50 protein-coding genes, 1 tRNA gene and 1 riboswitch are annotated in these 57,671 nt (G+C 65.5%); of the genes, 34 read left to right on the forward strand and 17 right to left on the reverse strand.

All coding sequences use genetic code 11. The annotated features are described in order from the left end of the window. Nucleotides 1-25: 25 nt before the first annotated feature. A complete protein-coding gene (locus HMI57_RS06765; protein ID WP_171585179.1) occupies nucleotides 26-2,836 on the reverse strand; it encodes a S8 family serine peptidase in 2,811 nt (936 codons plus the stop codon). A 302-nt stretch (nucleotides 2,837-3,138) separates the two neighbouring features. Here HMI57_RS06765 and HMI57_RS06770 point away from each other — a divergent pair, with 302 nt between their 5' ends. Together HMI57_RS06770 and HMI57_RS06775 are read left to right on the forward strand one after the other, a co-directional pair. Then, nucleotides 3,139-4,896 carry an FAD-dependent oxidoreductase gene (locus HMI57_RS06770; RefSeq protein ID WP_171585180.1) on the forward strand — a complete coding sequence of 586 codons (1,758 nt, stop codon included), beginning with the start codon at nucleotides 3,139-3,141 and terminating at the stop codon, nucleotides 4,894-4,896. Further along, nucleotides 4,880-5,746 carry a hypothetical protein gene (locus tag HMI57_RS06775; RefSeq protein ID WP_171585181.1) on the forward strand — a complete coding sequence of 289 codons (867 nt, stop codon included), beginning with the start codon at nucleotides 4,880-4,882 and terminating at the stop codon, nucleotides 5,744-5,746. Before HMI57_RS06770 ends, HMI57_RS06775 begins: the two co-directional genes overlap by 17 nt. Before the next feature lie 74 nt (nucleotides 5,747-5,820). On the opposite strand, the gene HMI57_RS06780 is transcribed toward HMI57_RS06775, so the two are convergent. Further along, nucleotides 5,821-5,903 (reverse strand) — tRNA-Leu (locus tag HMI57_RS06780). A gap of 151 nt (nucleotides 5,904-6,054) precedes the next feature. Here HMI57_RS06780 and HMI57_RS06785 point away from each other — a divergent pair. Together HMI57_RS06785 and HMI57_RS06790 are read left to right on the forward strand one after the other, a co-directional pair. Continuing rightward, entirely contained in the window at nucleotides 6,055-7,359 is a 1,305-nt protein-coding gene (locus HMI57_RS06785) for a M20/M25/M40 family metallo-hydrolase (protein WP_171585182.1), read from the forward strand. Nucleotides 7,360-7,379: 20 nt separating this feature from the next. Beyond that, the gene (locus tag HMI57_RS06790) at nucleotides 7,380-8,537 is read left to right on the forward strand and encodes an acyl-CoA dehydrogenase family protein (RefSeq protein WP_171585183.1); all 1,158 of its coding nucleotides are present in this window, start codon (nucleotides 7,380-7,382) and stop codon (nucleotides 8,535-8,537) included. Nucleotides 8,538-8,550: 13 nt separating this feature from the next. Here the strand turns inward: HMI57_RS06790 and HMI57_RS06795 are convergent, their stop codons facing one another. After that, nucleotides 8,551-8,784, reverse strand: coding sequence for a DUF5703 family protein (locus HMI57_RS06795; protein WP_171585184.1), 234 nt, complete (start codon nucleotides 8,782-8,784; stop codon nucleotides 8,551-8,553). 40 nt (nucleotides 8,785-8,824) lie between these two features. On the opposite strand from HMI57_RS06795, the gene HMI57_RS06800 reads away from it, so the two are divergent. Then, the gene (locus HMI57_RS06800; protein ID WP_171585185.1) at nucleotides 8,825-9,052 is read left to right on the forward strand and encodes a hypothetical protein; all 228 of its coding nucleotides are present in this window, start codon (nucleotides 8,825-8,827) and stop codon (nucleotides 9,050-9,052) included. On the opposite strand, the gene HMI57_RS06805 is transcribed toward HMI57_RS06800, so the two are convergent. After that, nucleotides 9,049-9,987, reverse strand: a complete 939-nt coding sequence (locus tag HMI57_RS06805; RefSeq protein WP_171585186.1) for an aldo/keto reductase — start codon at nucleotides 9,985-9,987, stop codon at nucleotides 9,049-9,051. The two genes, HMI57_RS06800 and HMI57_RS06805, sit on opposite strands and share 4 nt — an antisense overlap. 74 nt (nucleotides 9,988-10,061) lie before the next feature. On the opposite strand from HMI57_RS06805, the gene HMI57_RS06810 reads away from it, so the two are divergent. Continuing rightward, nucleotides 10,062-10,886: an undecaprenyl-diphosphate phosphatase gene (locus HMI57_RS06810; RefSeq protein ID WP_171585187.1), complete on the forward strand. Its 825-nt coding sequence runs from the start codon at nucleotides 10,062-10,064 to the stop codon at nucleotides 10,884-10,886. Between the two features lie 85 nt (nucleotides 10,887-10,971). Beyond that, nucleotides 10,972-12,249, forward strand: coding sequence for a cysteine--1-D-myo-inosityl 2-amino-2-deoxy-alpha-D-glucopyranoside ligase (mshC, locus tag HMI57_RS06815; protein WP_171585188.1), 1,278 nt, complete (start codon nucleotides 10,972-10,974; stop codon nucleotides 12,247-12,249). 99 nt (nucleotides 12,250-12,348) lie between these two features. Here the strand turns inward: mshC and HMI57_RS06820 are convergent, their stop codons facing one another. Further along, nucleotides 12,349-13,176, reverse strand: a complete 828-nt coding sequence (locus tag HMI57_RS06820) for a PAC2 family protein (RefSeq protein WP_346655151.1) — start codon at nucleotides 13,174-13,176, stop codon at nucleotides 12,349-12,351. Nucleotides 13,177-13,342: 166 nt separating this feature from the next. On the opposite strand from HMI57_RS06820, the gene HMI57_RS06825 reads away from it, so the two are divergent. From HMI57_RS06825 to HMI57_RS06910, 18 genes are all read left to right on the forward strand, one after another. Further along, on the forward strand, nucleotides 13,343-14,131 hold the full coding sequence (locus tag HMI57_RS06825) for an HAD family phosphatase (protein ID WP_171585190.1): 789 nt from the start codon (nucleotides 13,343-13,345) through the stop codon (nucleotides 14,129-14,131). Then, on the forward strand, nucleotides 14,128-15,285 hold the full coding sequence (locus HMI57_RS06830) for a site-2 protease family protein (RefSeq protein WP_171585191.1): 1,158 nt from the start codon (nucleotides 14,128-14,130) through the stop codon (nucleotides 15,283-15,285). The genes HMI57_RS06825 and HMI57_RS06830 overlap by 4 nt, the downstream gene beginning before the upstream one ends. A 52-nt stretch (nucleotides 15,286-15,337) precedes the next feature. Then, entirely contained in the window at nucleotides 15,338-16,429 is a 1,092-nt protein-coding gene (locus tag HMI57_RS06835; protein ID WP_171585192.1) for a tRNA (adenine-N1)-methyltransferase, read from the forward strand. A gap of 175 nt (nucleotides 16,430-16,604) precedes the next feature. After that, nucleotides 16,605-18,296 carry a proteasome ATPase gene (arc, locus tag HMI57_RS06840; RefSeq protein WP_346655152.1) on the forward strand — a complete coding sequence of 564 codons (1,692 nt, stop codon included), beginning with the start codon at nucleotides 16,605-16,607 and terminating at the stop codon, nucleotides 18,294-18,296. A 65-nt stretch (nucleotides 18,297-18,361) separates the two neighbouring features. Continuing rightward, a complete protein-coding gene (gene dop, locus HMI57_RS06845; protein WP_216607222.1) occupies nucleotides 18,362-19,948 on the forward strand; it encodes a depupylase/deamidase Dop in 1,587 nt (528 codons plus the stop codon). A 50-nt stretch (nucleotides 19,949-19,998) separates the two neighbouring features. After that, nucleotides 19,999-20,214, forward strand: a complete 216-nt coding sequence (locus HMI57_RS06850) for a ubiquitin-like protein Pup (protein WP_171585195.1) — start codon at nucleotides 19,999-20,001, stop codon at nucleotides 20,212-20,214. A 5-nt stretch (nucleotides 20,215-20,219) separates the two neighbouring features. After that, complete coding sequence (gene prcB, locus HMI57_RS06855; RefSeq protein WP_171585196.1) at nucleotides 20,220-21,044, forward strand: proteasome subunit beta; 825 nt, start codon at nucleotides 20,220-20,222, stop codon at nucleotides 21,042-21,044. A 2-nt stretch (nucleotides 21,045-21,046) separates the two neighbouring features. Then, nucleotides 21,047-21,784: a proteasome subunit alpha gene (prcA, locus tag HMI57_RS06860; protein ID WP_171585197.1), complete on the forward strand. Its 738-nt coding sequence runs from the start codon at nucleotides 21,047-21,049 to the stop codon at nucleotides 21,782-21,784. Continuing rightward, nucleotides 21,784-23,145: a Pup--protein ligase gene (gene pafA / locus HMI57_RS06865; RefSeq protein ID WP_171585198.1), complete on the forward strand. Its 1,362-nt coding sequence runs from the start codon at nucleotides 21,784-21,786 to the stop codon at nucleotides 23,143-23,145. The genes prcA and pafA overlap by 1 nt, the downstream gene beginning before the upstream one ends. A gap of 146 nt (nucleotides 23,146-23,291) precedes the next feature. Beyond that, entirely contained in the window at nucleotides 23,292-24,227 is a 936-nt protein-coding gene (locus HMI57_RS19510) for an FKBP-type peptidyl-prolyl cis-trans isomerase (RefSeq protein WP_171585199.1), read from the forward strand. A gap of 39 nt (nucleotides 24,228-24,266) precedes the next feature. Then, nucleotides 24,267-24,662 (forward strand): FKBP-type peptidyl-prolyl cis-trans isomerase, encoded by a 396-nt coding sequence (locus HMI57_RS06875; RefSeq protein WP_171585200.1) that lies wholly within the window; start codon nucleotides 24,267-24,269, stop codon nucleotides 24,660-24,662. A 72-nt stretch (nucleotides 24,663-24,734) separates the two neighbouring features. Then, entirely contained in the window at nucleotides 24,735-26,702 is a 1,968-nt protein-coding gene (locus HMI57_RS06880) for a WYL domain-containing protein (protein ID WP_171585201.1), read from the forward strand. Nucleotides 26,703-26,789: 87 nt separating this feature from the next. Beyond that, complete coding sequence (locus HMI57_RS06885) at nucleotides 26,790-27,128, forward strand: hypothetical protein (protein WP_171585202.1); 339 nt, start codon at nucleotides 26,790-26,792, stop codon at nucleotides 27,126-27,128. 75 nt (nucleotides 27,129-27,203) lie between these two features. Further along, nucleotides 27,204-27,503 (forward strand): Sec-independent protein translocase subunit TatA, encoded by a 300-nt coding sequence (tatA, locus tag HMI57_RS06890; protein WP_171585203.1) that lies wholly within the window; start codon nucleotides 27,204-27,206, stop codon nucleotides 27,501-27,503. A gap of 60 nt (nucleotides 27,504-27,563) precedes the next feature. Beyond that, nucleotides 27,564-28,349, forward strand: a complete 786-nt coding sequence (tatC, locus tag HMI57_RS06895; protein WP_171585255.1) for a twin-arginine translocase subunit TatC — start codon at nucleotides 27,564-27,566, stop codon at nucleotides 28,347-28,349. A gap of 54 nt (nucleotides 28,350-28,403) precedes the next feature. Continuing rightward, on the forward strand, nucleotides 28,404-31,229 hold the full coding sequence (locus HMI57_RS06900; RefSeq protein WP_171585204.1) for a DEAD/DEAH box helicase: 2,826 nt from the start codon (nucleotides 28,404-28,406) through the stop codon (nucleotides 31,227-31,229). 32 nt (nucleotides 31,230-31,261) lie between these two features. Continuing rightward, nucleotides 31,262-32,920 (forward strand): amidohydrolase family protein, encoded by a 1,659-nt coding sequence (locus HMI57_RS06905; protein WP_171585205.1) that lies wholly within the window; start codon nucleotides 31,262-31,264, stop codon nucleotides 32,918-32,920. Nucleotides 32,921-33,321: 401 nt separating this feature from the next. Next, nucleotides 33,322-34,068, forward strand: a complete 747-nt coding sequence (locus tag HMI57_RS06910) for a polyprenol monophosphomannose synthase (protein ID WP_171585206.1) — start codon at nucleotides 33,322-33,324, stop codon at nucleotides 34,066-34,068. An 83-nt stretch (nucleotides 34,069-34,151) separates the two neighbouring features. Here HMI57_RS06910 and HMI57_RS06915 read toward each other — a convergent pair whose 3' ends face one another. From HMI57_RS06915 to HMI57_RS06930, 4 genes are all read right to left on the reverse strand, one after another. Then, nucleotides 34,152-34,499, reverse strand: a complete 348-nt coding sequence (locus tag HMI57_RS06915; RefSeq protein WP_024477045.1) for an RNA polymerase-binding protein RbpA — start codon at nucleotides 34,497-34,499, stop codon at nucleotides 34,152-34,154. A 260-nt stretch (nucleotides 34,500-34,759) separates the two neighbouring features. After that, nucleotides 34,760-35,695, reverse strand: coding sequence for an SPFH domain-containing protein (locus tag HMI57_RS06920; protein ID WP_171585207.1), 936 nt, complete (start codon nucleotides 35,693-35,695; stop codon nucleotides 34,760-34,762). A gap of 82 nt (nucleotides 35,696-35,777) precedes the next feature. After that, the gene (locus tag HMI57_RS06925) at nucleotides 35,778-36,257 is read right to left on the reverse strand and encodes an NfeD family protein (protein WP_171585208.1); all 480 of its coding nucleotides are present in this window, start codon (nucleotides 36,255-36,257) and stop codon (nucleotides 35,778-35,780) included. Between the two features lie 106 nt (nucleotides 36,258-36,363). Beyond that, nucleotides 36,364-37,236: a putative RNA methyltransferase gene (locus HMI57_RS06930; RefSeq protein ID WP_171585209.1), complete on the reverse strand. Its 873-nt coding sequence runs from the start codon at nucleotides 37,234-37,236 to the stop codon at nucleotides 36,364-36,366. Between the two features lie 77 nt (nucleotides 37,237-37,313). On the opposite strand from HMI57_RS06930, the gene HMI57_RS06935 reads away from it, so the two are divergent. Continuing rightward, the gene (locus HMI57_RS06935) at nucleotides 37,314-39,365 is read left to right on the forward strand and encodes a prolyl oligopeptidase family serine peptidase (RefSeq protein WP_171585210.1); all 2,052 of its coding nucleotides are present in this window, start codon (nucleotides 37,314-37,316) and stop codon (nucleotides 39,363-39,365) included. A 4-nt stretch (nucleotides 39,366-39,369) separates the two neighbouring features. Here the strand turns inward: HMI57_RS06935 and HMI57_RS06940 are convergent, their stop codons facing one another. Further along, nucleotides 39,370-40,812: a HAMP domain-containing sensor histidine kinase gene (locus HMI57_RS06940; protein WP_171585211.1), complete on the reverse strand. Its 1,443-nt coding sequence runs from the start codon at nucleotides 40,810-40,812 to the stop codon at nucleotides 39,370-39,372. A gap of 121 nt (nucleotides 40,813-40,933) precedes the next feature. On the opposite strand from HMI57_RS06940, the gene HMI57_RS06945 reads away from it, so the two are divergent. Together HMI57_RS06945 and HMI57_RS06950 are read left to right on the forward strand one after the other, a co-directional pair. Next, nucleotides 40,934-41,344 carry a VOC family protein gene (locus HMI57_RS06945; RefSeq protein WP_171585212.1) on the forward strand — a complete coding sequence of 137 codons (411 nt, stop codon included), beginning with the start codon at nucleotides 40,934-40,936 and terminating at the stop codon, nucleotides 41,342-41,344. A gap of 126 nt (nucleotides 41,345-41,470) precedes the next feature. After that, entirely contained in the window at nucleotides 41,471-43,861 is a 2,391-nt protein-coding gene (locus HMI57_RS06950; RefSeq protein ID WP_171585213.1) for an excinuclease ABC subunit UvrA, read from the forward strand. Between the two features lie 25 nt (nucleotides 43,862-43,886). Here HMI57_RS06950 and HMI57_RS06955 read toward each other — a convergent pair whose 3' ends face one another. The 6 genes from HMI57_RS06955 to HMI57_RS06980 are packed head-to-tail and all read right to left on the reverse strand — an operon-like array spanning nucleotide 43,887 to nucleotide 51,844. After that, the gene (locus HMI57_RS06955) at nucleotides 43,887-45,287 is read right to left on the reverse strand and encodes an NtaA/DmoA family FMN-dependent monooxygenase (protein WP_171585214.1); all 1,401 of its coding nucleotides are present in this window, start codon (nucleotides 45,285-45,287) and stop codon (nucleotides 43,887-43,889) included. Continuing rightward, nucleotides 45,284-46,567 carry an acyl-CoA dehydrogenase family protein gene (locus HMI57_RS06960; RefSeq protein ID WP_171585215.1) on the reverse strand — a complete coding sequence of 428 codons (1,284 nt, stop codon included), beginning with the start codon at nucleotides 46,565-46,567 and terminating at the stop codon, nucleotides 45,284-45,286. The genes HMI57_RS06955 and HMI57_RS06960 overlap by 4 nt, the downstream gene beginning before the upstream one ends. A 9-nt stretch (nucleotides 46,568-46,576) precedes the next feature. Next, nucleotides 46,577-48,268 carry a dipeptide ABC transporter ATP-binding protein gene (locus HMI57_RS06965; protein ID WP_171585216.1) on the reverse strand — a complete coding sequence of 564 codons (1,692 nt, stop codon included), beginning with the start codon at nucleotides 48,266-48,268 and terminating at the stop codon, nucleotides 46,577-46,579. 13 nt (nucleotides 48,269-48,281) lie between these two features. Further along, nucleotides 48,282-49,175 carry an ABC transporter permease gene (locus tag HMI57_RS06970; RefSeq protein ID WP_318779221.1) on the reverse strand — a complete coding sequence of 298 codons (894 nt, stop codon included), beginning with the start codon at nucleotides 49,173-49,175 and terminating at the stop codon, nucleotides 48,282-48,284. 27 nt (nucleotides 49,176-49,202) lie between these two features. Further along, nucleotides 49,203-50,162: an ABC transporter permease subunit gene (locus HMI57_RS06975; RefSeq protein WP_171585217.1), complete on the reverse strand. Its 960-nt coding sequence runs from the start codon at nucleotides 50,160-50,162 to the stop codon at nucleotides 49,203-49,205. Between the two features lie 5 nt (nucleotides 50,163-50,167). After that, nucleotides 50,168-51,844 carry an ABC transporter substrate-binding protein gene (locus HMI57_RS06980; protein WP_228720968.1) on the reverse strand — a complete coding sequence of 559 codons (1,677 nt, stop codon included), beginning with the start codon at nucleotides 51,842-51,844 and terminating at the stop codon, nucleotides 50,168-50,170. A gap of 78 nt (nucleotides 51,845-51,922) precedes the next feature. Continuing rightward, nucleotides 51,923-52,011, reverse strand: a riboswitch (SAM riboswitch). A 147-nt stretch (nucleotides 52,012-52,158) separates the two neighbouring features. Between HMI57_RS06980 and HMI57_RS06985 the strand changes: the two genes are divergently transcribed. Continuing rightward, nucleotides 52,159-53,328, forward strand: coding sequence for a VOC family protein (locus tag HMI57_RS06985; RefSeq protein ID WP_171585218.1), 1,170 nt, complete (start codon nucleotides 52,159-52,161; stop codon nucleotides 53,326-53,328). Nucleotides 53,329-53,531: 203 nt separating this feature from the next. On the opposite strand, the gene HMI57_RS06990 is transcribed toward HMI57_RS06985, so the two are convergent. Next, nucleotides 53,532-54,695, reverse strand: coding sequence for a low temperature requirement protein A (locus tag HMI57_RS06990; protein WP_171585219.1), 1,164 nt, complete (start codon nucleotides 54,693-54,695; stop codon nucleotides 53,532-53,534). 212 nt (nucleotides 54,696-54,907) lie between these two features. Between HMI57_RS06990 and HMI57_RS06995 the strand changes: the two genes are divergently transcribed. The 5 genes from HMI57_RS06995 (at nucleotide 54,908) to HMI57_RS07010 (ending at nucleotide 57,663) form a co-directional block, all read left to right on the forward strand. Beyond that, entirely contained in the window at nucleotides 54,908-55,417 is a 510-nt protein-coding gene (locus HMI57_RS06995) for a YetF domain-containing protein (protein ID WP_346655148.1), read from the forward strand. Further along, nucleotides 55,414-56,154 carry a hypothetical protein gene (locus HMI57_RS07000; RefSeq protein ID WP_346655149.1) on the forward strand — a complete coding sequence of 247 codons (741 nt, stop codon included), beginning with the start codon at nucleotides 55,414-55,416 and terminating at the stop codon, nucleotides 56,152-56,154. Before HMI57_RS06995 ends, HMI57_RS07000 begins: the two co-directional genes overlap by 4 nt. Nucleotides 56,155-56,163: 9 nt before the next feature. After that, complete coding sequence (locus tag HMI57_RS19355; RefSeq protein WP_267313535.1) at nucleotides 56,164-56,286, forward strand: hypothetical protein; 123 nt, start codon at nucleotides 56,164-56,166, stop codon at nucleotides 56,284-56,286. Nucleotides 56,287-56,289: 3 nt separating this feature from the next. Further along, nucleotides 56,290-56,868 carry a VOC family protein gene (locus HMI57_RS19515; RefSeq protein ID WP_346655153.1) on the forward strand — a complete coding sequence of 193 codons (579 nt, stop codon included), beginning with the start codon at nucleotides 56,290-56,292 and terminating at the stop codon, nucleotides 56,866-56,868. A gap of 90 nt (nucleotides 56,869-56,958) precedes the next feature. Then, nucleotides 56,959-57,663 carry an alpha/beta hydrolase gene (locus HMI57_RS07010; protein ID WP_171585221.1) on the forward strand — a complete coding sequence of 235 codons (705 nt, stop codon included), beginning with the start codon at nucleotides 56,959-56,961 and terminating at the stop codon, nucleotides 57,661-57,663. The last annotated feature ends 8 nt before the right edge of the window (nucleotides 57,664-57,671 follow it).

The following is a 57,671-nucleotide window of genomic DNA, read 5'->3' on the forward strand; positions in this document are numbered from 1 at the left end:
CGGGTAAGGCCCAACCTAGGGTGGCTTAACTGTCGAGCGGCTCGGCCTGGAATTTGGCGGCGAACCGGTACATGAATGCTGCCATGGCGTCCCGGTTGACCGGTGTCAGCGCCCTGTAGATCTTGGTGCTTCCGGAGGTCCACCCAGTACTGATCCCGGTGGATGCCAGCCAGGACATTTCCTTGTAGAACTGCTGCTTGGTGGACACGTCAGCGAACGGTGACGTGTCCGGCTCGATGAAATTGGGGCCTCCGGCCAGGCGGTACATGAACGCCGCCATCGCATCACGGTTCACGGGGTCCAGAGCCCGGTAGGTCCTGGTGCCATTCTTCGCGGTCCACCCGGTACTGATACCCCTGGATGCCAGCCACGCCATCTCTTTGTAGAACTCCTGCTTGGTGGAGACGTCGGCGAACGGGGACTTCGCTGGGGGCGTGTAGGCCGGGCTGCCGGCCATCCGGTACATGAAGGCTGCCATCGCATCCCGGTTCACTGTGGTCAGCGGCCGGTACGTCTTGGTGCCGTTCTTCTCGGTCCACCCTGTGCTGATGCCTTCGGCAGCCATCCAGGACATCTCACGATGGAACTGAGTTCCGAGGGGGACATCCGTGAACGGCGTCGGCACGGTGTCCGTCTGCGCCGAGGTGCTGGAGACCGTGGTGTAGCCGGCCTTGGTCCCGGTTGCCTTTACGCTCAGGCGCTTGGTAGCGTCCGCGGCGACCGGCCTGTAGGTGACCGAATTGGCGCCGGAGATGTTCGCCCCATCGCGCAACCACTGGTAGGTCACTGTCGTCCCTGCTGCCCACGTACCGGGCTTGGCGGTCAGCGTGTATCCGATCGCCGCGAAGCCGCTGACGGTAGGCTGAACGGCGGACAGGGCCCCAGGGAGCACCGCCTTCGTCGCGGTCGAGGTGCGGGCCGTGGATGGCATCCCCGAGCTCTTGCCTGTGACCCTGAGGGTGAGAGTTTTACCCAGATCGGCCGGCACCGGAGTGTAGGTCGCACCGGTGGCTCCGGAGATCGCTGATCCGCTGCGCAACCACTGGTAGGTCAGGGTCACGGGCGCGGGCAGCCAGGTGCCAACCCTCGCCGTCAGTTTCTCGCCCACTTGGGCAGTATCACCGTTGGTGATGGTCGGTGTCGGGGCGACGACGTCGTTGGCCGGGTCGGTGACTGCCGCTGTCGGCGCAGAGGTTTGGGTTGCGGAATCGTAGCCAGCTTTGGTGCCTGTGACCCTCACGCTGAGCTTCTTTCCAGTGTCTGCTGTTGTTACCACATGAGTGATTGCAGAGGCACCGGAGATGGCCTGGCCGTCACGCAGCCACTGGTAGGCCAAATTGACGGGTGCCGGAGTCCACGTCCCCGGTACTGCCCTGAGAGTGGAGCCGACGCGGGAGTTGCCGCTGACCGTTGGAGTTGCGCTTACCACGTCGGGCCGGGCGGGGGCAGCGGCGACGACGGCTGCGGCAGCGTCAACGATTCCGGTTCCGCATCCTCCGGAGCACGCTCCCGGGAGAGAGCGGGCGGTGTCCTTCATCGTCTGCTCTAGCTGGGCGGGGGTCAGTTGCATGTTGGCCGAGAGCATCAGGGCCGCTGTGCCGGCCACATGGGGTGCCGCCATGGATGTGCCCTGCTTGAGCTCGTACATCTCCTCGCCCTGGACCTGATGGCCGGCATTGTCGGTGGAGATGATGGCGCTTTCATAACCGGTGTAGGAGTCGCCGCCCGGGGCACTGACGTCGATCTCTTCGCCGTAGTTCGAGTAAGGGGCCTGGGAGCCTTCGCGCCCGGTTGCTCCCACTGCTATGACGTTCTGGCAGTTCGCGGGGGAGGCGAACATGGCCGGGCTAGAGCCGTTACCGGCTGCTGCCACGACAACTGTTCCCCGGCCCACAGCGTAGTTTATGGCGTTCTGGTAGGTGGTGCTGCACATGCCCTCGCCAGCCAGGCTCAGGTTGATGACCCGGGCTGGGGTGGGGTTGGTCGGAACACCGGCAACCGGGCCACCGGCGGCCCAGATGATGGCGGGGGCGATGTCGCTGGACCAGCCACCACACGCGCCCACTGCACGAATGTGCTGGACTGTGGAGTTGTAGGCGACGCCTGCCACACCCATGGCGTTGTTTGCTTCCGCTCCGATGATTCCTGCGACGTGGGTGCCGTGCCAGGATGACGGCCCTCCCTCACACGAGTCTCCCGGGTCGTTGGGGTCCGCGTCCCGGCCGTCGCCGTCGACGCTTGTCGCTGTGTCTGTGATGAAGTCCCACCCGGGAATGCTGTTTCGGGCAAGGTCGCTGTGCGGGGTGCTGCCAGTGTCAATGACGGCGACGGTGATGCCCGCACCGGTGGCGGTTTTCCAGGCGTCAGGTACGCGCATTCCGCCCTGTGCTTCGAACAGGTTCCACTGCCAGTTGGAGTAGGTGTCGTTAGTTGCCGCAGCAGGCTTCGCGAACTGGTCAACTTCCGCGTACTCGACGTCGGCCTGCGCCTCAAGGGTCGCGATGACCTCGCTGACCTGGTTGACGGTGAGATCTTCGGTGGCTTCCACGATGACGCCGCCGTCGCCGGTGGGTCGGACTTCCTCAACCACGATGCCGAGCTCCCCGGTGGCATCGAAGGTGTCGATGCGGTCCGCGGAGCTGGTCTGTGCCATGTCCCTGAACTTCACAATGAAGCGGTCCGGCGGCAGTCCTGTGACGGAAGGTTCTTTTGAGGGTGCGGGCTCGGGCACAGCGGGCTGGGCTACGGCGGGGGAGGCGGTCAGCGATCCGAGCAGCAACCCTGCGATGGATAGTGCAGTTACTGACGTCAGCAGGCGACGTGGGCTGGCTGGCATGATTTTTCCTTGAGGCAAGGCCAGTCCGCTCCTCAGCCTGCTGGCTACGGAACCTTCCGACAGTCAAGATGCGTTGGCACCCAGGTGTACGGACAGATCGTGGCATCTCCCCAGACGGAACTATATCCGCGGGAGGGATCGAAAAGAAGGCGGCGCGGTACTCGGAGAGGTATTCGCCGACAGGGGTCGAACGTGAATCAGGGCGCATCACTACCGCCCTTCCCCCACAACCCCTTGTCTCCCGTATCTGGGCGCGAGTATCGTGATCGCCACCGAACCCTTGAACCGGAAAGACGGCGGCCATGGACCCCTCAACTCCGATCATGTTGATAGCGACCCCAGACCCGGTCTCGGCGCACGTTCTCGGAGACGAGTTACGTCGACGCTACGGGGCCGACTACGAGGTGGTGCTCTGCGCCGATCACGCCCACGGTCGGGCGGTGCTGGAGGGGCTCCGGCGCTGGAATCGCCCAGTTGCCCTGATCCTCGGCTGCTACGGACCGGATGACCGCGGCGGTCTTGAATTTCTGCGCCGAGCCTACGGCTATCACCCGGCCGCCAAGCGTGGCGTCGTTGTGACGTGGGGAGACTTTGAGAGTGCCCCCACGGTATTCAAGGCGATCTCGCAGGGATACGCCGAATTGGTGATCATACGACCCCAGGGAGTGCGCGACGAAGAGTTCCATGGGGCGATCACCGATGCGCTCGACGACTGGCATCTAGCCCAGGGAAGTGGATTCGAGGCGGTCAGGTTGATCGGCGAGATGGGCGACGAACGAACTCACGCGTTGCGCGATTCCCTGAGCCGGAACCACATCCCGGTGGGCTTCCACCCGGTCGGGTCCGAGACGGCAGCAGGCACGCTGGAAAGTCTTGGCCTCCACAACCCTGAACTGCCGGTCATGGTGTTGCAGTTCACCGCCTCACCACGGGTCCTTGAGAACCCCAGCGATCTGGAGATCGCGGAAGCGATAGGCGTGACGCAACCGCCACCGGTGGGCAAAATTTTCGACGTGGTTGTGGTGGGAGCCGGTCCATCCGGCCTGGCGACCGCTGTGTATGCCTCCTCCGAGGGTCTTTCGACCATGGTGGTCGAGGGGGACGCGGTCGGCGGCCAAGCCGGGACAAGCTCGCTGATCCGCAATTACCCCGGATTCTCCCGCGGCGTGAGCGGCGCGCACCTGGCCTATCGCTCGTTTCACCAAGCCTGGACCTTGGGGGCCGACTTCCTGTTTCTGCGGAAGGTAGAAGGGCTCAACGTAGCCGGAGACCTGTACGAGGTGTCGATTTCGGACGGCAGTGTCGTGCGGTGCCGAACAGTGGTGGTGGCCACCGGAGCGGACTATCGTCGCGTCGGCATACCCGAGCTGGAGGATCTGGTCGGCAGGGGAGTGTTCTATGGGGCCACGGTGTCTGAAGCGCCCTCGATGGCCGGAAAGCAAGTCTGTGTGGTGGGCGGTGGCAACTCGGCGGGGCAAGCGGTTCTGCATCTGGCGAAGTACGCCAGAAAAGTGATCCTGCTGGTGCGTGGACCCACCTTGTCGGCCAGCATGTCCGACTACCTCATCTCCCAGCTGGAGGCCACCCGCAATGTCGTGATCCGCTGCAGCACGACGATCATTGGGGCCCGTCATCAGGACGGATTCCTTGCCGCCGTCAAGGTCGGCCCACCCGGAACCGCGGTCCCGACGACGGACGAAGAGATCGAAGCGAACGGCTTGTTCGTGCTGATTGGTTCGGTGCCCAGGACCTCCTGGCTGCCCCTCACCGTCAAACGCGATGGGGCCGGCTTCCTGCTCACTGGCGCCAATCACGACACCGACGACGCCCAGTTGTCCAGGCAGCCGATGGCCCTGGAAACCAGTCTGCCGGGCATATTCGCGATCGGCGACGTGCGGCGCGGGTCGATCAAAAGGGTTGCCACTGCAGTGGGGGACGGGGCCACCGTGGTCTCGATGCTTCACACCTATCTGGCCGAACACTCCAAGCCGCCCACACACCCGTCGCCCAGCGAGGAGACCGAACCCGTAGATCAGCGCAGGGATGTCCACTCCAGGTGAGGTCACCGCGGTAATTCCAGCGATGCGTCGGCTACTCTACGTCGCCGCATTCCTGGTATTCCTCGCTGGGCTGGTGCTGTTCGTCTTTCCGCTCCGGACTGCGGAATGGTTCGCGTGGACAGTCGACCCACCCATGACCGCAGTCTTCCTCGGGGCGGCATACTGGTCGGCTGCGGGCCTGGAAATAGCGGGTGCCCGCTCAATGTCATGGGACTCAGCAAAGCTGGCGGTCTGGCCAGTATTCATCTTCACGACGTTGACCCTTGGAGTCACCCTGCTGCACCTCGATCGATTTCACCTGTCGTCGAACAACGGCACACTGGCCCAGGTCGCCGCATGGGCGTGGCTGGCAATCTATGCCCTGGTGCCCGTGGCGATGCTTGTCATCAGCTTGATCCAGATCCGGTCCCTCGGCCCTTCCCGGAGATCCATCGAGGCAGGTCGGCCGGTGCTACCTCGTGGGTTGCGGTTATTTATGGCGGTAATCGCCGGTTTTTTGCTGATCTACGGCGTGGCGCTCTTGGCCGTACCCACTTTTGCCGCCGCGTGGTGGCCGTGGAGCCTGTCCGAGCTCACCGCGAGGGCGATCGGGGCGTGGCTCGTGGGTCTGGGGTGGTCGGCCGCGCAGGGTCAGTTCAGCAACGATCGTCGGGCTATCCGTCCGGTGGCCCTGACCTCGGTCAGCTTCGTCATGCTGCAGGCCCTCGCCCTGTTGCGGTATGGCGACGAGCTGACCTGGCCGAGCGCCCCAGCGATTGGCTATGTCATCGTCCTGCTCGCCATCGGGGTCGCCGGTGGTTGGGCGCTGCTCCTGGCCCGGTCACCGGTCGCCCGTGTGGGAATCAGATGAGGTCGCGCGTCCGAGACAGGGCCCGCCTGATTGTGGGCACAAAAAAACCCCGGCGAACCGGGGTTTTCTCATTGTGCGCGGAGGGGGACTTGAACCCCCACCCTCGTTAGAGGACTAGCACCTCAAGCTAGCGCGTCTGCCATTCCGCCACCCGCGCAGGTGATGTTTTCCGTGGCTCAAACCCTCGGAAGCAGCGAAAAAAACTCTAACACGATGAAGGCCCAAGAGTTTAATCGGCACCCTCAGCAGGGGTCCGAGCCAAAGTGGTTAGGCTGGTGGAACAGACCAGTTGCCTCAGGAGGCCCCACGTGACGAACATCTTGCCCGAAGACGAAGTTGTCCGCATCTGCCAGGAACTCATCCGCATTGACACCTCCAACTATGGCGACAATGTTGGCCCTGGCGAACGAGCGGCAGCGGAGTACACGGCGGGCCTGATCGAGGAAGTCGGACTGGGGACGCAGATCTTCGAGTCCGAGCCCGGCCGCGCATCGGTGATTGCACGGATGCCCGGATCCGATCCGTCCCTGCCCGCCCTCGTGGTGCACGGCCACCTCGACGTCGTCCCCGCCCAGAAGGAAGACTGGACGGTCGACCCCTTCAGCGGCGAGGAGAAGGACGGGCTCATCTGGGGCCGCGGCGCCGTGGACATGAAGGATATGGACGCGATGATCCTCTCGGTCCTCCGCGGCATGCAGCGCGAGAAGATCCAGCCCAAGCGCGACCTGATCTTCGGCTTCTTCGCCGACGAGGAGGCCGGCGGCAAGTACGGAGCCTCCTGGCTCGTTGACAACAAGCCCGAGCTGTTCGACGGGGCTACCGAGGCCATCTCCGAGGTCGGCGGCTTCTCCGCCACCATCGGCGGACAGCGAACCTACCTGCTGCAGACCGCCGAGAAGGGCATTTCCTGGCTCCGCCTGGTGGCTCACGGCCGCGCCGGCCACGGCTCACAGATCAACACGGACAACGCGGTGACCCGTCTCGCTCGTGCCGTCACCCGGGTGGGGGAGTACAAGTGGCCAATTGAACTGACCCCCACCACCCGCCAGTTCCTGGAGGGTGTGACTGAACTCACGGGCGTCGAATTCGACGCCGACAACCCCGACACCCTGCTCGCCGAACTCGGCACCGTCGCGCGTTTCGTGGGTGCAACGCTGCAGAACACCTCTAACCCGACGGTGCTCAAGAGCGGCTACAAGCACAACGTCATCCCCGGCACCGCCGAGGCCCTGATCGATGTGCGGACCCTTCCCGGCCAGGAGGAGCAGGTCCTCGCCACCATCAAGGAACTAGCGGGCGACGGCGTCGACGTCACCTACGACCACAAGGACGTCTCCCTCGAGGTGCCTTTCGCCGGAAACCTGGTCGACTCAATGATCGATGCCCTCCACAGCCAGGATCCGGGCGCCAAGGTCCTGCCCTACACGCTGTCCGGCGGCACCGACAACAAGTCGCTCAGCCGCCTGGGCATTACCGGTTACGGCTTCGCCCCCCTCCAACTCCCGGACGAACTCGACTTCACCGGGATGTTCCACGGGGTCGACGAGCGGGTCCCCACTGAGTCCCTCAAGTTCGGCTCACGCGTCCTCAACCGCCTGCTCACCACCTACTAGGACCGACGGCGAACACCCCAGTGGACACACCAGCCGACATCCTCCCGGACAGCCTCCTCGACACGTTCCGGGAGCGCGCCGCAGGCTACGACTCCCGGAACGAGTTCTTCCACGCCGACCTCGCCGACCTCAGGGAGGCCGGTTATCTGGCACTGATGGCCGCTGTTGACGACGGCGGCCGTGGGTTGGGCATCGAAGCGGCGGCCGCCTGCCAGCGGCGTCTGGCATCGGCCGCGCCGGCCACGGCACTGGCCATCAACATGCACCTGGTGTGGACAGGGGTCGCGCTGCTCCTCCAGCGCCGGGGTGATACCTCCCTGGACTTCGTCCTCCGCGAGGCCGCCCAGGGGGAGCTGTACGCGTTCGGGCTGTCCGAGCCGGGCAACGATGCGGTCCTTTTCGATTCCCTCACCACTGCGGCGCCCCAGGCTGGCGGCGGGTATTCCTTCACGGGTACCAAGATCTTCACCAGCCTCGCCCCGGCCTGGACCCGCCTGGGAGTTTTCGGCAAGACCACGACCCCCGACGGAGCCGAGCAGCTGGTACACGGCTTCGTGACCCGGGGGACACCCGGGGTGCACACGGCGCAGGACTGGGACACCCTCGGGATGCGTGCCAGCCAGTCCCACACCACCCGGCTCGACGACGTCGTCGTCCCCGCCGAACGGATCTTCAGGCACCTGCCCGTCGGCCCAAACGCCGACCCACTGGTGTTCGCCATCTTCGCGGCGTTTGAGACGCTTCTGTCGGCGGTGTACACGGGAATCGGCGACCGGTCGCTGGCGTTGGCGATCGAGTCCGCCAATCAGCGGACCACCGGCAAGGGGCTACCACTGGCACAGACCCCTGAGGTCCGTTGGCAGGTTGCTGACGCAGCGATGGCGATGGATTCGCTCGACGCGCAGCTGCAGTCAGTGGCACGGGACCTTGACGCCGGCACCGACCACGGCGCCCGCTGGTTCGCGAAGCTGGTCGGATTGAAGTTGCGCGCTACGGGGGTGGCCCGCGAGGTCACTGACGCCGCCTTGCATCTGGCGGGAGGGCAGGGCTTCCGGACTGGAAGCGAGATCGGCCGGCTGCACCGCGACGTGCTCGCGGGCCAGTACCATCCGTCGTCCACCGAGTCCGCTCACCGGACTGTGGCGACCGCCTGGCTCGGCCCGCTGGAGGACGGGTAGCGGCCCTGGCGTCCTACGCCGTGCGCTCCACCCGCATCACCTTGCGGCGCATCCAGTAGCGGCGCCCGCCGCCGATGTAGATGCAGCTGCGCTCCAGCTCCCACTTGCCGTACTCGGCGTGTTCGGTGAGCGCCTGACGTGCGGCGTTGATCGGCTCGCCCGCGTTGACAGTCAGTACCAGGTACTCGTAGCGGCGTCCGACGTCGCGCTTTGGCGCTGTCGTTGCGTTCAGAAATTGTTCGCGCATTTTCCTCCAATTTTGACCACTTTACCGATAACGTCTACCCATGAGTATTGATCCGCGTGTCGCGCTCCAAACCCTGGTTTCGGCGCTTGAGGAGCATCTTAACGCGGCCGCGTCCCGTCGCGGTGAGGAGGACCCTGCCGTGGAGGCCGCCTACCTCGCCATCGCCGACGCCTTCGATACCTACGAGGAAGTCCTGTACGACGCCCACGGGGAAGTGACCCCGCTGGTCATCTATGAAGAGGGCGACGACGACGACGACGAATCCTAGGACGGCGCCGACACTTCATTGAGTACCTCGGAGATCTGCTGCGGCAGCGGCTCCTGCGCCGCGGCGAGCACATCCTTGAGTTGATGGCTGGTCCTGGCCCCGACGAGCGCGGCGGCCACGGTGGGCCGGTGCATCACCCAGCGCAGGGCAACCTCCAGCGGCGCCAGATCCAGGCCCTTCGCCGCAGTCACCACCGCCTCAACGACGCGGTGCGGTCGGCCGGTGAGATATGGCTCCACGTAGGGCGCCCACAGGTCCGACGCCGCCCGGGAATCCGCTGGGGTCTGCCCCCTGTACTTGCCGGTCAGCACGCCGCGGCCCAAGGGAGCCCAGGCGAGTACCCCCACACCCAGGGCCAGTGCGGCAGGTGTGGCTTCCCGCTCCACAGTGCGGTTCAACAGCGAGTACTCGGCCTCGTGAGCAACGACCGGGAAACCGGCGGACGCCGCCGCGAGGGCCAGCTCCCAGCCAGCCTGGTTGGACACCCCGACGTACCGGGCGCGCCCGGTACGGTAGGCGACTTCCAGCGCACTGAGCGTCTCCTCCAGCGGCACTCCGGCCTGCCGGACCGGCGCCAGCCATAAGTCCACGTGGTCAGTCCCGAGCCGGGCCAGTGAGGCATCGAGGGAGTCGAGCAGCCCCTTGCGGGAGGCATCGGCACGGCGGACACCTCCGTGGGAGCGGGTAAGCCCGCCCTGCACGGCGAGGACCAGCTCGGAACGGGCGACAAGGTCTCCGATCAGGTCTCCCAGCATCGCCTCCGCCCGGCCATCCGAGTAGCGGGCCGCGGTGCCGACCAGCGTGCCGCCGGCCTCGGTGAACAGTCGTAGCTGTTCACGGGCCGTTTCCTCGTCCGCATCCTGACCCCAGGTCATGGTGCCCAATCCCACACGGGATACCGTCAGTCCGCTGCTGCCCACGTTTTGCCACTGCATACGGTAAGCCTAAAGCCTCCGGCTGGTCGGCAGCCTCCCGGCCCTTGGCAGGTGGGTGCTCTAAGGTCTTAGATGTGAATTGGATCGAAGCTGCCATCCTGGGCCTGGTGCAGGGCCTGACAGAATTTCTCCCCATCTCTTCCAGCGCCCACCTGCGCATCGTTGGCGAGTTCCTGCCCAACGCCCAGGATCCGGGTGCCGCGTTCACCGCGATCACCCAGCTGGGCACCGAGACGGCGGTGGTGGTGTTCTTCTGGCGGGACATTGTCCGGATCATCAAGGCCTGGACCGGATCGCTCGTTGGAAAGGTCCCCTCCAGTGACCCGGATGTGAAGATGGGCTGGCTGGTAATCCTCGGCAGCCTCCCCATCGGCATTCTCGGGTTACTGTTCCAGGACCAGATCGAGAGCACACTGCGCAGCATGTGGCTGACCGCGACCATGCTGATCGTGTTCGGGTTGATCCTGGCTGTCGCCGACGCCGTCGGCAAACAGGACCGCACGCTGGAGCAGCTAACCTTCCGGCACGGCATCTTCTACGGTTTCGCCCAGGCACTGGCCCTGATCCCCGGGGTGTCCCGGTCGGGTGGCACCATCACGGCCGGCCTGTTCATGGGCTACAACCGTGAGGCCGCAGCCCGCTACTCCTTCCTGCTGGCGATCCCCGCGGTCTTCGCCAGCGGGTTCTTCCAGCTCGTCAAAAGCTTCGACGAACCCGGTCCCTACGGTCTGGGGGAGACGGCCCTGGCCACGGGGATTGCGTTCGTGGTCGGTTTCGTCATCATCGGCTGGTTCCTCAAATTCGTTTCGACCCGCAGCTATGGGCTCTTCGTCTGGTACCGGATCCTGCTGGGGCTGGCGCTGTTCCTGCTGCTCGGATTCGGCATTATCAACCCCTGAGCCAACCCCTGGACCAAGCCCTGACCAGGGCCAGACCGGACCCCACTGGTCTGGCGCGCCCGGCGGAGAACGTATTGTAGAAGACGTGATTGCGTGGAACTCTCGACCTATTCCTGCCCTGCCTGGCCAAACCGCCAGCATCGGCCTGTACGACACCAAACAGCAGCAGCTGGTGACCCTGCCGCCCGAACCCGGGCAAGGACTTTATGTCTGCGGAATTACCCCGTATGACGCTACCCATATGGGTCACGCAGCCACGTATGTCGCGTTCGATCTCCTGAACCGTCTGTGGCGGGATTCCGGTGCCGTCGTAAATTATGTCCAGAACGTCACCGACATTGACGACCCTTTGCTGGAGCGGGCAACCGCCACCGGGGTGGACTGGATGGACCTGGCCACCGCGCAGACCGATCTGTTCCGTGAAGACATGTACGAGCTGAACGTCATCCCACCTGAGCACTATATCGGGGCGGTCGAGTCCATCGAATGGATCGTGCCGGTGATTGAATCCCTGTTGGAGCGCGGCATCGCGTACCCGGTGGCGGGCGACGGCTCCGATCCCGACGGCGATATCTACTTTTCAGTGAACGCCGCGCGGGATGCGCTATCGGGTCCCGAAGCGTGGTTCCTCGGAGCGGTGTCCCACCTCGGGGAAGACGAAATGACCGGGCTCTTTGCCGAACGCGGTGGCGACCCGGAACGGCCGGGCAAGCGGCACCCGATGGACCCCCTGCTGTGGCGGGTTGCCCGGACCGGCGAGCCGGACTGGGACGGCAACACCCTCGGTCGGGGACGGCCCGGCTGGCACATCGAATGCGCGGTGATCGCCCAGCGGTTCCTGAACCTGCCCTTCACCGTGCAGGCCGGAGGCTCCGACCTGGTGTTCCCTCACCACGAAATGAGTGCTGCCCACGCTGAAGCGGCCACCGGCACCCCGCTGGCCCGTCACTACGCCCATGCCGGGATGGTGGGGCTCGACGGCGAGAAGATGAGCAAGTCCCGTGGCAACCTGGTGCTGGTGTCCACCCTGCGCCGCGACGGGATCGACCCCGCGGCCATCCGGCTCGCGATCCTGAACCATCACTACCGCTCCGACTGGTCCTGGACCGACAAGGTGATTCCCCGCGCGCAGGACCAGCTGGCCAGCTGGCGCCTCGCGCTGGGCTCCGCCACCACGGAATCGGCGGCAGCGCTTACCCAGGAGTTGCGTAGCGCGCTGGCCAACGATCTCGACGCCCCGGCCGCCGTCGCGGCCGTCGACCGGTGGGCAGCAGTCGCCCCCGGGACCGGTGGCACAGCTGACGGTGCGGATGCCGTCGTCGCTGCCCTGGACGCCCTCCTGGGCATCCGGCTCACCAGGTAACCGGCGAGCCTGGGCCCGACGAACAACCGTTCGGGCCTGGGTGGGGGCACTGAAAAGCAGGCCCCCTCGTCAGAGCTGGGTATCAGGGACGCCGAGAGGTCAGTCCTTGCGGCGCTTCTTGAGGTACCGCTCGAACTCGCGGGCGATCGATTCCCCGCTGGCCTCGGGAAGTTCGGCGGTGTCCTTCGCTTCCTCTAGCTGGCGCACGTAGGCAGCCACCTCGGGATCCTCGATGGCCAGCTCGTCGACACCGCGCTCCCACGCCTCCGACTCCTCCACCAGCAGGTGCATGTCCAGTGACAGGTGAAGCATCTCCTCGAGCCGGTTTAACAGCGCCAGCTGCGCCTTGGGCGAGGGGGACTGCCCCACATAGTGGGGCACCGCTGCCCAGAGGGACAGGGTCGGAATATCGGCGAGCAAACCGACCTCGCTGAGCACTCCGACAATCCCGATGGGCCCCTCGTAGGTGGAGGGCTCGACGTTGAGGTTTTCCCGGACCAGTTCATCGTCCGACGTGACGGTGACCGGGATGGGGCGGGTGTGCGGAACATCGGCGAGGAGCGCACCGACCAGGATGATGCAGTCGACGTCCAGTTCCTTGGCGGAGGCAATCAGCTCCGCGGTGTAGGCGCGCCACTTGTAGGACGGTTCCACCCCGTGGACCAGGATCAGGTCCACGTTGGTGTCAGGAACCGATGCCTTGCTGATCCGGGTGGTGGGCCATTTGATCTTGCGCTGGCCCTTGGAGTTCCGTGACACCACGGGGCGGGTGAACTGGAAGTCGTAGAACTCATCGGCGTCGATCGTCGCGACCTTTTCGCTGCCCCAGTACCTGCCCATGAACTTCAGGGCGTCACTGGCCGCTTCACCGGCGTCGTTCCAGCCTTCGAAGGCGGCCAGCATAATCGTCACCCTACGATCGGGCACAGCACTATCCTCGAAAAGGCCACGGACTCCGGGCTGGACGCTCTCATCAAAGGTACTCACCACTTCACCCTAAACCTCACCACGCGGTGTTGGCAGGTATTGACTGGCGCTTCGCGCAGAGCCAAAGGAGCCGTTACCGCGCGGACAGGCCCCGTAGACTGGACCCATGGCTACATCCGATCCCAGTACAGCTGCGCCGATTTCCGGACAGGCAACCCGCGAGAACGCAGGGGAGCTGCACGACGGGGCCCTTCCGGAGGGGCTGCTTCAGGCGGTGCTCTGGGACATGGACGGCACGATTGTCGACACTGAGCCTTACTGGATCCAGGCAGAGAAGGATCTGGTCGCGGCGCATGGCGGCACCTGGTCCACCACCCAGGCCGAGGCCCTGGTAGGTCAGGCACTGTCCTTCTCGGCTGGTGCGTTGCAGGAAGCGGGCGTCGCCCTGTCCATCCGTGACATCATCGACCACCTCATCGCCGAGGTAGAGGCCCGGGTAGCTGAATCCGCCCCCTGGCGCCCGGGAGCACGCGAACTGCTCGCGGAACTCGTGGCGCAGGGCATTCCGTGCGCCATGGTCACCATGTCCGAGAGGCCCCTGGCCGACGAAGTGGTGCGTCAGCTCCCACCGGGCACCTTCGATTTCCTGGTCACCGGGGATATGGTCCAGCAGGGCAAGCCCGACCCCGAGCCTTACCAGCTGGCCTTCGACGCCCTCGGCGGGGCCGACGGGGCCCTGATGAAGCACCGCGTGGTGGCCATCGAAGACTCCCTTCCGGGCGCCACCTCCGCCGAAGCCGCCGGGCTGGTGGCCCTCGCCGTACCGCACATGGGCCCCTTGCCCACGGATCGCGGCTGGTACGAGTGGCCCACCCTGGCAAACCGGACGGTCGCCGACCTCACCCGGTTGGTCCTCGGCCACCGCGGAGCCCCCGTGGGACAGGCCGCCCTGTGACCTCACCCGAACCCCAGGCGTTGCAGCGGCGCGAAGGGCTGTCGCTGGGCCGGTTGTGGGGGATCCCCATTGTGCTGGCCTGGTCCTGGTTCATCATCGCCGTCTTCGTGGTGATGGTCTTCGGACCCCAGGTGGAACGCGCGTTCCCCGGGATCGGGTTCGGCGCCTACGGGGTGGCCCTGAGTTACGCGCTGCTGCTCGCCGCATCAGTCCTGGTCCATGAGCTGGCCCACGCCCTGTCGGCGCGCGTCTTCGGCTGGCCGACCGCCCGCATAGTGCTGAACCTCTGGGGCGGACACACGCAGTTTGAACACTTTAATGCCAGCCCCGGCCGTTCCCTGATCGTCGCGCTGGCCGGGCCTGCCGCAAACTTCCTTCTGGCGCTCGGCGGCTGGCTCGCCCTCCCACTGTTCGAACCACAGTCGGTGGGGCGCTTGCTTGCCGACATCTTTGTCTGGGCCAACCTCTTGGTCGCCGTGTTCAACGTGTTGCCCGGCCTTCCCCTTGACGGCGGCCGGATCGTTGAGTCGGCGGTCTGGAAGGCTACCGGCAATCAGGACAAGGGAACGGTCGCCGCGGGCTGGGCTGGCCGGCTCATCGTCATCCTCCTCGTCGTTGCCGTGCTCGGCCTGCCCCTGCTGGCCGGTGGCACCCCGGACCTGACGGTCGTCATCATCGCCGCCGTGATGGGCGCGTTCCTCTGGATGGGGGCGACTGCCGCCATCCGCAACGCACAGATGCGCCTGCGCCTACCCGAGGTCAGCGCGGGACGACTGAAGCAGCCCGCTCTGAGTATCGCCGCTGGAACGACGGTGCAGGCCGTCCGCCGGCTCGTCCGGGATAACCCGGGAGCGGCGGTTGTCCTCACGGGTGCCACCGGGGTGCCCGAGGCTGTCGTGGACACCGGCGCAATGCTCAGCGTGCCCGACGACGCGGCGGACAGGACCCCGATCAATGCCGTGGCCCGGGCCCTTTCCCCTGGCGCCTACGTCCCCGAGTCGGCGCAGGGCCAGGAGCTGGTCCAGTTCCTGGCGAAACTGCCCGGCAGCGAATACGCGGTCATCGACCGCCAGGGCCGCGTCACCGGTCTGCTGCACCAGGCGACCGTCATCTCGGCGATCACCGGCAAACCCCATCCCGGCCAGCATTCCTAAACCGCCGCCGACGGCGCGCACCCACCACCCCACGAGCTAAGGACAATCGACGATGAACACCCCCGGAACCACCCCCGCGGACCACCCACCCCACGGTGCCGCCGCCCGCCGGGGCCCGTTCCGCGCGGGTGAGCGAGTACAGCTGACCGACGAGAAGGGCAGGATGAACACCATCACCCTGACCCCTGGCGGCGCGTTCCACACCCACAAGGGGTTCCTGCTGCATGACGGGCTGATTGGTTCCCTCGAGGGCACGGTCCTCGAAAACACCAGCGGCCAGCTCTACCAGGCGCTGCGCCCGCTGCTCTCCGACTTTGTCCTGTCCATGCCGCGCGGGGCCGCAGTGGTCTACCCCAAGGACGCGGGACAGATCATCACCATGGCGGACATCTACCCGGGGGCCCGCGTGGTCGAGGCTGGTGTCGGGTCGGGGGCGCTGTCCATCTCTCTCCTCCGGGCCGTCGGCGACGCCGGTTACCTCCACTCTTTTGAACGCCGCTCCGAATTCGCCGACATCGCTCAAGGCAACGTCGAAACAATTTTCGGCGGCCCCCACCCGGCCTGGAAAATCTCCCTGGGAGATTTCCAGGAACAAGTGGTCGAGCAGGAAGAACCGGGAAGCGTCGACCGGGTGGTCCTCGACATGCTCGCCCCGTGGGAGTGCCTGGACGCCGTCGCCACGGTGCTCGCCCCCGGCGGTGTCTGGATCAGCTACGTGGCCACCGTGACCCAGCTGTCCCGGACGGCTGAAGCGATCCGGGCTGACGGCCGGTTCACCGAACCGGACGGCTGGGAGTCGATGGTGCGCGGCTGGCACCTTGAAGGACTCGCTGTGCGGCCCGATCACCGGATGGTGGCACACACCGGCTTCCTGCTGATCACCCGCCGCCTGGCACACGGGGTCACCGGCCTGACCACCAAGCGGCGTCCCTCCAAAACCGATTTCAGCGCCGAGGACCTCAACGCCTGGACCCCGCAGGCGGTCGGCGAACGTGAGGTCTCCGACAAGCGGCTGCGGAGGGTCGCCCGTGACGCCAGTTCCACCATCCAGCGCGGCGCACTGCCAGCCGACGAGGCCCAGGCCCGCCGCGACCAGGTCGCAGCCGACAACCTGCGGACGCCGGACGAGCCTTCCGGCCAGTAGCCGACGCCCCTCATGCAGCCGACTTTCAGGTATTACCCGGCGCTCTGCGCTATGGTCGAAGGAGAGCAATAACCAAGCACTGAAGGTGGCGATACGCATGGCTGACTTCGAGAACGTTGATCCAACGGAACCATCGGCTGGCGAAGCGCATCAGGCCGGTGCGGCGGCCAGCCAGCTGGCGGCGACCCAGCGCCAGTTGAACGTCCTGCGGGACCGGTTGCGCAACATCGACCGGCAGCTCGCGTCCGCGGCCCAGAACAACACCAAACTGGTGGCCGCTCTCGAAACCGCGCGGGCCGAGATCGTGCGGCTCAAGGGCGCCCTCGAGAATGAGGGGGCCACACCGTTCAGCTTCGGCACGATCATCCAGATCAATGCCCAGCGGGCTACGGAGCCGGGGTCAACGGCGGCGGCCACCTCCCAGGAGAGCGCCGACATCCTGCAGTCCGGCAGGAAACTCCGGGTCGCCGTGAGCCCCCTGATCAACCTGGCGCAGCTGATGCCCGGCCAGGAGGTGCTGCTGAACGAATCCCTCACCATCGTCGCAGGCCTGGCCTTCGAGCGGGCCGGCGAACTGGTGACTGTCAAGGAACTGCTGGGCTCCGACCGTGCCCTCGTCATCGGACGCGCCGACGAGGAGCGGGTGGTTCGGCTGAACGGGCCCCTCCAGGCGGAGCGGATCCGCGTCGGCGACGCCCTCTCTGTCGACAACCGGTCCGGGTATGCGCTGGAGAAAATCCCGCGCAGCGAAGTGGAAAACCTGGTCCTCGAAGAGGTACCGGACATCGCCTACGAGGACATTGGCGGCCTCGGCCCCCAGATTGAACAGATCCGTGACGCCGTCGAACTACCGTTCCTGCACCCGGACCTGTACCGGGAACACGGGCTGAAAGCCCCGAAGGGGATCCTGCTGTACGGCCCGCCGGGCTGCGGCAAGACCCTCATCGCCAAGGCGGTAGCGAACTCCCTGGCCGCACGGGTGATGGAACGGACCGGGTCCAGCGAAACCCGGAGCTACTTCCTGAACATCAAGGGCCCGGAGCTGCTGGACAAGTATGTCGGTGAAACGGAACGCCACATCCGGCTGATCTTCGCCCGCGCCCGCGAGAAGGCGTCGGACGGCAGCCCTGTCGTGGTGTTCTTCGACGAGATGGACTCCCTCTTTAGGACCCGGGGCACCGGCGTGTCCTCCGACGTCGAGACCACCATCGTTCCGCAGTTGCTCAGCGAGATCGACGGCGTCGAGAAGCTGGAGAACGTCATTGTGATCGGTGCGTCCAACCGGGAAGACATGATCGACCCGGCGATTCTCCGGCCCGGCCGGCTGGACGTGAAGATCAAGATCCACCGCCCCGACGCGGAGGGAGCTGCAGAGATTTTCGGCAAGTACATCACCGAGAATCTGCCCCTGCACGCCGACGACCTGGGCGAGCACGGCGGCAGCCGTGCCGCCACGGTACAGGCAATCATCCGGCGCACTGTCGAGAAAATGTACTCCACCGAGAAATCGAATGAATATCTTGAGGTGACCTACGCCAACGGGGACACCGAGATGCTCTACTTCAAGGATTTCAACTCGGGGGCTGTCATCCAGAATGTGGTCGACCGGGCGAAGAAATACGCGATCAAGGACCTGCTGCTGGACAACCAGAAGGGTCTGCGGATCGAGCATTTCCTGCGCGCCGTCGTCGACGAATTCCGCGAGCACGAGGATCTTCCCAACACCACCAACCCGGACGACTGGGCGCGGATCTCCGGGAAGAAGGGGGAGCGGATCACCTATATCCGCACCATCGTGCAGGGCAAGGCGGGCCAGGAACCTGGGAAGACCATCGAAACCACTGCCAACACCGGACAGTATCTGTGACACCAGCCGGACCGCCGACCGATCCCTCTGTCCTCGACCCTGAACGGTTCTCCGCCCACCGCGTGATGGGCACCGAAACCGAGTACGGCATCATCGCCCCGTCCATCCCGGACGCGAACGCCACCATCCTGTCCTCGCAGGTGGTCAACGCGTACGCAGCGACCCTCCGCGAAGGTCTCGGCAACCTGGCGGGCACCCGGTGGGACTACACCGACGAGGCCCCGCTGGCGGACGCGCGGGGTTGGCACCAGGCCCGGCACTCAGCCGATCCGTCCCAGCTGACCGACACCCCACCGGTCCTGACCGCTGAACAGGTCGCCATGGTGGACCCGCCGCTCGACGACGTCGGCCCCCTGGACTCCGCGGTGCTGATGAATCTGGTGCTGAACAATGGTGCCCGGCTCTACGTCGACCACGCACACCCCGAATACTCGTCTCCGGAAGTGACCAACCCCCTGGACGCGGTCCTCTGGGACCGTGCCGGCGACGCCGTCGCCCTGACGGCGATGCGGCGGATCGCCGCCACCCCGGGCTTCGCCCCCGTCCACCTGTACAAGAACAACACCGACAACAAGAGCGTGTCCTACGGCTCGCACGAGAACTACCTGGTGCCCCGCAGTGTCCCGTTCCACCACCTCGCCGCGGTACTGATCCCGTTCTTCGTCACGCGACAGACCCTCTGCGGGTCAGGCCGGGTCGGTATCGGGGCGTTCAACCAGGCACCCGGGTTCCAGCTCAGCCAGCGGGCCGACTTCTTCGAAAACGAGATCGGGCTGGAAACCACAGTCCGGCGTCCCATCATCAATACCCGGGACGAGCCGCACGCCGTAGCAGAAAAATACCGGCGCCTGCACGTGATCATTGGGGACGCGAACCTCAGCGAGACGTCCAACTACCTCAAGATGGGGACCACGTCGCTGGTGCTGTCCCTGATTGACCGGCAGAATGCCCCGGTCCCGGAAATCCACGATCCGGTCCGCGAACTGCAGGCGGTCAGTCACGATCCCACCCTGAAGCACCGCGTCAGGCTGGTGGATGGCCGCTCGGTGACAGCACTGGATGTGCAGGAAATGTACCTCGACGCCTGCCTCCGCGAGTCCGACCGGCAGGGCGGCACCGACCCGCAAAGCGCAGATCTGCTGCACCGGTGGGGGTCGTTGATCGATGTGCTGCGTGGAAACCCCCTCGACGCGGCAGGGCAGCTCGACTGGGTGGCGAAACTCAAGGTCCTCGAGGCGTACCGGAGTCGCGACGGGATGGCGTGGGACGACCCGCGGCTGGCCCTGGTGGACCTCCAGTACTCGGACCTGCGACCGGAGAAGAGCATCTACCACCGATTGTCAGCGAGGGGTGACATCGACCGGCTGGTCAACGACGAGCAGGTCTCCGCCGCCGTCTCGAACCCACCGGAGGACACCCGGGCCTACTTCAGGGGGCACTGCATCAGCAGCTTCCCGCGGGAGGTGGTGGGTGCCAGCTGGGATTCAATCATCTTTGAACTCCCCTCCCAGCGGCGCCTGCAACGGATCCAGACCCGGGAACCACTGCGGGGCACCGCCGCGCTGACCAGGGAATTGTTCGCCGCGTCGGCTGACGCGGAAGAATTTGTTTCGCGGCTATTGAGCAGGCCACAATCCAACATGGCACCATAGAGTTCACTAGGTATTGCGCATCACATCCTCAGCAATGAAAGGTGCCAGCCATGGCTACACAGGACCGCAGAAACACCGGGTCACGCCCCGCGGAACAGGACGAGGAACAGGACACCGGAGTTCCCGACACTTCAGGGGCACCCGAGGGCGGAACACCCACGGCACAAACCCAGGGCGTCGACGACCTGCTGGATGAAATCGACGGGGTCCTCGAATCCAACGCCGAGGAATTCGTCCGCGGATTCGTCCAGAAGGGCGGGCAGTAACCTCCATGAAGTTAGAGGACGCCACCGCGTCGATCGGCCGTGCCGCCTCCACCTCGTTCAGCGGGTACCTCGGGGCGAACCATCCGGAACTGCTGCCCTCCAGCCGCTCCGCCGGGGGACTCACCCCGGCCAGCGCCCCCACGGTCGCGCCGCATGCCACCACGATCGTGTCGATGACCTACGCAGGCGGCGTCCTCATGGCTGGTGACCGGCGGGCGACGATGGGTAACATCATCGCCAGCCGGCACATCGAGAAGGTTTTCCCCGCTGACATGTACTCGGTATTAGGAATCGCCGGGAGCGCCGGCATAGCCCTCGACATCATGCGTCTCTTCCAGGTGGAGCTGGAACACTACGAGAAGATCGAGGGCGACCTGATGAGCCTCGACGGCAAGGCCAACCGGTTGGCCGCGATGATCCGGGCAAACCTGCCGCTGGCACTCCAGGGCCTCGCCGTGGTCCCCCTGTTCGCCGGATTCGACACCGCCCAGCGGGTCGGCCGGCTGTTCTCCTACGACGTGACCGGTGGCCGTTACGAGGAACAGGAACACCACAGTGTCGGATCCGGCGCCGCCTTCGCCCGCGGTGCACTGAAGAAGCTGTGGAAACCGAACCTTGACGAGGACCGCGCGGTACGGGTGGCAGTGGAGTCGCTCTACGACGCGGCAGACGACGATTCCGCGACGGGCGGTCCCGATGTGGTCCGCCAGCTGTGGCCGGTGGTCTACACGGCGAACAGCGCAGGCGCCCGCCGGGTACCGGAGCGGGAACTGGCCCTGGCCGCCGCCCAGGTGATTGACTCACGGTCCGTGGCGGGCCGGGAGGCATGAGCATGACCCAACAGTTCTATGTGTCTCCTGAGCAGCTCACCCGGGACCGCGCCGACTTCGCCCGGAAGGGAATCGCCCGCGGCCGTTCGGTGGTGGTGCTGAGCTGCCGGGACGGGATCGCGCTGGTTGCAGAGAATCCCTCACCGTCGCTGCACAAGGTCGGCGAGATCTATGACCGGATCGCTTTCGCCGCCGTCGGGAAATACAACGAGTTCGAGAGCCTGCGGCAGGCAGGGGTCCGCTACGCCGACGTGCGGGGCTACTCCTACGACCGCGGCGACGTGACGGCCCGTGGGCTGGCCAGCGTCTACGCGCAGAGTCTGGGCGCCGTGTTCACCGCCGACAGCAAACCCTTCGAAGTGGAACTTGCCGTTGCCGAGGTGGGTTCCCACCCCGACTCGGACCACCTGTACCGGCTGACCTTCGACGGGTCGATCGCCGACGAACAACGGTTCATCGTGATGGGTGGACAGGCAGACGCCGTGGTGGACGCACTCTCGAGCCGCTGGGACGCCGACCATGACTTCGGCGAAGCGGTGAGGACGGCCGTCGATGCCCTGCGTAACGACGGTGGAGGCGCCGTCGGGGGCGTCAGCGAACCCCGGGTCCGCCTGGACGCCGGCGCCCTGGAGGTCGCAGTCCTGGACCGTGACCCGCTGACCACCCGCGGTGCGCGGCGTGCGTTCCGACGGTTCCTCCCAGCTGAAGTCGCCACCATGCTCGAAGGGACGCAGCACTGATGGACCGCAGGATCTTCGGCATTGAAACCGAGTTCGGGATCGCCTATTCCGGGCCGAACTCCCGTCCCCTCTCACCCGAGGAGGTGGCCCGCTACCTGTTCCGTAAAGTGGTCAGCTGGGGGAGGTCCTCCAACGTTTTCCTCACCAACGGGTCCCGGCTGTACCTCGACGTCGGTTCACACCCCGAGTACGCGACCGCCGAGTGCGACGACGTCGCCCAACTGATCGCCCATGACCGGGCGGGGGAGCTGATCCTTGAGGACCTCGTCGCCGAGGCACAACGGCGGTTGGCCCACGAAGGGTACGACGGGCGGGTGTACCTGTTCAAGAACAACACCGACTCCGCAGGGAACTCCTATGGCAGCCACGAGAACTACCTCATTCCCCGGAAGCTGGAGTTCAGCCGCCTGGCCGACATTCTGATCCCGTTCCTGGTCACCCGGCAACTGCTGGTCGGGGCCGGAAAGGTCCTCAAGACACAGACCGGCGCCATCTACGCCTTCTCGCAGCGCGCCGACCACATCTGGGAGGGTGTCTCCTCCGCGACCACCCGGTCACGGCCCATCATCAACACCCGGGACGAACCCCACGCCGACGCCGAGTACTATCGCCGGCTCCACGTGATCGCCGGGGACTCGAACATGTCCGAAACCACCGCCATGCTCAAGGTGGGGTCGGTGGACCTGATCCTGCGGATGATCGAGGCGGGCGTCATCATGAAGGACTTCCGGCTGGAAAACCCGATTCGCAGCATCAGGGAAATCTCCCACGACCTCACCGGCAAACAACCGCTCAAACTGGCCAGCGGCCGCCGCATCTCTGCGCTTGAAATGCAGCGGGAGTACCTGTCCCGGGTCCGCCAGTTTGTCGACACGAATGGCGCCCACACCCCTCACGTCGAGCGGATCCTTGAACTGTGGGGCCGCACCCTGGACGCCGTTGACACCGGGGACCACTGGCTCGTCGACCGCGAAATCGACTGGGCCATCAAGAAGAAGTTGATCGACAGTTACCGCGGCCGCCACGGGCTGGGGCTCGAATCGGCGCGGGTGGCGCAACTCGACCTCACCTACCACGACATTTCCCGGGAACGCGGCCTGTACTTCCTGCTCCAGCAGCGCGGAGAAACTGACCGGGTGGTGGACGACGTCGACATCAAGAACGCGGTGGACATCCCACCCCAGACCACCCGGGCGCGTCTGCGGGGCGAGTTTGTGCGGCGCGCCAAGGAAGCCAACCGGGACTTCACCGTCGACTGGGTGCACCTCAAACTCAACGACCGCGCCCAGCAGACGATCCTCTGCAAGGACCCGTTCCAGTCGGTCGACGAACGGGTCGAAGCGCTGCTCGCGCAGCTGTGAATACGCAGGGAAACTGCCGGAGGAACAGGTGCGCGGGAGAAACCTCAGTTGCTCAACCGTTAGGCTGGTGAGGTTCATTCATCAGTTACGGCCCGTCTGTCGCGGCCGGATGGCATGCACCACCGATCAACAGTGAAAGAAGCACCGTGCGAAAAGCTCTCACCCTGACTCTGCCCCTCCTGCTTGCGCTGACTGCCTGTGGTGGTGACGCTGGCTCCGATGGCCCTGGGGGGAAGACCGCCGGGGACGCCGCGATCCTGGAATCCGTTCGCGTTGACGGCGGCACCGATGAGGAAGCCCCCGAGGTAACCTTCGAGTCGCCTCTGGAGGTCACCGGCCCCGCAGCCGCAGCCATCACCACCGGCGAGGGCGAACCCATCGCCGACGGCGACCGCGTCTCGTTCCACCTGGTGGGGCTCAACGCCGAGGACGGCTCAGTGCTCGGAGACACCTACTCCGCCGGCCAGCCGCAGACCCTCGACCTGACTGAGCAGCTCCAGGAGGTTGACCCGGAGCTGTACGAGGTGCTGCTGGGCACCCCCATCGGCTCTCAGATCGCCTACACCACAGTCCTTGAGGGTCAGGACCCGCAGCAGCTGATCGTCATGCGCGTGCTGAGTGCCGAAGAGGCACCCCCCGTTCCCGAGGTCCTCAGCCCCGAAGCGGTTGAGGAACTCGACGCCGACGGCCAGCTGCCCACGTTCACCTTCGACGACGACGACGCGCCGGTCATTGAGATCCCCGACAATGAGCCCTCTGACGACCTGGTCATCAAGGTTCTTGAGGCCGGCGACGGCGAAGTGGTCACCGAGGCCGACACCATCGCCGCCAACTACGCTGGCTGGCGCTGGGAAGACGGAGAGCAGTTCGACTCCAGCTACCCCGGCGGCGAGCCCGTCGAGTTCCCCCTGACCGGCGTCATCGAAGGCTGGACCAAGGGCCTCGCCGGCCAGACCGTGGGCAGCAAGGTGCTGCTGGTCATCCCCGCCCCCATGGGCTACGGCGACCCGGCACCCGAGGGACGCCCGTCCGGCACCCTCGCGTTCTATGTAGAAATCGTCGAGAAGGTCGCCGCCGAATAGTTTCGGCGACACCTGTTCACCACCATCTCAAGGAGAAATATGTCTATCGGATCAAACGGAACCGACCGCACCAAGCCGGAGATCGAATTCCCCGGCACCGAAGTCCCCACCGAACTGGTCATCTCTGACCTGATCGAGGGCTCCGGCGACGAGGCCAAGGCCGGGGACACCGTCTCCGCCCACTACGTGGGTGTCGCCTTCTCCACCGGGGAAGAGTTCGACTCCTCCTGGAACCGGGGTGCACCGCTGGACTTCAAGGTGGGCATCGGCCAGGTCATCCAGGGTTGGGACCAGGGCCTGCTCGGCATGAAGGTCGGCGGACGTCGCCGGCTGGAAATCCCGGCGAACCTCGCCTACGGTGACCGCGGCGCGGGTGGGGCAATCGCTCCCGGCGAATCGCTGATCTTCGTGGTCGACCTGATGGGCCTGCGCTAACCGCAGTACTGTTCGACCGATGGCCGGGGCACAGTGTGCCCCGGCCATCGTCTTGCAGGTACTCTTGCCAACGTGTCAGCTAAACGAACGGAACGCCTCCTCACCCTGGTCATGCTGCTGCTCTCCACGCAGCGCGGCTACACCAAGGAAGAGCTGTTCAGGGAAATCGAACTCTACGCCGGGGCACCCACACCCTCGGCCCGGGAAAAACTCTTCGACCGGGACAAGGCGATGCTCCGCGAACAAGGCATCCCCGTCCAGTCCTTCAGCGATGATCCCGCCTTCGATCACGACAACTCCATCCGCCGCTACCGGATCGACGCCGCCGAGTACCGGCTGCCCGCCGTGACCTTCAGCGCCGAGGAATCAGCCGCGCTGACCCTCGCCGCCGGCATGTGGGATGTAGCCACCCTCGACTCGGCAGCCGCCCGGGCCCTGCGGAAGCTGCAGGACCGCGGCGCGGCCGACGACGGCCCCGCGCCCCTTCCCGTGGAACCCCGCATCCGGACCAATGAGCCGCACTGGGACGAGGTGTGGCGTGCCACCACCTCCCGCCGCCCGATCTCCTTCGGCTATCGGGCTGCAAGCACCGGGCGGGAAGAACCACGCACCCTCCAACCCTGGGGGATGGGCAGCCGCTACGGGCACTGGTACGTGGTGGGCCTGGACCTGGACCGCGGCGAGGAACGGTACTTCAGGCTCTCCCGGATAACGACGGCACCGAAGCTCCTGGAGGGCACCTATGAGGTGCCCGAGAACTTCGCGATGCTCGATTCACTTGACTCCCTCGACCGTGCAGGCGACCCCTTCGAAGCAGTAGTGGCTGTGCAGCCCGATACCTGCCACCTGCTGCGCACCCGCCGCGGCGCAGTCCTGGACGGTGCCGATGGCGGCCGGGATATGCTGCGCTTCCCCTACGGCGATCCGGGTGACACCGCCGCCGACATCGCCGCCTTCGGACCCCGCGCCCGGGCCGTCGCCCCAGCCGACCTGGTGGATCAGGTACGCGACCGGTTGATCCGCGCGGCCGCCGCTCAGGAGGGACCCTTCCCGGTGGTCGAGTTCACCGGTCCGGCGCCACGGCCAGTCCGCCGCAAGGCCTCAGCCGACACGCGGCTACGGAGACTGCTCGACCTGGTGCCCTACCTCCTGGACCATCCCGGGGCGGACATGGAAGAGACCGCCAGGCGGTTCGGTGTCACCCGCGACCAGCTGGCCGCCGACCTTGAGCTGCTGTTCGTCAGCGGACCCCGCTACTACCCGGACGGCCTGATCGAGGTCAGCCTCGACGGGGACCGCATTTTCCTCAGCAACGCTGACAACCTCGCGGCACCGGTCCGCCTGAACCTCGACGAGGCCTGCACCCTCATCGTGGGGCTGGACACGCTCCGCCGGCTGCCCGGTCTGGATCCCGGGTCCGCAGCGGCCAGCGCCCACGCCAAACTCACCGAGGCTGCCGGGGACGCCGGTCGGGCAGGGAAAGCCATCGCCACCACCCTGACCGACGATGCAGTGGGGCCCACCCTCGAAACCCTCCAGACCGCCCTCCGCGACCGGGTTCAGCTGGAACTGACCTATCTGGTGCCCGCCCGCGACGAGGTCACCTACCGGACTGTGGAACCGATCCGCGCCTTCTCCCGCGACGACGTCTGGTATCTCCAGGCCTGGTGCATCGGCGCGGAGGCAGTCAGGAACTTCCGGCTGGACCGGATCCAGGACGCCCGGGTCACCACGGTTCCCGTTCAGGCAGGGCCCCGGCCGGTGCCGGTCGGCGACGCGGTGTTCCGCCCGGCCGCGGGCGACGAGCTGGTGACCTTCATCCTCCAGGATCCCGCCCGCTGGGTCGCCGAGCACTACGACGCCGCCCGGACCGTCGAGCTGCCCGAGGGACGGTTGGCAGCAGAGATACGGGTAGCTACCACCTCGTGGATCCCGGGCCTGGTCGGCAGGCTCGGAGGGGACGCCATGGTCAGCGCCCCCGAGGATCTGTCACGGGAGTGCTCGGCCTGGCTGTCCGCTGCCCGGCTGAACTATCCCTAACCGCTCTGGCCGGTACCGTGCGCATCAGTCAGCAGGGGTCCCGCGGCGCTGTCCCCGCGACAGCCAGGACTCCCTTAGACTTGAATCATGCCTTGGTGGACGTGGATTGTGATCTGGGTGGCCCTGCTTGCGCTGACCCTCCTGGTACTTGCCGCGCTCGGGTACTACCTCTTCCGGAAGGTCAAAGCCCTCCTCAAAGAGGTGGAGCATGCCGGTGAGGTATTCGACCGGTCGACCACCCCCGCGGCCAGCCCGGACGAAGCCGTCCGGGAATTCGTGCCTGCAGCGTTCCGCGACCCCGCGGACGTCAGGGATGAGCGGGCTGTGGGTAAGGCCCTGCGGGTTGCCAGGCGCCGGGAACGCCGCGTGCACCGCCGGGTGAACCGCTCCCAGCCCGTGAGCCTGAGAGATCTCCCGCATGTCTAGGGCCCGGTCCGTGCAGGATCAGAGGGTGACCCATGCAGGGAATCGCCCTAGCGAGAACTATGAAAGGATTTCATCATGAGACCTGAAGGCTGGGCACTAGTTGCCATTGTAGTTGTCGCACTGCTGCTTTTCGGAGCGCCCAAGCTGCCGGGCCTGGCCCGGAGCGTCGGCCAGTCCCTCCGGATTTTCAAGTCCGAGGTGAAGCAGATGAAGGACGACGGTCCGTCCGAGGCGGCCGACGACGGCGCACCCGTCGAGGGACGCGTTGTCCCGCCGGCACGCAGCCGCTCAGACCACCCCGATCAGCAGGGTCCGGCCACACCCGGACAGCACAATCCGCCGGGTCCAGCCGATCCGACGTCGCGCACACCCTAGGGTGAGCTGGCGGTGCTGAAGGTGCGCGGCAGAGGTCGCAAATCCAACCCCGAGGCGCGGATGGCTCTCCGGGAGCACCTGCTGGAAGCCCGGAATCGCCTGATCAAATCGGCGATCGCGCTGGTCCTCGGGACGGTGGTGGGGTTCTTCATCTACAACCCTGTCCTCACCGCGCTGTCACAGCCGATCCTGGACATCAACGCCCGCGAGGGCCGGGAAGCGGTCCTGAACTTCGCCGGGGTCGCCTCGCCGTTCGACCTGCTCGTGCAGATCTCGGTCTTTATCGGGATCATCCTGGCGAGCCCGGTCTGGCTGTACCAACTATGGGCGTTCATCACCCCCGGGCTGAAAACCAAGGAACGCCGGGTGGCGTTGTCCTTCATCGCCGTCGCCGTGCCCCTGTTCCTCGCGGGGATCTACCTCGCCTGGCTGGTGCTGCCGAACGCGGTCCGGGTACTGACCGATTTCACCCCCAGCGGGTTCTCGAACTTCATCCTCGTCACCGAGTACATCACCTTTGTGTTGCGCCTCATGCTCGCCTTCGGGATCGCCTTCCTGCTCCCGGTGGTGCTGTTCGGGCTGAACCTGGTGGGAATCCTCACCGGCCGGCAAATCCTGAAAGCCTGGCGGATCACCGTCTTCCTGATTTGCGTCTTCGCCGCCATGGCTGCACCCGGCGGCGACGCGCTCGGCATGCTCTACCTGGCCGCCCCGATGGTGGTGCTCTTCTTTATCGCCATCATGCTGTGCCTCGTGAACGACAAGCGGCGAGACCGCCGGCGGGCCGCACAGGACGCCGAGGTGGAAGCCAGCGCCGACACCGCGTCCCCCCTCGACGAGCTTTAGGCGCCCGAGCCGAACGGTGCAAACCCGCCAGCCGGGACAGATTAGGCTTGAACCATGACCTCCCCTGCCGAGCGGTACCAGCTAGCACAGGCGCGCACCGCACACTCAGCAACCGCGCTGTTCCAGTTCGAGCAGACCCTGGGATTCGACCTGGACCAGTTTCAGCGGGATGCCTGTGTCTGCCTTGAAGCGGGCCGCGGCGTGCTGGTCGCGGCGCCCACCGGCGCAGGCAAGACGGTCGTCGGAGAGTTCGCCGTGTATCTGGCCCTGGAAAAGGGTCTCAAGGCGTTCTATACCACCCCCATCAAAGCCCTCAGCAATCAGAAGTACTCGGAACTGTGCGCGGTCTACGGCTCGGACCGGGTGGGTCTGCTCACCGGCGATACGACGATCAACCCGGACGCCCCCGTCGTCGTCATGACCACCGAAGTGTTGCGGAACATGCTGTACGCGAACTCGGATACCCTCGACGACCTCGGGTACGTGGTCATGGACGAGGTGCACTATCTGGCGGACCGGTTCCGTGGGGCCGTATGGGAAGAAGTGATCATCCACCTGCCCTCCGAGGTCCGGCTCGTGTCACTGAGCGCGACGGTATCCAACGCCGAGGAGTTCGGGGCGTGGCTGGACACCGTCCGCGGCCACACCGACGTGGTGGTCTCCGAGCACCGCCCCGTTCCCCTCTGGCAGCACGTGATGGTGGGCCAGAACCTCCTGGACCTGTTCGCCGGGGAGGTGGCCTTCGACGAAGCAGCCCCCGCCGGAGCCGAGTCCGGCGCGCAGGACCGGTACGAGGTCAACCCCGAACTCCTGGAACTGGCCAGTTCGGAAACCCGGCTGACCCAGCGGGCCAACTGGGGAGCGGGCGGTGGCTCACGGCGGGGGAGGGGCCCGGCGAAACGGCCGCCGCAGGCTGTATCCCGCGTGCGGCGTGCCACCCGCCCCCAGGTGATCAGCGCCCTGGACAAGGACGGATTGCTCCCCGCGATCACCTTCATCTTTTCCCGCAACGGCTGCGAGGCAGCCGTCAGCCAGTGCCTCGATGCCGGGTTGTGGCTCACCACTGAGGCCGAACGGGAGATCATCAGCCTGCGGGTGGACGAGGCAGCGGTCGACCTGCCGCCGGAGGACCTGGCGGTGCTCGGCTTCTGGGAATGGCGGGAAGGGTTGATCCGCGGTTTCTCCGCCCACCACGCCGGGATGCTGCCCACCTTCAAGGAAGTCGTGGAGAAGCTCTTCGCCATGGGGCTGGTGAAAGCCGTCTTCGCAACTGAAACCCTGGCGCTCGGCGTGAACATGCCCGCCCGGTCGGTGGTGCTGGAGAAGCTCGACAAGTTCAACGGCGAGGCGCACGTGAACGTGACAGCGGGGGAGTACACCCAGCTGACCGGCCGCGCAGGCCGCCGGGGCATCGACGTGGAAGGTCACGCCGTCGTCCTCTGGCAGCCCGGCACCGACCCCGGTGCGGTGGCTGGGCTGGCGTCCCGGCGTACCTACCCGCTGAATTCCAGCTTCCGTCCCACCTACAACATGAGCATCAACCTGCTCGCCCAGTTTGGGCAGGACCGCTCCCGCGAGATCCTCGAAACCTCCTTTGCCCAGTTCCAGGCGGACCGCTCGGTGGTGGGGCTCGCGAAGCAGGTGCGGACCCGTGAGGAGTCCCTTAAGGGCTACGAACAGTCGATGACCTGCCACCTGGGGGACTTCACCGAGTACTCGAAGCTACGCCGGGAACTGTCGGACCTCGAGACCCTCGCCGCTAAAGCCTCGTCCCGGAACCGCCGGTCAGCAGCCGCGTCGTCCCTGGAAATGCTGCGGCCCGGTGATGTCATTGATGTGCCGGCCGGTCGGGTCCAGGGGTACGCAGTGGTCCTCAGCCCTGACAACTCCCGGGAGCCGCGGCCCACCGTGCTGACCGAAGACAAACAGATCCGACGCGTGGGTGTGCAGGACCTCACCGGGCCGCTGGACGTCCTGTCCCACATCAGGATCCCCAAGAACTTCAATGCCCGTAGCCCCAAGGACAGGCGCGACCTCAGCTCGTCGCTCCGCAACGCGCTGCACGACAAACGTCCGCCCCGCCGCGGTACGGGCCCCCAGGACGGCTTCCTCTCCGGCGCCACCGACCGCCAGGAGGCGGCCATCACTGAACTGCGCCGGAAACTCAGGGCTCACCCCTGCCACGGCTGCAGCGACCGGGAGCAGCACGCCCGGTGGGCCGAACGGTGGTGGAAGCTCCGCCGCGAAACCGACCGGCTAACCAGCCAGATCCGGGGGCGCACCAATACCATCGCCAAGACCTTCGACCGGGTCTCCGATGTCCTGCTCCATTACGGGTACCTGCAGGACACGCCGTCGGGCACCACCATCACCGCTGCCGGCCGCAAGCTGCGCCGGGTGTATGGCGAGAAGGACCTCCTGATCGCGCTGTCCCTCGAGCACGGCGCCTTCGACGGTCTGGACGCCGCCGAAACAGCGGCGCTGGCCTCTGTCCTCGTGTACCAGGCGAAGCGCGAGGAGCGCGGACTGCGCCCGAAAATGCCGGGGGCAACCCTGGACCACTCGATCGACGTCGTCGTCCGCCAGTGGTCCGCACTGACCGACCTTGAGGAACAGTTCAAGTTGCCGGTCACCGGGGAGCCCGAGCTGGGTCTCGTCTGGCCCATGTACAAGTGGGCCAGGGGGAAGGCCCTCCAGCCCGCCCTCAGCGGAACCGACCTGGCCGCCGGAGATTTCGTCCGGTGGACCAAGCAGGTCATCGACCTACTCGATCAGCTGGCCAAGATCGACGACCTGCCGAACGGGCAGCGCCGACGATGCATCGATGCCATTGGACTCATCCGTCGCGGCGTGGTGGCCTACTCGGCCATCGGCGACTAGAAATCACCTTCCCCCACCTGTCTGGAGCACGCATGACCCCGCCCCGCCCTGTTCTATACCGCAACGGCTCCGTCTATAGCGCAGCGGATCCGTTTGCGACGGCCCTGCTGGTCGACGGCGACACGGTCGCCTGGATCGGCTCCGAGCATGCCGCCGAGTCACTCGCAGATTCCACCATGACGGTCGTCGACCTCGCTGGCGCACTGATCACCCCCGGATTCGTCGACTCCCACGTCCACACCACCGAGACCGGTCTGGCCCTGGAGTCCATTGACCTCGGAGGCTGCGGCAGCCTCAACGAACTGCTGGACCGGGTCGCCGCCGCCGCGAGGAGCGGTGTGGGTACCGTTCTGGGCCACGGCTGGGACGAATCCCGCTGGCCGGACCGGACCGTGCCCACGGCTGCGCAGCTGGACCTGGCCGGCGACGGGAAACCCGTGTACCTGACGCGCGCCGACGTCCATTCGGCGGTGGTGTCCGGCTCGCTGGCGTCCACCCTCGGGCTGGCAGCCCTCGACGGCTGGGACAACGGCTTCGTGGTGCGGGACGCCCACGTCACCGCCCGGCTGGCCTCACGGAACCTCGATGACGCTCAGCGAACCTCATACCAACGGGCAGCCCTCCGGCGGGCGGCAGCCAACGGAATCGTTGCTGTCGCCGAGATGGGCGCACCGCACATCTCGCCCGCCGCCGACCTTCAGACGCTGCTGCGGCTCGGCCAGAACCCGACGGATGAGCCGCTCCCCGAGGTGCTGGCCTACTGGGGTCAGGCCGTCGGGTCGGCGTCCGAGCTAAGGGACATCCTGGAGATCTTCGACGGGCGCCTGGCCGGACTTGGAGGCGACCTGAACGTCGACGGGTCGATCGGTTCCCGCACTGCGGCCCTGAGAGAGCCCTACTCGGACGACTCCCACCAGGGCACCGTGTTCCTGGATGCTGATGCCGTCGCCGCTCATCTGGGCGCCGCGACGAGTATCGGGTTGCAGTCCGGTTTCCACGTGATCGGAGACGCCGGACTGGACGTGGTGCTCGACGGCTTGTCGCGCACGGCGGGGGAGCACGGCATCGAGAAGGTACGAAAGGCCCGCCACCGTCTGGAGCACGTGGAGCTTGCCGACAGCGACGCCATCGCCCAGTTGGTCCACTTCGGCGTGACCGTCAGCGCCCAACCGGCGTTCGACGCCCGTTGGGGAGCCGCCGACGGCCTCTACAGCCAGCGGCTGGGGGAGGCCCGGATGGCCGGCATGAACCCTTTTGCCAGTTTCCTTGCGGCAGGGGTACCCCTGACCTTCGGATCCGACAGCCCCGTCACCTCGCTCGACCCGTGGTCCACCCTGCGGGCCGCTGTCCTGCACAACAACCCGGCCCAGCGCATCTCCGCCCGAGCCGCTTTCATCGCCCATACCCGGGCGGGGTGGCGGGCGGTGGGGTCCGGGAACCCCCTCCTCGGCCAGCTGGTGCCGGGCGCTCCGGCGTCCTACGCGGTATGGGAGGTGGAGGAACTGATGGTGCAGACGGCGGACAGCCGGGTCCAGTCCTGGAGCACCGATCCGCGGGCCGGAACACCCTTGCTGCCCGCCCTTGATACAGCCTCGGATCCCCTCTGCCTGGAAACGGTGCACCACGGCCGGCAGCTGTACCAGGCCGAAGGTTTCAACGAATTACCCTCTACCCTTCAGCCCGCGTCCTGACCTGCGGAAACATGAGTTTCCGCAGGTCAGCGGGCTGTTGACACGAACTCCACAGCGCGTAGGCTGTGGTGTCAACGGGTTGAGAAAGTCAGGAACCATAGCTCACCCGACCGAACCGGTTTGATTTCATGCCTGAGGCAGCCACCACCACTGAAGATGGCTAGACATGTGTCACGGTATCGGTGCTCATAAAACGGGTAGGTTCGCGCGTCAGTAGAAAACAGCTGGATCGTTGTCGATCCGTGCTGGCCCGAAGGCGCGCGAACCTACCCAAATCATGATGACGACCTGACCCCACCGGCTTTTCGATCCTGCGCGGGCATCCAATATACTGGGCGTTTGGTTCCGACCCCCGGGACGTGCGCTGCGGCGCACCTGCTACTTGACCAAAGGTTGCCTGCGTGCGAGTCGTCACCATCATTCCCACCTACAACGAGATCGAGTCGCTGCCTCTGACGGTTGCCCGTCTCCGCAGTGCCGTGCCCCACTCGGATGTCCTGGTGGTGGATGACAACAGTCCTGACGGCACGGGCGACCTGGCTGACACGCTCGCCGCCGCCGACCCCCAGATCCACGTGCTGCACCGTCAAGGCAAGGCGGGGCTCGGGGCCGCCTACATCGCCGGGTTCACCTGGGGGCTCGACGCCGGCTACGACGTGCTGGTGGAGATGGACGCTGACGGCTCACACCGCCCTGAACAGTTGCAGTCGCTGCTGGAGAAGGTGGCTGACGCGGACCTGGTGATCGGTTCCCGATGGGTTCCGGGAGGGTCGGTGGTGAATTGGCCGCGACGCCGGAAACTCCTGTCCAGGGCGGGCAGCACCTACTCCAGGATCATGCTCGGCATCAACGTCAGGGACATCACCGCCGGGTACCGGGCGTTCCGCCGCGAGACCCTTGAAAAACTCGATCTGACCCAGGTGGATTCAGTCGGTTATGGCTTCCAGGTGGACATGACCTTCCGGGTCGCCAAACTGGGCCTGAAGATCGTTGAGGTGCCGATCACGTTCGTCGAGCGCGAATTTGGGGCGTCGAAGATGAGCGGCGGCATCGTCCTGGAAGCCATCGGAAATGTCACCCGGTGGGGCTTTGCTGCACGCTGGCGTGCTCTCACCACCCGCGGTGAGCCCAGCAACATCACCGGTTAGCCAGGACACATCACCGGTTAGCCAGGACACGAAAAAGCCGGGCCTACTGCCCGGAAGCAGGAGACCCGGCTTTGTCAGTGCATCTAGGCGGACTGACGTTCTCCGCGGCGTTCCCGAAGAATGGTCAGGCGGTCCTGGAGGATCTGCTCCAGCTCGTCCATGCTGCGGCGTTCCAGCAGCATGTCCCAGTGCGTACGCACCGGCTTGTCACCTGAGGTGTCGGGGCGCTCTCCGTCGACGAGCAGCGCTTCCTTGCCGGTCTTGGATACCCAGACCGGTGGGACGTCAGCTTCCGCCGCAAAGGTGACGAACACCCGCTCGCCGTCTCCGCAGCGGTATTCGACCCGCTGACGGGGAGCCGGCTCAACCCCGGACTCTGTCTCCATGCTCTGCGCTCCGAGGCGCATTCCGCGCAAGCTACGATCGCTCATGTATTCTCCTACTCAACAATTTGGCATCCGTAACGGCGGATGGTGGTGTGGCGTTTTCCGCCACGTCCTGCCATCTACATAACGCTGTGGAATTTGAGTCTGTTCCCGATCACAGCAGCGAAACTACGGCAAACACACAATTATACGCCGGAGTGGTGGCCAAACAGAAACGGCCGGCTAGCGGTTGGCTAGCCAGCCGTCATCGGTCGGGGAATTCACCGGGGTCAGGTCCGGTAGGGGACGGTCAGGCGGTGGCGGTTCTAGGCCCTGTAGGTAGGTGAGGCGCCTTCGCCGTCGGGAGCGTCAGCCGTCGTGTTACCGAGGACGTTACCAATTCCCTTGAGCGCTTCGCCAACCTCGCTGGGAATGATCCACAGCTTGTTGGAGGACCCTTCGGCGAGCTTCGGAAGCGTCTGGAGGTACTGGTACGCGAGCAGCTTCTGGGTCGGGTTGCCCTTGTGAATGGCGTCGAAGACCTTCTGGATGGCTTGGGACTCACCGTCGGCGCGCAGGATGGCTGCCTTGGCATCACCCTCCGCGGCGAGGATCGCCGCCTGCCGCTGACCCTCGGCGGTGAGAATCTGGGACTGCTTGGTGCCCTCGGCGGTCAGGATGGCCGCGCGGCGGTCCCGCTCCGCGCGCATCTGCTTCTCCATCGAGTCCTGGATGGACAGGGGAGGATCGATGGCCTTCAGCTCCACCCGCGACACGCGGATGCCCCAGCGCCCGGTGGCTTCATCGAGCACCCCACGGAGTTGTCCGTTGATCTGGTCACGGGAGGTCAGCGCCTCTTCGAGGTTCAGACCACCGACGACGTTACGCAGGGTAGTGGTGGTCAGCTGTTCAACGGCCTGGATGTAATTGGCAATCTCGTAGGTTGCCGCCCGCGGGTCAGTGACCTGGAAGTAGACCACCGTGTCGATCGAAACCACCAGGTTGTCCTCGGTGATGACGGGCTGCGGTGGGAAGGACACGACCTGCTCGCGCAGATCAAGCAGGGGAAGCAACCGGTCCACGAAGGGGATCAGGATCGTCAGGCCTGGCTGGAGGGTTCGCTGGTACTTTCCCAGCCGTTCCACCACGCCAGCGCGGGCCTGAGGAATGATCCTGACCGATTTAACCAGCACGATCAGGACGAAGATGATCAGGGCAATCAGGACGACTGTTAGTCCGATGGCCCCTGCGTCGCTAGGCATGTGTTCCCCTTTGAGGTTGGTGGCACAGGTCCAGTGTCACGGGTAAGTGCCACTGGGATGGGTAGACGGTTGGCGATGGAGCCTAGACGGCGCCGGAGTCGGCGGCCTTCGGCTGAGCAGGTGCTGAGATCAGGGCGGTGGCCCCGTCGATTCGTGAAACTGCGACGCGTTCGCCGGCAGGGATCAGGGAGCCGTCGACAGTCCGGGCAGACCAGGTGTCGCCGCCGATCTTCACGGTGCCGGATTCCCCGGTCACCACGTCGAGGGTCAGCGCTGATTCGCCGATCAACCGGTCGATGTTGCTCAGCTGCTCGGGGGAGCCACGCTTCAGGTGTTTCAGGGCAACCGGCCGAACCACCAGCACCATGAGCAGGGACACCACGCAGAACACCACCACCTGCAGGAAGAATGCCGCGCCGATGAAGGTGCTGATCATGGCGGCGAGGGCGCCCATAGCCATCATGATGAAGAACAGGTCGAGAGTCAGGGTTTCCACAGCGGCAAGCCCCAGGAACAGGACGAGCCAGAGTATCCAGCCGTTCTCCATAAGCCACTCAAACATGTCTTCCCCTTGGGCTAGGGCGCCATTGGGCGCACGTACTGCGTACCTCCATCATGCCAAAGCAGAGTGACGAAACCTAGGGATGGGAAGCACGACAGGGCGGTTGTTATACATCCGCAAGGGTCGCGGTCCCCGCTGACCGCCCGAACACCTGGACGGTGAAGCGGGCTCTAGCCCCGGTCCACTCCGGGAGACTGGCGAGCCGGTCCAAGAGCACGGCCTGGTCCAGATGGTGTCCGGCGGGACCCATCAGGGCCGCGTTGTAGACGTCGGTGCGCGAGAGGCGCAGCGGATAGTCAACAACTACCGCCTCCATCTCATGGAACAAACCGGCCAGTGTGGTGGACACCCCGTCGGCCTTGTCTCCGGGCACCACGAGCAGGCCGGCGTCGTCGGCGATCTCCGCCAGGTGACCAGGCAGGGGGGTCACCACCACCAGCACGCCGCCGGGCCGCAGCACCCGGTGGAACTCCTCAGGATTGCGGGGAGCGAAAATGTTCGTCAAGAGGTCGACCGCGCCGTCCTGGATGGGCAGCGGGCGCCAGACATCCCAGACCAGGCAGACGCCGTCGTCGTCGAGAAGCCGTGCGGCACGGCGCAGGGCGAACTTGGAGATGTCCAGGGCCACCAGGGAGGCTTCCGGGTGGCCGCGGCGCAACCCGTCAAGGTAGTAGCCGGTGCCTGCTCCGGCGTCCAGGATTACCCGCGGCGCCACGGCCCGCCGCTGCGCCAGGACTGAGACCGTGTCCCGGAGTCGGTCGTAGTGGCCCGCACCGAGGAAGTCGGTCCGGGCCTGCACCATTGCGGCAGTATCGGGCAGGAACGGCGTGCCCCGGCCGGTGAGCAGGTTGAAGTACCCCTGCTTCGCCGCATCAAACCGGTGCCCGGTTGCGCACCCGAGGGTCCGGCCCGTTGCCGAGAGTTCAAGCGCCACCGAGCACACGGGGCAGCGCAAAATGTTCTCCGGGAGGCGGGGCATGCCTTCATCCTAGGGCCCGGGACGCTGCCCCCGTGTCCGAATTGGGAAGTCCCGATGACTGATCTAGTCTCGAACCTGTGAAACCACATGAGCTGAACCTCCTCCAGTCCGTAAGTTCACCGTCGCTCTCACCCGACGCGCAGCACTGCGTCGTCTCAGTGACCCGACCCGATTTCCAGGCCGACTCCTATGTCGGACAACTGTGGGACCTTCCGGTCGCCGGTGGCCACGCCCGCCGGCTGACCCGCGGCTTCCGCGACACCGCACCCCAGTATTCGCCCGACGGCAGGCTCCTCGCGTTTCTCCGGTCAGCGCCGGGTGGAAAGCCACAGCTGATGATGGTCGATAGCCGCGGCGGCGAACCGCAGGCACTCACCGACCAGAAAATGGGAGTCGGGGCGTTCAACTTCTCGCCGGATTCGTCGAAGATCGTTTTCACCTCCCGGGTGCCCGAGCATGGCCGGTACGGAACCGTCGACGGCGTCGGGCCCGGCCTTGAAGACCCCCGCCGGATCAGCACGTTCAAGTACCGTATGAACGGCCTGGGCTACACGGTGGACAAGCGCAACCACATTTTCGTCCTTGACCTGCCGGACCTGGATGCGGCACCGTTCGTGGAACCGGTAGGCCGTGCCAAGGAAGCGGCGGCAGCCGAGGGTGCGGACACGCCGGAAGGGTCGACGGGGGCTGGCTCCAAGGGTCTCCCCGCCGCGGTCCAGCTGACCACCGCCAACACCGACCACAACGAGCCGGTGTTTTCCCGCGACGGGCAGCGGATCCTGTTCACCGCTGCGCTACACCCGGACGCCGACACCACGCTGTACACCGACATTCACTCGATGGCGGTGGACGGAACTGGCCTGTCGCGGCTGACCAACAACGGGGCGGGCACCCGGCTTGGCTGCAACCGCCCGGTGGAAAGCCTCGACGGCAAATGGCTCTTCTTCCTGGGCAGCGACCTGTCCGAGGACGGACTCGACTTCCTGGCCCGCAACACGGCGCTGTACGTCGCGCCGGTGGACGCACCCGGCGAGACGCGCGCCCTCACCGACGCGGAGACTGTCGACCTCGGGGAGGTCGGTGACATCGTGCCCCGGGGCGACGACTCGGTGCTCGTGTTCAACCGCACCCGGGGGAAGGGGACCCTCCTGGAGGTCTCGGCTGACGGCACGCTGACGGAGCTCCTGGAGGGCGAGCTGATCGTCACGGGCGCTGCAGCGGCCGGCGATGTGGTCGTCGCCTCCTACACGGACGCGCACACCATGGGCGACGTGGCGGTGGTGTCAGGGGGAGCCCTCTCCCCGATGACCGACTTCTCCAGCGACCTGCGCGAGCAGACCACTGTGGTGACACCGGTGGAGGAGACCTTCACCGCTGGCGATGGTCACCCGGTGCACGGGTGGGTCCTCGAACCCGCTGGGGAGGGCCCCCACCCGGTCCTGCTGAACATCCACGGCGGCCCGTTTGCCCAGTACGGCTGGGGCTACTTCGACGAGGCGCAGGTGTACGTCGATGCTGGCTACGCGGTGGTCATGTGCAACCCGCGGGGCGCTGCGGGCTACGGGCAGGAGCACGGACGGGTCATCAAGGGAGCCATGGGCACCGTCGACCTGCAGGACGTGCTGGGCTTCCTGGAGGGCGCGCTGGAGAAGTACCCGGCGATGGACCGGGAACGGCTGGGGGTGATGGGCGGATCTTATGGTGGCTACCTGACCGCGTGGACCATCTCCCAGGACCATCGGTTCACTGCGGCGGTGGTGGAGCGCGGGTACCTCGACCCACCATCCTTCGTCGGGTCGTCGGACATTGGCTGGTTCTTTTCCGACGCCTACACCGGGTCCGATCCGGAACAGATCAAGGCACAGAACCCGTTCGCGCATGTGGACAAGGTGCAGACCCCCACTTTCGTTGTGCACTCGGAGGAGGATCTGCGCTGCCCACTGGAACAGGCACAGCGTTATTACACGGCGTTGAAGCTGCGGGGCGTGCCTACCGAACTGTTGGTCTTCCCGGGGGAGACCCACGAGCTGTCGCGGGCCGGATCGCCGTGGCACCGCCGGCAGCGGTTCGAGCACATCCTGCAGTGGTGGGCGACCTACCTGCCCACGCCGCAGAACCAGCCCGTCTGACGGTCTAGCTGGGGTTTGCCGGCGGCAGCACGGCGTGGCGGGGGAGCAGGATTTCGAAACACGCTCCCCAGCCCGGTCGTGTCACCAGCGACGCGCTGCCGCCGTGCGCCTCGGCGATCGCGGCCACGATGGACAAGCCCAGGCCAGCGCCGCCAGTTTTCGCGGTGTCCCGTCCCGAGCCGCGCTTAAAACGGGTGAAGATCTGGTCCGCGTCCTGCGCGGGGATGCCGGGGCCAGAGTCCAGCACCCACAGACGCACCGCCTCGGGCGAGACATCGGCGCCGAGCCGGATCGTGGCGCCCGCCTCGGTGAACTTGACCGCGTTGTCTGCCAGCTGGAGCAGCGCCTGGGTCACCCGGTGCCGGTCAGCGAGAATGACCGTCGGCTCGGGCGCGTCGACCTGCCAGTCCCGGTCGGCGAGGGCCGTCATCTTCCGGTACACGCTCAGCACCAGTTCCTGCACCTCGACCCGGTCGAGGGCCAGGAAGTCCGGCCGCTCGGCGCGGGCCAGCACGAACAGGTCCGAGACGATCTGGTTCATCCGGTCCACCTCATCGGTGACCAGCGCAACCGTTGCAGCGCGCTCCTCGGGGGTCTCGTCGAGATCGAGCAACTCCATATGTCCGCGGATCACCGTCAGGGGCGTCCTCAGCTCGTGGCTGGTGTCGTCAAGAAACTGCCGCTGGGTGGTGAAGGACTGTTCAAGCCGTGCCAGCATGTCGTTGAAAGCGTCGGCGATCTGGGATGCCTCATCCTTGCCGGTGGTTTCGATCCGCCGGCTGAGGTCGGTGTCCGAAATGATCCGCGCCGTCTCCGCCAGGGACTTCAGGGGGCGAAGCACTCGCCCGGCAAGGGCCAGGCTGAGGAGCGAGGCCAGGATGGTGGTGCCCAGCTGAACCACGAGCTGCGTCTGGACCGCCCGGTCAATCTCGCTCTGTTCATTGGCGGGGAAGTTCGCGACCACGAAAAGTCCGTCGTAAGGATCACCGTCGAACGGCACCGCCACGTAGCTGGTCTTCCCTGCCGGCGTATCGATGGTCCCCTTCTCCATCTCTTCAAGCCCCAGCCAGTAGTCCACTGTGCTGCGGAACTCTTCGGGATCGGGCACCTGCTGTGCGCGGCGGGATTCGTAAAGTTCACCGTCGAGGAAGGCCAGCAGCGTTTCACCCTCGTCGGCGATCTCGCGGGAGAAGTAGACATCGAAGATGGCCGAGAGGTCCTCACCGAACGGTTCACCGGTTCGCGGGTCAACGCCTCCGGCGAGCAGCCTGAACTCCTCCGCCTCACGGTCAAGGCTGATGCTGATCTCTTCGTTGAGCCGTTCAAACAGGACCAGGCGCAGCAACAGGACCGATCCCACCGAGGAAAGGACCAGGAGCACTACGACCACGGCGACGATCCGCACGCGGATGCTCGACGTCCAGCGCCACGGGCTAGTGCTTTTCATACCGCAAGGGTAAGCCCCAGCCATCGGCTGCTGGACAACTTTACGCGGCGGGTGCAGCATTTCACCTGACTGGTCAGGAATCGAGAAGCGCCGTTACTACTGCCGATTTAGGGTGTCTGCCATGAACCTCACCATCCACTGGACCTTCCTCCCGCACACCGACCCGGATGCCAGCGTTGCCTTCTACCGCGACGTGCTGGGCTTCGAGGTCCGCAACGACGTCGGCTACGGCGGCCTGCGGTGGATCACTGTCGGCCCGCCCGAACAGCCGGGGACATCCATCGTGCTGGAACCGCCGTCGGCCGACCCTGGTCTGTCCGAGGCGGAGCGGCGCACCATTGCAGAGCTGATGGCGAAGGGCAGCTACGCACGCATCGTCCTGGGTACCACGGACCTGGACGGCACCTTCGAGCGGGTGCTCGCCAGCGGTGCGGAGGTGGTGCAGGAGCCGACCGAGCAGCCGTTCGGGGTGCGCGACTGCGCCTTCCGTGACCCCTCAGGCAACCTCGTCCGGATCAACGAACTCGGCTGACACGTCGGGGCGTTGCCACCGCACCGGCCGCTGCAGCACAATCAGTCGTAGTGTGAAGGTGGAGAGCACCAGGCCAACGACGCCGTCGGGCACCGCCGCGCGGGCAGGACGGCAGGAGGAGACACAATGAGCACGCCGACGAGGACCGAAACTCCTCCATCCGCTTCACACACCGCCGATCAGCACGACCTGATCCGGGTGCAGGGCGCCCGCGAAAACAACCTCAAGGATGTTTTCGTGGAGATCCCGAAGCGCCGGCTGACCGTGTTCACCGGCGTGTCGGGCTCAGGGAAGAGTTCGCTGGTGTTCGCCACCATTGCCGCCGAGTCGCAGCGGATGATCAATGAGACCTACAGCGCGTTCGTGCAGGGTTTCATGCCGAACCTGGCCCGGCCCGACGTCGACCATCTGGAGGGGCTGACCACGGCGATCATCGTTGACCAGGAACGGATGGGCGCGAATCCCCGGTCGACTGTGGGAACAGCCACCGACGCCAACGCCATGCTCAGGATTTTGTTCAGCCGCCTGGGGTCGCCCTATGTGGGCCCACCGACGGCGTTCTCCTTCAACGTCCCTACCCGGAAGGCGAGCGGGGTGATGAGCACCGACAAGGGTGGCAGGATCGAGAAGAGTGTCGTCAAGGACGCGGTCTACCTGGGTGGCATGTGCCCTCGCTGCGAGGGCATGGGATCGGTGTCCGACTTCAACCTCAAGGCGCTGTTCGACGAGACCAAGTCGCTGGGGGAGGGGGCGCTGACCATCCCCGGCTACAGCATGGACGGCTGGTACGGCCGCATTTTCGCCGGGGCCGGCTTCGACATCGACAAGCCGCTCGCGAAGTTCACCAAGCGGGAACTCGACGATCTCCTCTACAAGGAACCCACCAAGGTCAAGGTCGAGGGAATCAACCTCACCTTTGAGGGGGTCATCCCGAAGATCCAGAAGTCGATGCTGTCCAAGGACGTCGAGGCCATGCAGCCCCACATCAGGGCGTTCGTGGAACGGGCCATCACCTTCCAGCCATGCCCCGAGTGTGAGGGCACCCGCCTCAGTCCCGAGGCTCGGTCGTCGAAGATCCAGGGAAAAAACATTGCCGACCTGTGCGTCATGCAGATCGATGAGCTGGCCGTCTGGGTGCGGGGCCTCGACGAACCCTCGGTTGCCCCGCTGCTGCGCGGCCTGCAGCACCTCCTCGACTCGTTCGCCGAAATTGGACTGGGCTATCTGTCCCTCGACCGGCCCGCGGGCACCCTGTCCGGGGGAGAGGCGCAGCGGACCAAGATGATCCGGCACCTGGGCTCCTCGCTGACCGACATCACCTACGTCTTCGACGAACCGACCATCGGCCTGCACCCCCACGACATTGAACGGATGAACGGCCTGTTGCTCCAGCTGCGGGACAAGGGGAACACGGTGCTCGTTGTCGAGCACAAACCCGAGACCATCGCCATCGCCGACCATGTGATTGATCTGGGTCCCGGCGCCGGCTCCCAGGGCGGCAGCGTCTGCTTCGAAGGCAGCGTCGACGGGCTGCGGACCAGTGACACCATCACCGGGCGCCACCTCGATGACCGGGCTGCCGTCAAGGAGACGGTGCGGGCGCCGTCGGGAACGCTTGCCGTACGGGGTGCCACGATGCACAACCTGCGGGACGTGGACGTTGACGTGCCGCTCGGCGTGCTGTGTGTGGTCACCGGGGTGGCCGGGTCGGGCAAGAGCTCGCTGATCCACGGATCGGTGGCAGGCCGCGACGGCGTCGTCGTGATCGACCAGGGTGCGATCAAGGGGTCCCGGCGCAGCAACCCCGCCACGTACACGGGGTTGCTGGAACCGATCCGCAAGGCGTTCGCGAAAGCCAACGGGGTGAAGCCGGCACTGTTCAGCTCCAACTCGGAGGGTGCGTGCCCCACCTGCAATGGTGCCGGGATCATCTTTACCGAGCTGGGTGTGATGGCCACTGTCGAATCCACCTGCGAGGACTGTGAGGGCAGGAGATTCCAGGCGTCGGTGCTCGAGTACACCCTCGGTGGCCGCAATATCTCCGAGGTACTGTCGATGTCGATGACCGAGGCTGAAGCATTTTTTAGCGACGGGGACGCCAAGACGCCCGCAGCACACAAGATCCTCGCCCGGCTCGTCGATGTGGGGCTGGGCTATCTCACCCTCGGGCAGCCGCTCACCACCCTGTCCGGCGGTGAGCGGCAGCGCGTCAAACTGGCAACCCAGATGGCCGACAAGGGTGACGTTTATGTGCTGGACGAGCCGACGACCGGCCTGCATCTGGCCGATGTCCAGAACCTGCTCGGACTGCTGGACCGGCTCGTCGACTCCGGTAAGTCGGTCATCGTGATTGAACACCACCAGGCGGTGATGGCCCACGCCGACTGGATCATCGACCTGGGTCCGGGTGCCGGGAACGACGGCGGCCTGGTGGTCTTTGAGGGAACGCCGGCTGATCTGGTCGCGGCCAGGTCGACACTTACCGGGGAGCATCTGGCGACCTACGTCGGCGGTTGAGACCGGCGCTGTGGCCCGGGCCAGGTCACCCGGCGGTCACCGGGTCCAGTGCCTCGGCGAATGCGCCGCGGTGGGCGGCCGCCCGGTGGCGGCGGGGGAGCAGAGGCCCCTCGCCAAAGAGCTTGTCCCGCAGGGTGCCTGGCCGGTAATCGGTCTGGGCGAGGCCCCGCCTCCGCAGTTCGGGAAGGACTCCGTCGATGAAGTCCTGGTAGGAGCCCGGAATGGTCTGGTTGATGATGTTGATACCGTCCACTCCGGCTTCCTGCCAGGATTCCAGCTGGTCAACGATTTGTTCAGGCGTACCAGCGATCTGTTGGTTGTAGGCGCGGTAGCGGGCCACATCGGCGATGGTGGGGTTGCCTCCAGGCACCGACGCGAACAGTGCCTCCAGGACGCCGCGGGCGCCGTCGGTGCGGACATCGCCAAGTGTGGTGTCGAGGGGCAGGCCGCCCAGGTCAACCCCGATGCCTCCGCCGATGTGCGCCACGATCATGTCAAGATCAAGGTACTCGTCGAGTTCGGCCTGCTTGGACCTGACCTCCGCTTCGGTGGACCCGACGACGAAGGACAACCCGGCGAAGAACTTGATGTCCTCGTCGCGCCGGCCCAGTGTCCTGGCAAGGGCACGCACTGACGCAGTCGTTTTCCGTGCATACTCGACGTTCGGCGCGAAGAGGAAGGCGGCTTCGGCGTTGGCAGCGGCGAAGTGCTGGCCCCGTCCCGAGGATCCGGCCTGGAAGAGGAGCGGGGTGCGCTGGGGCGAGGGAGCCACCAGGTGCGGGCCCTCCACCGAGTAACGCGGCCCCAGATGATTGATTTTGTGCACTTTTGAGGGGTCAGCATGGCGTCCGGTGGCCTTGTCCTGGACCAAAGCACCGTCGTCCCAGGACCCTTCCCAGAGCTTGTAGCAGACCTCCAGATACTCGTCGGCCCAGTCGTAGCGGCTGTCGTGTTCCACCAGGCCATCGTTGCCGAAGTTCCTGAACGAGTTTTCCAGCACGCTGGTGACGATGTTCCAGGCGACACGCCCGCCACTGAGGTGATCCAGGGTAGACAGTTGCCGGGCGAACTGGAATGGGTGGGCCTGGACGACTGAGCTGGTCAGTGCGAGACCGAGGTGCTCGGTCGATGCCGCCAGTGCCGACTGCAGGACCAGCGGGTCGTTCGCCGGTACCTGGAGCCCCCGTTCCACGTGCGAGCTCCAGCCGCCACCATGGTTGCCGTAGAGTCCGACGACGTCGGCAAGGAAGAGCGCATCGAACTTGGCCTCTTCGAGAGTCCGTGCGAGGTCGGTCCAAAGCCGCAGGTCGTTGAAGCGGTGCTGCTCGGCGGCCGGATGGCGCCATTGTCCGCCGAGGATGTGGCTGGTGGTGTTCATGGCGAACGCGCTGAGGAGCAGACGGGGTCGTTCGGTGAAAACGCTCATGACGGGGTACCTCCGGTTGTTGACGATGGTGTGGTTGCGGCGTCGCCGATGCTGTTCAGGCCCACGGGGATGGTGCCATTGATGAGGTAGTCACCAACGGAGCGTGCTTTGAAGAGGGCCGGGTTGTGGGTGGCAACTGTTCTCGCGTTGCGCCAGTGGCGGTCCAGCGCCTTGTCCCTGCCGACGGCTGAAGCGCCAGCAACGTCGAACAGTTCGCTGGTGATGGCGAGGACCAGCGGTGGAACTGCCACATGGGCTTGTTCGACGGCGAGTTCAGCGCGGAGGAAGGCAGACTCGGGGGGCAATTGCAGGGCGGGATCGACGGCTGCGTCGAGGTCGCGGGCCGCGATGGTTACTATCGCGTCGGCTGCGTAGGCTTTCGACGCGATCAGGCCGACGTGTTCCTGGATCTGTGACTCGTCACGGAACAAGCCTCCCGATCCTGTGTTGAAGGTCCGGGTCCGGGCGCGCACCAGTCCGACGGCGTCGCGCAGGGCGGCACGTCCAATGCCGGCCAGCACAGCCAGGAGGAAAAGCTGGAAGAACGCGGGTTCCAGCGTACTGGTCACCTGTCGTTGCAAGATGTCCTCCGCCACCACGGGCACCCGGTTGAAGCGCGCAGTTCCGGTCCCGGTCAGGGGCTGGCCGAACCCATCCCAGTCGTCGATGATGGTGACGCCCGGGTCCCCAGCGGGCACCAGCGCGTACTGACGCCCCTCAACACCCTCGGTGCTGGCCATGACCACCACCCAGTCAGCGAAGATGCTGCCGGTGGTGTAGAACTTCTCACCGGTCAGGTACCACTGGCCCTGCTCGTTGTGCAGCCTGGTCCGGGTGGTCCCCAGCGCGTTTCCCCCACGTTCTGTGGCCGCATTGCCGAAGATCTGGCCGGCCGCAATGCGCGGGAACCAACGGTCCTTGAAGGCTGGGGACTGCAGGCATGCCGTCTCGACAAAAGAGAAGTGGGAGCGCAACAAGTGTGCGACATTCGAGTCGGCGGCAGCCAGTTCGATCAGGAGGCGAAACAAGTGTTCATGACTTACCGGGTCTCCGCCGAAGGCCGCTGGTACCCGTAGGGTGGTGAACCCTGCTTCCCTGAGCCACCCCACCTGTTCATAGGGCAGGATCCGGTTCTTTTCGCGGTGCAGCGCCCCCTCGGCAATCCGGTCGAAGACCGGCCGGAACCTGGCGGCAAGCTTTGCGTACCGCGCTTCACCCGAGCCGGAGTGGGCCCTGGGGGATTCGATCCTGGGGCTCTGGTTACTGGTGGTCGTGGTCATCGATTGTCCTTACGTGGCTGAGAGGGCGTGGAGCCGGCTGGAGAGTGGGGTCTGTTGCCGAAGGCGGTGGCCAGGGTTGGCGGCGAGCAGCAACTGGGTATATTCGGTCGCCGGACTTCCGAAGACCTGCGCGGTGGCCCCCGTTTCGAGGAGTTTCCCCTGCCGCATGACGCCAACGGTGGTGGAGATCCGTTCGACGACGTGAAGGTCGTGGGAAATGAACAGGTAGGTCAGTCCGAGACTGTCCTGCAGGCTCCGCAACAGGTCGAGTATCTGCGCCTGGGTGAGGACATCCAGGGCCGAGAGCGCCTCATCCAGAACCAGGGTCCGCGCACCCAACGCGAGGGCCCGTGCGATCGCGACGCGCTGGCGCTGCCCTCCCGATAACTCGTGGGGGCGCTTGCTGGCGAAACCGGGCGCAAGGTCGACCTGCTCAAAGAGTTCGCCGACGCGTCTGGCCCGCTCGGCCCGGCTACCGATGCGGTAGTTCAGGAGCGGCTCGCCAACGATGTCCCGGATGGGCAGACGGGGGTCGAGGGCCGAGTCGGGGTTCTGGTAGACCAGCTGCAGGTTCCGCCAGAGTTCGCGTTTCTGGCGGCGGGTGGCGGTTGTGACGTCGTCGCCGTGGACGCGAATCTGTCCTGCCCCCGGATCGAGCAGCCGGAGGATCAGGCGTGCGGTGGTCGATTTGCCGGACCCGGACTCACCGACCAGAGCAAAGGTGGTTCCCGCAGCGATGCTGAACGACACGTCGTCGACCGCCCGATGCACTTCGCCCGCCCTGCTGAAGTCACGGGTGAGGCCGGTGACCTCAATCGCCGGGGTGGCTGACGTGCGATCCAGTTCCAGTCCGGGCCGGGGCTCGGCCGGAAGGCGGTGCGGTGAGGCCTCGCGGAGCAGCCGCACCGTATAGTCCTGCTCGGGCGCGGCGAGGATGTCGCCGACAGGACGGTCCTCGACGATGCGGCCACGGTGCATCACCACGATGCGTACGGCGTGATCAGTGGCGACCGCAAGGTCATGGGTGACAAAGATCACCGCGGTGCCGAATTCCCGCGCTAGGCGTTCGAAGATGTCGAGGATCCTCGCCTGCACTGTGACGTCGAGCGCCGACGTCGGCTCGTCAGCGATCAACAGATCAGGTTGCAGGCTGAACGCGATCGCGATGAGCACACGCTGCTTCAGGCCGCCAGACAGCTCGTGGGGGTATTGCTTCAATCGTTCCTCCGGGCGGTCAATTCCCACCAGAGTGAGCAACCGGACGACGTCCGCCCTGACCTCCGCGCGTGATCGTCGCGGACCGTCTGGGTGTAGCCGGAAGACTTCGGCCACCTGGGACCCGATGGTCTTCACCGGGTCGAGCGATGCACCGGGGTCTTGCGGCACCAGCGAGATCCGAACCCCCCGGAGTCTTTCCAGGTCCCTTTCACTCGCGTCGGTGAGGTTCGTGTCCCCGAGCATGACGGATCCGGCTGTGCGCCGCGCAGCCGCTGGGAGCAACCCGATGATGGACTTCACCAGGGTCGATTTCCCGGATCCTGACTCACCGACCACTGCCACAATCTCACCACGCCGGATGGTGAGATCAGCGTCGTTGACGGCGGTCGTAGCGGTGGGGCCGTGCCCGTAGACGATCTCCAAGCCCTCGATAACGAGCAACGGATCACGCTCCGGGTGGGTAGCTGGTTCGCTGGTGTTCACAGTGTGCTCCTGGCTAGATACGGAAGGTTTTCAGAAGTTGGCGTCCCAGGGCGGCGAGCAGGACGACCGTCAGCACAATCACGACACCCGGCAGGGTGGTAAGCCACCACGCAGTGCCAAGGTACTGCCGCCCTTCGGCGATCAGCAGGCCCCATTCAGGGGTCGGTGGGGGAGCGCCGAAGCCCAGGAAGCCAAGCCCGGAGATGGCGAGGATGGCGGCACCGAGGTCTACCGCCAGCAGCGCGAGGACGGGCCCGCTTGCGTTCGGCAGAATATGGCGGACGACGACGGACCGGTAGGTGCCACCGTTAAGGAAGGACGCCTCAACGAAGTCGAGGTTACGCACCCGCAGCACCTCCGACCTGACCACACGGGCGAAGGACGCAACCGAGGCGATGCCGATCCCGATCCCGAGCGAGATGGGGCCGGGGGAGAACGCGGTGACGATGACCAGCGATATCAGGAACCCCGGGACGGCGAGCAGCACGTCAACGAGCCGCATGGCCGCGGAGTCGGCCACCCGTCCTGCGGTGGCGGCGATCAGTCCGATGATCGTTCCCGCGACCAGCCCGATCACGACGGCCAGACCCGCGGTTAGAAGAGTCTGCCGGGTCCCGAATACCACCCGGGTGAAAACGTCACGACCCAAATGGTCAGTTCCAAACAGGTGGTGTGCGTCCGGAGCCCGGAAATTTTCGCTGGGCACCCCGTCGAACGGCGAATAGGCGGTGAACCATTCGGGGACTATGGCCCAGGCAGCGATCACGGCCAGGGGAAGCGCCGTCAGCCACAGGGACGGATTCCTCAGTCGCCGTCGACCGGAAGGGGAAGCTGGCGCGACAGCGGCAGGCTGCCCGGCACCGTCACGCACGGGTGCCCCGGCGGGGAAATCATGAGTAGTGGACACGGTGAAACCTCAATCGAAGGTAGATCATCAGGCGGTCAGGGCCCGTGGGGCACCCTGCCCATTGCTTTTGAGGATGCGGGGATCGAGCAGCGGATACAGCAGGTCGACTACCAGATTGACGACAACGAAAACCGAAGCCGTCAGGAGGACCAGCCCCTGCACCAGTGGCACGTCCTGGGTAGTGACAGCCGTCAGGACCACCGAGCCCAGACCGGATCGCGCAAAGACAGTCTCAGTGATCACGGATCCGGCGAAGAGCGTTCCGACGGTGATGCCCATGACCGTCAGTGCGGGGCCGGCCGCGTTCTTCAGGGCATGGCGGAAAAATATCCAGGACCGTGACGCACCCTTTGCGCGCAGGACATCGATAAACGGCTGGTCGTAGACCTGGTTCATGCTCTTGAGCAGCACCTGGGCCAGGGGCGCCGAGACAACCGCCGCAAGGACCAATACCGGTATGGCCAGGGACAGCACGGATCCATCGGGGAACAGCGACATCACTCCCCAGCGGATCGAGAGCAGATCCAGCAGCACCAGGCCGAGCCAGAACACCGGTACGGCAGCGAGCAGGGGTGGCAGGTTCACCAGGACCCGGCGGAGAATCGCCGACCGGGTCAGGGTGGCGGCGGCAACGACGATGACGGCCATCAGGCCGGCGACGATGAAGGCCGAGCCAGCCAAGGCAACCGTCGACCCGGCCACACCGCTGATCCGGTCCAGCACCGATTGTCCCGATGCCAGGGAGTAGCCGAAATTGCCCGACAGCACACCCACGAGTTGGTTCAGGTACTGCACCAACAACGGCTGGTCATAGCCGTATTGGCTCTTCATCGTGTCGATTGCTGCCTGGTCCACCGCAGAATCTGCAGTCAGGAAGATGGTCACTGGATCGCTGGGCAGCAGTTGAACCGCGAGGAAAACCAGGGTGTAGGCGAGCCACACCACCAGGATCGCCTGGCCCACCCGGTGCGCGAGATAGCGGGCCACCGGTGCTACCCACCTGTCTTCCAGGCGCCCTGGAAGACAGGTGCCGTCCCCGAGGTGAACTCCACCCGGGTATCCCGGTGCGCGCCGTAGACCTGGACCTCGTCCCACAACACCAGGGAGTAGGCCTTATCCACGACCAGTGCGTGTTGCTCCGCGGCTAATAGTTCATCACGCTCCGGACCGGGCGTGGCGGCGCGTTCGGCGGCGAAAATCTCATTGAGTTCGTCGTCGCTGGTATGGGTCATGGTGTTATTGGCTGGCTCGAAGATGGGGCCGAGGCCGCCGTAGATGAACTGGCGGGTGCCGAAAAACTCGACCGAGGGGTCCGGCATCGCTGTCGCCAGGAAGGTGTTGTCGCCGGCCCGGTTGATCAGCTTCACACCGATCTCCCGCCACTGCTGCTCGATCAGCTCGAACGCGGGTTTGATGACCACCGAATTGTTGGAGCTGGTGACGGTGACTTCCAACGCCACGCCGTCCTTCTCCCGAATGCCGTCCGCCCCGACTGTCCATCCGGCGTCGTCGAGCAGTTGCCTGGCCTTGTCAGGCTGGTATTCAAGTTCAGCGGACAGGTCGGTGAAGCCTGGTGCCTGGCGGTTCAGCACCGACGCAGCGAGATCATAGCTGTCGGACAGGACTGTCTCCTTGAGGGACTGCCGGTCGATGCCGATCTGCAGGGCGCGGCGGACGTTCACGTCGTCGAGCTTCCCGCTCCCGATCCGGACCGCCGCCATATTCACGGTCAGGTCCACCCCCTGCGCGGGGAGGACCTGGTTCCCTGATGCCGCGATGGTCCCCTCGTCCAGGGGCTGGAGGCCACGTGCCAGATCCACCTGCCCCGATTGGATCGCGCCCGCCCGGTGGGCGACCTCCGGCAGATACTTGATGACCACCTTGTCCAGGTAGGGGTCCCCCTGGTTCTCAGCCGATTCCGGAGCCCAGGCGTAGTCGGGACGCTTCGCCAGGACCACTTCCTCATCGGGCTGCTCCGATTCGAAGGTGAATGGTCCCGATCCGGAGATCTCGGCGATGGCTGATTGCCCGGCGGCGTCCAACTTCAGTGTTGCGGGGGAGACCAGCCCGGCAGTGACCGATGAGGTGGCGCGCAGGAAGTTGGCGTTGGGAGAGGTCAGGGTCACCCGGACCTGGTCTTCGCCGATCACCTCGGCCTTCTCGTAACCCGCGAAGTCCACGTTTGGCTGGATTTGGGCTGCTTCGATGCCCAGACCGAGGGCATCGAAGTTCAGCTTGACGGCTTCGGCGTCGAGCGGGCTGCCGTCGCTGAACGTGACACCGGGTCGAATGGTGAAGGTGAACTCGGTGGCGTCGTCGCTGCTGGAGAATTCGGACGCGATCCAGGGGACCAGTTCGGATGTACCTGCATCGAAATAGGTCAGGCGGTCCAGCACGCTGTTGAGCACATTTGATTTCTCATAGAACCGGGCGGCCTGGGTCTGCCAGTTGTTGATCGGCGTCACCTCGGCGTAGACCAGGGTTCCTCCCTCAACGGGTTCGCCGGCCACAGGGTTCTGCCCGGTAGCTGGGCCAGCGGCTGAACCGCAGCCAGCCAGGGCCAGCGCTGCGATCCCCAGCAGTGCTGTCAGACGGAGCGAGTGACGCGCTGGGACACGTCGTGGTGGGGTTCTGTTGGGGCGGGAAGTCATGCCGATCCTCTCAGTCATGATCGAGCTTCCCTATCCGCGCACGCTGAAGGATCGGACCCCAAAACGAGGGGGCGGAACCAACGGGGGATAAGGCTATCTCCATCGGTCCTGGCAGTAGCACCGGCCCCAAAGGGTGGTTGCTGCGGCTTCAACGAGCCAGGTCTCTCAGCCGCTCTGGATGGTTGTTCAGTCCCGGGGAGCGATACCCGAAAAGGACTATGGTGATCTAATCGCACAATGATTGGCCGATCAAGAACACCCTCGATCCGGACGACTTCCAACGAAACATTCGTCTCTGGAGATTGCAGGGAATGGGATGTACAGTGCCGGGTATGACTGGGATCGGGACGGATTGGCGTGCGGTCGACGGCGCCTTAACGGCATGGTTCGACGCGCCATCGCTGAGCGAGGGTGCAGCGCTGGCGGGGCGCATCATGGAGCTCTCACCCGGTCAAGTGGTGGACGTCCGCGCGACAGGCGTGCGGGTCCGCGCGGATTCGGCAGACCACACCGGGGCGGTGTCGGCCGCGGCGCGTGACCTCGGGTTGGCCGCGAACACTGCAGGGCTGCAGCACGTGAATGTCGTGTTTGAATCAACGAACCCGCCGGCGCTCCGGACCTTCTGGCAGCGTGCGTTCGCCTACGTGCCCGCAGCGGACGGCGGTCTGGCTGATCCGCTAAAGCGCGATCCGGCACTGCGGATCCAGTCCACGGCCGAGGTCCGGCCCCTGAGAAACCGCATCCACCTCGACGTCGTACGGCCTGCCGAAGCGGTCGGACAGGCCGGTCTCGGCGAAGCCTCAGGACCGTACGGGGTCTGTTACGCCGATCCCGACGGCAACGAGGTTGATCTGGTACCCGGCGGAGCGCTGGGTGAGGGGAGTGGGACCGCCGACTGGCTAGCGGTGTTCAGCGCTATGGCGTGCTACCGGACCACCTCACCACCACAGCAGCGCGACCTGGCCGCTGCAGCAGCGTCGCTGGCCGACGCCGCAGGCTTTCCCCTGGTGATCGACCTGCGACCCGGGCTGGTGATCCTGGACAGCGGCAAGGACCAGTGGGAAGACAACCCCGACGGCGTGGACTTCACTGACCTCGCCGTGAAACTCCAGGGCGCCGCACGCCGGCTCGGGGCAACTGCTGATCCGGCGCTGCCACGCTTTGCCCAACTGTTCCTCGACGCCGCCGATCTACCTCTGGTGCAGGCATTCTGGATCGCCGCGCTCGGATACGTCGCGGACCCGCGGGACGGGGTCAGCGACATTGTCGATCCTTTGCGTCTGAATCCGGTTCTGGTGTTTCAGGAACTTGACGCGACGGACGCTGATCGACGCCGCCAGCGGAACCGAATCCATGTTGAGCTTGTCGTGCCGTCGGATGCCGTTCAACCGCGACTCGCTGCGTGCCTCGCCGCGGGTGGCAGGCTCCTTGAGGAATCTGCTGGGCGCTGGCGCGTGGCCGATCCCGAGGGTAACGAACTGGCCATCGTCAGCGGATCCTAACAAGCCCGTCCTGCCCCTTCCGCCGCGTTTGATAAAGCGCCGATAATCTACATTATGTCAACTAATGAATGGATTCCCTACTCCGCTGCCAAGCGACTCGACTGTCCCCCACGAATTTCAGGAGCCGGTTTTCGTTGTTTGGCAGACCACTTCGCAACTGGCAAAGCTGGATTCGGGTCAGCGCCTGGGCGTCGACCAGGTGATCAGCGGACTGCCTGGTGCGTTCGGCGTCGGCGGTCCACGGCGTCGGAAACTGCCACGCCGATGAGAGGAAGAACCGCCCCCATCGCGGCAATGAAGGCGGGAAGGAGGAAGCTCACCGTTGCCAGCAGCACCAGGGCTCCGATTCCTGCGAGATCAGATGGGGTGCGTCGGTTCAGTACCTGTCGGATGAGAAAGCCCCGGGCGGCAAGGAAAAGGGCCGGCCCACTATAGAGAAGAAGAACAGTTGATAGATCGGGTCGGATTGCCGGATCGTTGATTACAAGCTGATCACCCACCGCCACCAGGATCAAGCCTGCCAATAACAAGACCAAGGTGTTACCAGCCAAAATACCGGGCCGGAATTGATCATCGACGGACTTGAGCCTGTCCAGAATGTCCTGTTCGAGGCCATGAAAATAGCACCACCAAATAGCGACGCTTCCGGCCAAACTTATGGTCCCCGTCAGAAATATGAAGGGATCCTGCAGGTTGCCTGCAATTGCCAGGCCGGTTGAAAGGATCGTCTCGCCGAGCGCGATCAGGTAGAACAACCCGAACCGCTCGAAGATCCTCTCCCCCGGCAGCGGAACACTGCTTCCTTCGGTCTTTCGCCCAGGCAACCGGTGCGCAAGCATATGGCCGCCAAGATCGATTGCGGCAGCTAAACCCCAGAACATCAAACGCAGCTCCGGACCGAAGAAGACGCCGGCAATCCAAAACGGCGTGCTCATCCACCCCCAGATCAGAGTGCGCACGAAATGGCTGTGAGTGGTTCGGTCAAGTCCGGCAGTGAGCATCCAGACACCCCGGCCCAGCTGGACCAGGAGATAGCTCCCAGCAAAGAGCCAGCCGAACGCGCCAAACGCTGATCCGATTGAGGCGTTCATAAACAGCGTGACAAGCATGACGACCAGGAGCATCCATTGCACCTCAAGCCGCGAAGTGTCCAGTAACGTCGCGGACCAGGTCGTGTACACCCACACCTTGTAGACCGCAAGCAGAAGCACAAATGTCTCGCCTGCCCCCACCCAGGAAGGATGCTCCAGCAAATGATGCGATAGCTGCCACAACGCGAGGACAAAGACCAGATCGAAGAATAGCTCAAGGCGGGTGACCCCGTCTCCGGAAGTCGCGGAGCGCATCAGCGACCTGGCACGGATCATCGGTATCCTCCATTGGCCAGGAGCTGACAGATGCCCCTCCTGTTGTCGACAAGACTGACGACGGTCAGCAGAGAAGTCAAGGGAGCACTCGCCAGCGTGACGTCGGCGAGACTACAGCAGTTCGCTAGCCCTGGCCCGATGAGCCCGAACCGCCGGATCCAGCCGGTGTGGAAAGATTTCGGTGGTTTGAATCGTGGGAACAGGTTGTCCGTGTGCTGATCATCGGATCGGTGTCCTACGCCGCACTGGTCCTGGTGTTGCGGGCCTCGGGCAAACGCACGCTCGGCCAGCTCAACGCCTTCGATTTCATCGTCACGGTGGCCCTCGGATCCACCCTGGCGACAATCCTGCTCAGCGCCGATGTCACCTTTGCCCAGGGATTCACCGCCCTGGCGTTGCTCGCATCCCTCCAGTTCATTGTCGCCTGGCTTTCGGCACGGTGGCCATGGGTCCGCTCACTCGTTACTGCGAGGCCGGTTGCCCTGGTCATTGACGGGGAGCTCCAAGGCAGCCAGCTCCGACGGAACCGTCTGACCGAATCCGAGGTGCTGCAGGCGATTCGCAGTACCGGTTCCGGCGCAGTATCGGACATCGCAGCAGTGGTTCTGGAAACCAACGGCACCCTCAGCGTCATTCCGCGCAGCGCTCTGGGGGGCGGATCCGCGCTGTCCGGGGTAGAGAACTGGAGCGACAGTCCCCTGCCCACGAACGGCACCCCGTGACGGCTCCGGCTGGCCCCAAATCGCCGCCGCAGCTGACCGACCGGCTGCGCTCTGCTGAGGAATTCGCGCGCAGGCTCGACAAACCGATGGGGATTCTCGGCATCATCTTTTTGTTCATCGTGCTGGGCCAGGTTCTGGCGGAAGACCCGACCCTGGTCCTCGCCTTCGGCGTTGTCGGCTGGGTCTTCTGGGCAATCTTCGTAGGCGAGTTCCTGTTGCGCGCCTATATCGGCAGTTTCAGCGGCGCGTTCTGGCGAAAGAACTGGTGGCAGCTGATCTTCCTGCTGGTTCCTTTCCTGCGATTCTTTCGGGCCCTGCAGGCGTTCCGGTTGATCAGGGTCGCCCGGTTTGCCCGGTTCGGCGGCATCCTTTCAGCTGGCATCAGGGGGTCGCGCTCGGCCGGCAGGCTGCTTTCCAGCAGGATTGGGTGGCTCGCGGCCGTGACCGCCGTCGTCATCCTCGCTGCCAGTCAACTGCTCTACGCCACGGGGTCCCACGAGTCCTACACCGAGGCCCTCTTCGAGGCCTCGATGGCCACCATCACCGGAACCGGAATCACCCCCACCGACCACTTTGCCCGGATCCTCCAGGTGCTGCTCGCCATCTACTCGGTAGCAGTGTTCGCCACCCTGGCTGGCTCCCTGGGCGCCTTCTTCCTGAGGGACCAGTCGCCAGTAGTCGACGGTACCGGCGCCACTCCCCCGGCCGACCAGCCTGGGATCGCTGTGGACCGCTAACACCCACCCTTGGCTGCCTCGCCCCCGGTCCTTCCCGAGCAGGCCACCCGCCGACATACTGGTGGCACGGACTCACTCACCATCGACCAGCTCCTCGAAGCAGACCTCGCCGACTTGCGGAAACTGGCCTAGGCTATCCATGCCAGATTTGGCATTCCCGACTACGCCACCGGTGCCGCCATTGTTGCCGCCATCGCTGAAGCCGCTGCAGCGAAAAACCACCACCCGTCCATCACCCTGACCACGTCGTATGTCGACCTTTCCCTGATCAGCCACGACGTCGGCGGGGTGACTCAGCGTGATGTGGACCTGGCGCGGGCGGTCAGCGACATTGCGCGGGAGATGGGCTTGCCACCTAGTCCCGAAGCGTTGGGTGGACTGGAGCTCTCCCTGGATACCGCCAACCTCGCCGCCGTGGGACCCTTCTGGGCGGCCCTCCTCACGGGCAACGCTGACGCGCAGGAGGGTGACGACATCGTTGACCCCAATGGCCGGATGCCGGTCCTCTGGTTCCAGTCCACCGACCCGCACGACACTCCACGGCAGCGCTTCCACGTTGATCTGTGGGTCCCCCACGACGTGGCCGAGCAGCGCATCGCCGCTGCCGTTGCTGCGGGTGGACGCGTGGTCGACGACGAACAGGCGCCCGCCTTCGTCGTCCTGGCCGATCCTGAGGGCAACAAAGCCTGCGTGTGTACCTGCCTGAACCGGTGACCTGCACGTGATGGGCGCCAACCGCCGCCCGCCTGCTCGGGCAGTGGCAGCTGCTTGCCGATAAGCGCCGGTTCGGACTAGGGTCCGGGCATGGACATCATTCTGGTACCCGGATTCTGGCTGGATGCATCGTCGTGGGATGAGGTGACTCCGCCGCTCGTGGCGGCTGGACACCAGGTTCATCCCCTTACCCTGCCCGGGCTTGAGGCGAAGGACGCACCCCGGTCCGGGGTCGGACTTCGCCAGCACATCGACGCGGTGGTGAAGGCAATCGATGACGTCGGCGGGCCGGTGGTACTGGTGGGTCATTCCGGCGGCGGAGCCATCATCTACGGCGCGCTCGATCAGCGCCCCGATAGGGTGCTGCGGGCGATTTACGTTGACAGCGGTCCCCTCGGTGACGGCGGAAACATCAACGACGAACTGCCATCCGACGGCGACGACATTCCGCTCCCCGCCTGGAAGGTCTTCGAGGAGGATGACCTCATCGATCTGGACGATGGACTGCGCGCAGCGTTCATCGCCCGTGCCATCCCGCAGCCGAAGGGCGTCGCCACCGACCGCCAGGTACTGCACGACGAACGCCGCCTCACTGTTCCCACGACCGTGATCTGCTGCGAATTCACCTCGGAGCAGCTCAAACGATGGATGGCTGCCGGGGATCCGTTCGTCGCCGAACTGGCCCGTGTCCAGGATGTCGACTACGTCGACCTGCCCACCGGACACTGGCCCCAGTTCACCCGTCCCGCGGATCTCGGCACAGTGCTTCTCGCCGCCGTCGACAGGACGTCCTGAGCTGACCA

It is taken from the genome of Arthrobacter sp. 260 (genome assembly GCF_013116745.1).
Lineage (GTDB): Bacteria > Actinomycetota > Actinomycetes > Actinomycetales > Micrococcaceae > Arthrobacter_D.

Coding starts and splice junctions, on each gene's coding strand:
- HMI57_RS06765 (WP_171585179.1), bottom strand. CDS start 2,836: ATGCCAGCCAGCCCACGTCGCCTGCTGACGTCAGTAACTGCACTATCC.
- HMI57_RS06770 (WP_171585180.1), top strand. CDS start 3,139: ATGGACCCCTCAACTCCGATCATGTTGATAGCGACCCCAGACCCGGTC.
- HMI57_RS06775 (WP_171585181.1), top strand. CDS start 4,880: ATGTCCACTCCAGGTGAGGTCACCGCGGTAATTCCAGCGATGCGTCGG.
- HMI57_RS06795 (WP_171585184.1), bottom strand. CDS start 8,784: ATGCGCGAACAATTTCTGAACGCAACGACAGCGCCAAAGCGCGACGTC.
- HMI57_RS06800 (WP_171585185.1), top strand. CDS start 8,825: ATGAGTATTGATCCGCGTGTCGCGCTCCAAACCCTGGTTTCGGCGCTT.
- HMI57_RS06805 (WP_171585186.1), bottom strand. CDS start 9,987: ATGCAGTGGCAAAACGTGGGCAGCAGCGGACTGACGGTATCCCGTGTG.
- HMI57_RS06825 (WP_171585190.1), top strand. CDS start 13,343: ATGGCTACATCCGATCCCAGTACAGCTGCGCCGATTTCCGGACAGGCA.
- HMI57_RS06835 (WP_171585192.1), top strand. CDS start 15,338: ATGAACACCCCCGGAACCACCCCCGCGGACCACCCACCCCACGGTGCC.
- dop (WP_216607222.1), top strand. CDS start 18,362: ATGGGCACCGAAACCGAGTACGGCATCATCGCCCCGTCCATCCCGGAC.
- HMI57_RS06850 (WP_171585195.1), top strand. CDS start 19,999: ATGGCTACACAGGACCGCAGAAACACCGGGTCACGCCCCGCGGAACAG.
- prcB (WP_171585196.1), top strand. CDS start 20,220: ATGAAGTTAGAGGACGCCACCGCGTCGATCGGCCGTGCCGCCTCCACC.
- prcA (WP_171585197.1), top strand. CDS start 21,047: ATGACCCAACAGTTCTATGTGTCTCCTGAGCAGCTCACCCGGGACCGC.
- pafA (WP_171585198.1), top strand. CDS start 21,784: ATGGACCGCAGGATCTTCGGCATTGAAACCGAGTTCGGGATCGCCTAT.
- HMI57_RS06875 (WP_171585200.1), top strand. CDS start 24,267: ATGTCTATCGGATCAAACGGAACCGACCGCACCAAGCCGGAGATCGAA.
- HMI57_RS06885 (WP_171585202.1), top strand. CDS start 26,790: ATGCCTTGGTGGACGTGGATTGTGATCTGGGTGGCCCTGCTTGCGCTG.
- tatA (WP_171585203.1), top strand. CDS start 27,204: ATGAGACCTGAAGGCTGGGCACTAGTTGCCATTGTAGTTGTCGCACTG.
- tatC (WP_171585255.1), top strand. CDS start 27,564: ATGGCTCTCCGGGAGCACCTGCTGGAAGCCCGGAATCGCCTGATCAAA.
- HMI57_RS06900 (WP_171585204.1), top strand. CDS start 28,404: ATGACCTCCCCTGCCGAGCGGTACCAGCTAGCACAGGCGCGCACCGCA.
- HMI57_RS06905 (WP_171585205.1), top strand. CDS start 31,262: ATGACCCCGCCCCGCCCTGTTCTATACCGCAACGGCTCCGTCTATAGC.
- HMI57_RS06915 (WP_024477045.1), bottom strand. CDS start 34,499: ATGAGCGATCGTAGCTTGCGCGGAATGCGCCTCGGAGCGCAGAGCATG.
- HMI57_RS06920 (WP_171585207.1), bottom strand. CDS start 35,695: ATGCCTAGCGACGCAGGGGCCATCGGACTAACAGTCGTCCTGATTGCC.
- HMI57_RS06925 (WP_171585208.1), bottom strand. CDS start 36,257: ATGTTTGAGTGGCTTATGGAGAACGGCTGGATACTCTGGCTCGTCCTG.
- HMI57_RS06930 (WP_171585209.1), bottom strand. CDS start 37,236: ATGCCCCGCCTCCCGGAGAACATTTTGCGCTGCCCCGTGTGCTCGGTG.
- HMI57_RS06940 (WP_171585211.1), bottom strand. CDS start 40,812: ATGAAAAGCACTAGCCCGTGGCGCTGGACGTCGAGCATCCGCGTGCGG.
- HMI57_RS06945 (WP_171585212.1), top strand. CDS start 40,934: ATGAACCTCACCATCCACTGGACCTTCCTCCCGCACACCGACCCGGAT.
- HMI57_RS06950 (WP_171585213.1), top strand. CDS start 41,471: ATGAGCACGCCGACGAGGACCGAAACTCCTCCATCCGCTTCACACACC.
- HMI57_RS06955 (WP_171585214.1), bottom strand. CDS start 45,287: ATGAGCGTTTTCACCGAACGACCCCGTCTGCTCCTCAGCGCGTTCGCC.
- HMI57_RS06960 (WP_171585215.1), bottom strand. CDS start 46,567: ATGACCACGACCACCAGTAACCAGAGCCCCAGGATCGAATCCCCCAGG.
- HMI57_RS06980 (WP_228720968.1), bottom strand. CDS start 51,844: ATGACTGAGAGGATCGGCATGACTTCCCGCCCCAACAGAACCCCACCA.
- HMI57_RS06985 (WP_171585218.1), top strand. CDS start 52,159: ATGACTGGGATCGGGACGGATTGGCGTGCGGTCGACGGCGCCTTAACG.
- HMI57_RS06990 (WP_171585219.1), bottom strand. CDS start 54,695: ATGATCCGTGCCAGGTCGCTGATGCGCTCCGCGACTTCCGGAGACGGG.
- HMI57_RS07010 (WP_171585221.1), top strand. CDS start 56,959: ATGGACATCATTCTGGTACCCGGATTCTGGCTGGATGCATCGTCGTGG.